The organism is Pseudomonas iridis (assembly GCF_017980685.1).
Lineage (GTDB): Bacteria > Pseudomonadota > Gammaproteobacteria > Pseudomonadales > Pseudomonadaceae > Aquipseudomonas > Aquipseudomonas iridis.
Map to the genome: position 1 here is coordinate 856,925 of NZ_JACXXO010000001.1, position 57,671 is coordinate 914,595.

Consider the following 57,671-nt stretch of genomic DNA (forward strand, 5'->3'; position numbering starts at 1 on the left):
AAAACTGACGGGACTGCACATTCCGAAAGAAGCGCTAATACCGTACCTGCACAGGGAAATTGAACTGCGCTACAAGTTTCAGGACGAGTCCAGCATCGAGCCTTTCTCTGAGCCGCTGACGTTACAAATCGAGCCCAGATTCAGGACGCGCTTGAAGGTCCGGAGCGCCCTTTCAAAGCGAATACCGTTCGTCGGAACTGGTATTTCTTACAGGTGCGAGCCACGTTTGATCCCTGCCCTAATTGCCAGGGAGCGAACGACCCGGCTCCAAGGCGCATGCATTCAATGCGCTCATTCAAGGGTTTGAAACAGATAAAAGGATTTGATCATGACTGCACAAGAAAAAGCGCTACAACCTCCTTTTCTCCAAGAGGCCGTAGAAGGCGTACTTTACGTCGACCAACTCAAAGAACATGCCCACGGGCAAGTGGTGATTGGTTCAAACGCCAGTATGGGAGACGAGATCACTTTTAAGGTATGGACGACTACCGGTAACCATTGGAGTGAAACAAAAAGCGTGGATTCAGCACCGTCGGTAATGGTATTCGATATTCCCGCAGACACCTTTACAAAAAATATGCAATCAGAAGCCGGCTCCACCCTTCAATACTCCATGAAGAATGGAACACAGGATCTAGGGGAGTCCCCAGTTACGAAGATCCGGCTCGTAAAATAGCCGTCAATCACCCTTGCGCCTGCGCTTCTTCATGGGCCTGGCGCAGTCTTTCGCGGCTGTTGGTCAGGTGCAGACGCATGGCCGCACGCGCTGCATCGGAATCCTGACGGGCGATAGCCTCGTAGATTTCTTCGTGCTCACGACTCAAGCGACTCATGTAATGCTGCTGATCATCATGGGCCAGACGTGCGGAATTCAGCCGCGTGCGCGGAATGATGCTGGTACCCAGGTGAGTCATGATGTCGGTGAAATAGCGGTTGCCTGTGGACAGGGCGATTTCCAGATGGAACGCGAAGTCCGAGGCGACGGCGTCACTGGCGTGGGAAACGCTGTCGTTCAGCGCATCGAGCGCAGCGCGCATGGTCGCCAGTTGCTCGGGGCTGCGACGTTGCGCAGCAAGCCCGGCGGATTCCACCTCGAGGCTGATGCGTAATTCAAGAATGGCCAACACGTCACGCAGGGTGACGACGGTGGCCGGATCGATCCGGAAACCACTCGGGCTCGGTGTGTCGAGCACAAAAGTGCCGATGCCATGGCGGGTTTCTACCTGGCCTGCGGCCTGCAACCGGGAAATCGCCTCGCGCACCACGGTGCGGCTGACGCCATGGGCTTCCATGATCGCCGACTCGGTAGGCAATTTATCGCCACGCTTGAGCAGGCCGTCACGGATTTGCTCGCTGAGCACCGTCACCAATTCCTGAGCCAGGCTGCGGCGCTTGCGTGGGAAGCGCGGGGTGTCGATCAGGTTTTCCATGGTTGCATGTTGTCTCGAAAGTTCGGCTAGTGGGCATCATAGCTCAAGCGGGTTGTACGATCACTTTCCTTCATAGTTGTCCCCTGTGGGAGCTGGCTTGCCAGCGATGGCGTCAGATCAGTCCGCTCTACACTGACTGCTCGGCCCTCATCGCTGGCAAGCCAGCTCCCACAGGGATTGTGTGGCGATCAAGCAGTTACTGTTTGCTCAACCAAATGGCCGCTGTCGATTCGCACATGCCGCGGGTGGAACCGCTTGAGGCTGCTGCGGTGGCCAACACTGACAATGCTCAAGCCCGGCAACTGATCGATCAGCGCCTGATAAAGCGTGGCTTCGTCTTCCTCGTCCATCGCCGAAGTCGCTTCATCCATGTACAGCCAGTGCGGTGCATAAAGCATCGCGCGGGCGAAGGCCAGGCGCTGCTGTTCACCGGGCGAAAGCATCCGCTGCCAGTGATTGGCTTCATCCAGACGCGCGACCAGATGCGGCAAGCGGCAGGTTTCCAGCACTTGCGCGTAACGTTCTGCTGAATAGGTGTCACCCGCCTGTGGGTAACTCAAGGCCTCGCGCAGGGTGCCGATCGGCAGGTACGGTTTTTGTGGCAGGAACAGATAACGCGCCGCCGGCAGGCGAATGCTGCCGTGCCCCGCTGGCCACAAGTGCCCCATCGCCCGCAGCAACGTCGACTTGCCGCTGCCGGAACGGCCGCTGAGCATCACGCGATCACCCGGTTCAACGGTCATGTCGGCGTTGGTCAGCAAGTGACGACCGTCGGCCAGATCGAGCCCCAGGTTGTGGACTTTCAATTCACTGCCCTGATTCTGCACATCAATGGCCGGCGCACGTTGTTCATTGTCGGTCATGGCTTGACGGAAACTCAGCAGACGATCACAAGTGGCGCGCCAGGAAGCGAGGCTCTGGTACGCACTGATGAACCAGCTGAAACTCTCCTGAACGTTGCCGAATGCCGAGCTGATCTGCATCAGCTCACCGAGTTCGATCTTGCCGGAGAGATAACGCGGCGAGGCCACGATGAACGGGAAGATGATGGCCGCCTGACTGTAACCGGCGGTGAAGAACGTCAGGCGCTTGGACACTTTCATGATGTCCCAGAAGTTGTGCCAAACATTCCCGAAGCGAGCGCTCAACCGACGATTTTCGTTCGGTTCGCCGTTGTACAACGCAATGCTTTCGGCGTTCTCGCGAATCCGCACCATGGAAAAGCGCAGGTCGGCTTCGAAGCGTTGTTGCTGGTTGTTCAGGCCGATCAAACGACGACCGATCAAATGCGTCAGCCAGCTACCGACCACGGCGTAAACCAGCACGCACCAGAACATATAGCCGGGAATGGTGATGCCAAAAACTTCGATGCTGCCGGACACCCCCCACAAAATGATCGAGAACGACACCAGGCTGACGATATTGCGCAGCAGCCCGATACCCAGTTCAAGGGTGTTGGAGGTGAAGTTATTGAGGTCTTCGGAAATGCGCTGGTCCGGGTTATCGGTATAACCGCCCTGCTCCAGTTGGTAGTAGTTCTTGTCGGCGAGCCAACGCGAGAAATGCTTTTCAGTGAGCCAGGCCCGCCAGCGAATCGTCAGCATCTGGGTCAAGTAAAGCCGGTACACCGCTCCGACAATCGCCACCGCCGCTATCGCACAGAAATACAGAATCAGCCGCCAGAACGCCGCCTCGTCCTTCTTTTGCAACGCGTTGTAAAAGTCCTTGTACCAGGTGTTAAACCACACCGAGATGCCCACGCTGAGCAGCGAGAGCACTATCACCGCAATCAGCAGCGTCCAGGCCTGGACCTTCTCTTCACTGCGCCAATAAGGCGTGATGATCGCCCATACTTTGCGAAAAAACTGCCCGTGCACAGCATCGTTGACCGCGGAGTATTCAGCGTTCTGATTCATGGATAAGGCTCGATATAGATAAGAACAGACACGCACCGATCATAGATGATCGGCGCGTTTTATCGCGAGGGCTGGCGATGGTCGTTCAGCGCTGGTTCAGCGACGAACCGGGCGCTTCTGCAGTTTGCGCTGCAGGGTGCGGCGGTGCATGCCCAAGGCGCGGGCAGTGGCGGAGATGTTGCCTTCGTGTTCGGTGAGCACGCGCTGGATGTGCTCCCACTGCAGGCGGTCGACCGACATCGGGTTTTCCGGCACCAGGCTGTCGAGGTCGGCGTGCTCGGAGAGCAGCGCGGCCAGGACATCGTCGGCGTCGGCCGGTTTGCACAGGTAGTTGCAGGCGCCGCGCTTGATCGCCTCGACAGCGGTGGCAATGCTCGAGTAACCGGTAAGGATCACCACGCGCATTTCCGGGTCCAGTTCCAGCAGCTTGGGCAGCAGCACCAGACCGGAATCGCCGTCCATTTTCAGGTCGAGCGCGGCGTAGTCCGGGATATCGGCCTGCGCGATGGTAATGCCTTCTTCGGCAGAACCTGCGGTGCTGACGCGAAAACCGCGGCGGGCCATGGCACGGGCCATCACTCGGGTGAAGGTCGCGTCATCGTCGACCAGCAGCAAATGCGGCAGTTCTTCGCCTTCGACTTGGATTTCGTCACTCATGTTGGTCTCCTCGGGCGCCGTGGGGCAGGCGCAGCTCGGTGAGCGTGCCGCCTTCCTCATGACTATAGAGTTTCACTGAGCCGCCGGCGCGTGTCACGCTGGCCTTGCTCAAAAACAGGCCCAGGCCGAAACCTTTGCCCTTCGTGGTAAAAAATGGTTTGCCGATTTGCTCGGCGATGGCCAGCGGCACACCGGCGCCGTGATCGCGAATGCTGATGGTCAGGTTTTCCGTGTCCCAGTCCAGCGTCACTTTGAGGTTTTCCGGGCAGGCATCGGCGGCGTTGTTGAGCAGATTCAACAGGGCCTGGGTCAGATCCGGCGGCGGCGCCATGCGCGGCACCGTGCCCTGACCGAGACAGTGGAAGCGATAACTGGCTTCCGGACGCATCAGGTGCCAGCGGTTCAGCGCTTCGTCGAGCCAGAGGGTGACGTCCTGCATCTCCACCGCCAGACGACGGTTCGCTTCGGCGGCCCGCACCAGTTGCTGCAAGGTCTCCTTGCACAACTTGACCTGATCCTGCAGCACTTTCAGGTCGTCCTGCAGCAGCGGGTCGGGATGATCCTGCTGCATCTCCTTGAGCAACACGCTCATGGTCGCCAGCGGCGTGCCCAGTTCATGGGCGGCACCGGCAGCTTGCGTGGCGACGGCGAGCAACTGCTGATCGCGCAGGCCCTCTTCGCGGCGAATCGCCCGCAGCTCTTCCTGACGACGCAACTCTTCAGCCATGCGCGCAGCGAAGAAAGTGATCACCGCCGCCGCGAGGGCGAAGCTCAGCCACATGCCGTAGATCTGCAGGTTTTCGCGGGCGACCGGCAGGGTTTCCAGCGGGTAGAACCGCGTCAGCATCACGGTGTACAAGGCCAGCGCGATGCCGGACAGGATCACCGAATAGCGCCATGGCAGCGTCACCGCAGCAATGGTCAGCGGCACCAGATAATAGGAAACGAACGGGTTCGTGGAACCGCCGGAGAAATACAGCAGCGCGCTGTGGATAACCAGATCACAGGCCAGTTGCAGGGCGTATTCCAGCTCGGTCACCGGCCATGAAGTACGCAAGCGCACGGCGGTGAACGCGCACAGCAATATCGAGCAGCCGAGGGTCATCGCCAGTTGCACCCACGGCAACGGCAACAGCTCCAGCCAATAGGCCAGACCTACGGAACCGGCCTGCGCGGCGAGCACCAGCGTGCGGATGAAAGTCAGCCGCCAGAGGTTCTGGCGAGTGGCGGAAGTCAATTGTACGGGGGCGAGCATGAGCTCTCCTGATGAGCACTCCAGGCGGATCGCACGGAGTATAACCAAGCCGCGGCCTCCAGAGGCGAAAGTGCGGCAAACGACCACACCGGACAAGCTGCCAGTTTCGAGCCGCAAGCTACAAGTGAAAGCGTTTGGCTTGGCAGCTTGAGGCTTGCAACTTGAAGCTGCTTTCTGGAGTCTGATGGTTTCACGCAGGCCCGAACCAACACCTGCGCCCCCATCAAGGAGCTTTCATGCATACATTTCGCCGCAGCGCCGCCCTCCTCGCCCTGACCGTCGGCAGCGTCGCCAGCCTTCCAGCCCTGGCCGCCGATGAGTTGCACTACAACCAGATTTCCCTGCGCGCCGAAGTCAGCCAGGAAGTCGCCCGCGACCTGATGATCGTGACCCTCTACACCGAAGAACAAAACACCGACCCGGCCAAACTCGCCGCCGACGTCAGCACCACCATGAACAAGGCGCTGGCCCAGGCCAAGCAAGTCAAAGACATCACCCTGCGCCAGGGCAGCCGCAACAGCTACCCGATCTACGACACCAAGGGCCAGAAAATCACCGGCTGGCGTGAACGCGCCGAACTGCGCCTGGAAAGCGCCGACTTCGCCGCCCTGTCCAAACTCACCGGCGAACTGCTGGGCGAACTGAAAATGGGTGGCATGGACTTCGCCATCGCCAACCCGACCCGCAAATCCAGCGAAGACGCGCTGCTCAAAGAAGCCGTCAGCGCCTTCAAGGCCCGTGCGCAACTGGCCACCGACGCCCTCGGCGGCAAGGGCTACAAAATCGTCAACCTGAACCTCAACGCTAACGGTTACCCACAACCGTACATGCGCGCGCCGATGATGATGAAAGCCGCCGGCATGGATTCGGCACCGGTAACGCCTGAGGTTGAAGCAGGTACTAGCCAGGTGAGCATGACCGCTGATGGCTCGATTGAAGTGCTGATGCAGTGATGTGATGTGGGCTGAATGAAAAACCGGCGATCAGACAATGATCGCCGGTTTTTTTGTGCCTGGGATTTGTGGTGAATGCTCCGCCGCCATCGCTGGCAAGCCAGCTCCCACAAGGTCATGCGTCGATTTCAAAATCAGCACAAAAACCTGTGGGAGCTGGCTTGCCAGCGATGAACGATAACGCGGTCTCAAGCCTGCGGATCAACCCGATCCAGCGCCCGGCTCACCGCCAGCTCGGCCAGCATGATGATCTGCTGAATACCGAGCACCGTATTACGATGCGTGCCGCCCAACTCGTTGGCAAAGTTGCTGGCTGCGGCGCTGGCGGACGCCAGTGATTCACAGGCGTGGGCGAGCAGGCTCTCGGTGTCGACGTTGGGACAGACCATGAACATCGTGCTGGGTTGGCGCGGTTTTCTGGTTTCGGGGATGAGGTAGAAATCGAGGGCGCGTTTGATGGCTTCGCGGTTTCGGGCGAGGTCTTCGGCGCGCAGGGCTTCTTCGAGTGGGGTTTCGAGGGGTGGGTCGGGGACCAATTTATCCATGGAGCATTTCCTTACGAATGACGCCATTCATTTCCGATCTCACTCGAGAAACGAGGTGGCAACTATGTACGGAGTGAGATTACCGGTAAGGAAACCAACCCGGCCGAACCGAAGTCCGCCCGTACATAGCCGCCATAAAGAACTGCCGACAGCATGAACTGGCGACGATTATGGAGCGGCTTTCGCAGGTTTCCAAATTCAATAACCGGGAATCTCACCTCCCGATCGCAGAGTCTTCTGCGACAACCCAAGCCTAGAGAGCGAGCGTCCGACGGACAACCTGAAAACCTTGTGGGAAGGTTCTGGTGATTTCACACGCGTCTAAACACAGCAAAGTAATCGGGTGACTGTGTGGGCCTCATCGCTGGCAAGCCAGCTCCCACAGAAAGCAAAAGCCAGATCAAAAGATCGCAGCCTGCGGCAGCTCCTACAGAGGGAGCAAGTACAACCCGCACGCGGCGAAGTCCGCACCACTCAACACAATGAGCGCAAGCTCGAGTACCGCTTTTGATCTTGATCCACGGGCGACGTCGGAAGGCTGAGTGGAGGGATTGATCCGGGGGTGGGAGCGCAGCGACCGTTTGGCGAAGCCAAACACAGCGAAAGGAGGTGCAGCGAAGCAAACCGGAGACGCTGCGCCCGGATCGATCCCGGAGCGAAGGAACCCCGAGTCCCAGCGAGCGGGCCGCACGTAGGAGCAAGCGTTTTTGGTTACTTTTGAGGCGTTTGTCAAAAGTGACCCGCCGTAAGGGCGGAACCCTAGGCCGCCGTTACCGCAGCAACGGATATACACACAAGTGCTAGATATGCCGAGATAGACGCTTCAGCAGGAAAAACGATATTTCCGCCAACACCCCCGCCCCAGCTACTCTTCCACGATTACCACCGCCGATTCCCCGGGGACCCCATGCCAAGATCCACCCTAAAACCGCTCTTGATCTCCCTCGCCCTAACAGCCATAGCCCCGATCGCCAACGCTGCCACAACCCTCGTTTATTGCTCCGAAGCCAGCCCCGCCGGCTTCGACCCCAGCCAATACACCAGCGGCACCGACTTCGACGCCTCCGCCGAAACCGTCTTCAACCGCCTCACCCAATTCCAGCGCGGCGGCACCGACATCGAACCGGGCCTGGCAACAAAATGGGACATCTCCAACGATGGCCTGCAATACACCTTCCACCTGCGCCAAAACGTAAAATTCCACACCACCGACTACTTCAAACCCACCCGCGACTTCAACGCCGACGACGTCCTGTTCACCTTCCAGCGCCTGCTCGACCCGCAAAACGCTTTCCGCAAGGCCTACCCCGCCGAATCCCCGTACTTCACCGACATGGGCCTGAACACCACGATCAAATCGGTCGAAAAACTCGACGGGCAAACCGTGCGCTTCAACCTCAACAACGTCGACGCCGCGTTCGTACAAAACCTCGCCATGAGTTTCGCCTCGGTGCAATCGGCCGAATACGCCGCTCAGTTGTTGAAGGAAGGCAAAGCCGCCGACCTCAATCAGAAACCGATCGGCACCGGACCGTTCGTGTTCAAGCGCTATCAAAAGGATTCACAAATCCGCTACACCGCTAACACGGCCTACTGGAAACCCGAGGATGTGAAGATCGACAACCTGATCTTCTCGATCACCCCGGACGCCGCCGTACGCCTGCAGAAACTCAAGACCGGCGAATGCCAGGTCAGCGGCTACCCGCGCCCGGCCGACATTGAAGTGATGGAAAAAGACCCGAACCTGCGCGTGCTGAAACAGGCCGGTTTCAACCTCGGTTTCCTCGCCTACAACACCACTCACCCGCCGCTGGATCAGCTCAAGGTGCGCCAGGCTCTGGACATGGCCATCGATAAACCGGCGATCATCAAAGCCGTTTATCAAAGCGCCGGCCAGTTGGCCCAGAACGCCTTGCCACCCGCGCAATGGTCATTCGACCCGAACATAAAAGACGCGCCGCACGACCCGGCAAAAGCCAGAGCGCTACTGAAAGAAGCAGGGGTTGCACCGGGTACAACCATCAACCTCTGGGCAATGACCGTGCAGCGCGCCTCGAACCCGAATGCGCGGATGTCGGCGCAGATGATTCAGCAGGATTGGGACAAGATCGGCATCAAGGCCAACATCGTCAGCTATGAATGGGGCGAATACATCAAACGCGCCAAAAATGGTGAACATGACGCGATGATCTATGGCTGGACCGGTGACAACGGCGACCCTGACAACTGGCTCGGCGTGCTGTACAGCTGCGCGGCAGTAAAGGGCAGCAACTACGCCAAATGGTGCGACCCGGCCTACGACAAACTGGTACAGCAGGCCAAGGTGTCCACCGACAAAACGCAACGGGTACAACTGTATCAACAGGCGCAACTGATCCTTAAACAACAAGTGCCGATTACCCCGATTGCCAACTCCACGGTGTTCCAGCCGCTGCGCAAGGAAGTCACCAACTTCCGTATCAGCCCGTTCGGTCTAACCCCTTTCTATGGAGTGGGTATAAATAAGTAACACCAAGCCCCAAGGCGGAGCGCACAACGTGACCAATGCACCGTTTTGGGGCTTGATTTGCACCGTAAAAACCATCCGCAAACGGTCAAATGCGTCAGAAGTTACACAGATGCGACATTAAGGTACGTTCGTGCCACCGTTTGAGGCCGCCGACCGCTCTGGATCTTGCATTGGGTATGGCGCCTGCATAAGTATCCGCAGGCACGACTCACGAGGTCGTACCTCAAATCAAAAAATGACAACAAATCATGAGGCCAACATGCTTAAACACGCGGTCATTCCGTTTTTAGTCGGCGCAGGCTTGTTAGCCTCCGCACCTTTCGCATCCGCTGCGACTAACCTGGTGTTCTGCTCCGAAGGGAGCCCGGCCGGTTTTGATCCAGGCCAGTACACCACCGGAACAGACTTCGACGCCTCTGCCGAAACCATGTTCAACCGCCTGACCCAGTTCGAGCGCGGCGGCACCGCCGTGATTCCTGGTCTGGCGACCAAGTGGGACATTTCCGATGATGGCCTGACTTACACCTTCCACCTGCGTGAAGGCGTCAAGTTCCACACCACCCCGTACTTCAAGCCGACCCGTGAGTTCAACGCCGACGACGTGCTGTTCACCTTTAATCGCATGATTAACAAGGATGACCCGTTCCGTAAGGCGTACCCGACCGAATTCCCGTACTTCACCGACATGGGGATGGACACCAATATCACCAAGATCGATAAAGTCGACGACCACACCGTCAAGTTCACCCTCAAGGAAGTTGATGCCGCGTTCATCCAGAACATGGCCATGAGCTTCGCCTCGGTGCAGTCCGCCGAGTACGCAGCCCAGCTGCTCAAGGATGGCAAGCCTGCCGACATCAACCAGAAGCCGATCGGCACTGGTCCGTTCGTGTTCAAGAGCTACCAGAAAGATTCCAACATCCGTTACACCGGCAACAAGGATTACTGGAAGCCTGAAGACGTGAAGATCGACAACCTGATCTTCGCCATCACCACCGACCCGTCGGTACGTATTCAGAAGCTGAAAAAGAACGAGTGCCAGATCACCCTGTTCCCACGTCCAGCCGACCTGAAAGCGCTGAAAGAAGACAAGTCGCTGAAGATGCCTGACCAGGCCGGTTTCAACCTGGGCTACATCGCTTACAACGTGATGGACAAGGTCAAAGGCAGCGACGAGAAAAACCCTCTGGCTGACCTGCGCGTTCGTCAGGCCCTGGACATGGCCGTCAACAAGCCGCAGATCATCGATTCGGTTTATCAGGGTGCGGGCCAACTGGCCGTCAACGCCATGCCGCCGACCCAGTGGTCTTACGACACCACCATCAAGGACGCCAAGTACGACCCTGAGAAAGCCAAGCAGCTGCTCAAGGAAGCCGGCGTCAAGGAAGGTACCGAAATCGTCCTGTGGGCGATGCCGGTTCAGCGTCCGTACAACCCGAACGCCAAGCTGATGGCTGAAATGCTCCAGTCCGACTGGGCCAAGATCGGCTTGAAAGTGAAGATCACCAGCTACGAATGGGGCGAGTACATCAAGCGTTCCAAAGGTGGTGAGAACCAGGCCATGATCATTGGCTGGAGCGGTGACAATGGTGATCCGGACAACTGGCTGAACGTGTTGTTTGGTTGCGACTCGCTTAGCGGCAACAACTTCTCCAAGTGGTGCGACAAGAAATTTGATGGCCTCGTCAAAGAAGCCAAGCGCACTACAGACCAGGGCAAGCGCACCGAACTGTACAAACAGGCGCAACACGTCCTCAAAGATGCAGTCCCAATGACACCTATCGCTCACTCGACGGTGTATCAACCCATGCGCGCCAACGTGCAGGACTTCAAGATCAGCCCATTCGGCCTGAACTCCTTCTACGGCGTCAGCGTCAGCAAGTAAAAAAGCAGCGGCGACGTTTTCAGCGTCGCCGCTGTTTTTCTGCCGATTAGTTAGGAATTTGCCTACAGCTGTTTCAACTCTGCTTTGTCAGGGAGATACAGGGCGTGTTGCCTTTTCCTACGAGTCTTTAGGACTCAACGCATTTACTGCCAGACCCACGGCTCCTACCGTCGGGTTCTGACCAGTGACTGCGTGGGCTAACGGTTTTGCTGTTCGTACTGGTTTGAGCTTGATGCAGCCACAACCTCCCTGGACGGGATCGCGGCGCATCGAAACAACACTAATAAAGAGGGAGCGTCATGCGCCATACCTTGGTTTTTTCCGCACTGCTGGGCGCCGGCCTGTTGGCCGCCACGTCTGCAAGCCACGCCGCCAGCAACAGTCTGGTGTTTTGCTCCGAAGGCAGCCCGGCCGGTTTTGATACTGCGCAATACACGACGGCCACCGATAACGACGCTGCAGAGCCGCTGTACAACCGCTTGGTAGAGTTCGAAAAAGGCGCGACCAATGTCGTACCGGGCTTGGCTACCCAGTGGGATATTTCCGAGGACGGCCTCAAGTACACCTTTCACCTGCGTGAAGGCGTGAAATTTCATACAACGCCTTACTTCAAACCAACCCGCGATTTCAACGCCGACGACGTGCTGTTTACGTTTAATCGCATGCTTGATGCGCAACAGCCATTCCGTAAGGCTTATCCGACCGAGTTCCCGTATTTCAACGGGATGAGCCTGAACAAGAACATTGCCAAGGTCGAAAAGACCGGGCCGCTGACCGTGGAGTTCACGCTCAACAGCGTCGACGCCGCGTTCATCCAGAACATCGCCATGAGTTTCGCCGCCATCCTGTCCGCCGAATACGCCGACAAGCTGATGGCCGAAGGCAAGCCGAGCGACATCAACCAGAAGCCGATCGGCACCGGGCCGTTCGTGTTCAAGAGCTATCAGAAAGACTCGAACATCCGCTACACCGGCAACCCGCACTACTGGGACCCGAGCCGGGTAAAACTGAAAAACCTGATCTTCGCGATCAACACCGACGCCTCGGTGCGCGTGCAAAAACTCAAGGCCGGCGAATGCCAGATCACCCTGCATCCGCGCCCGGCCGATGTTGAAGCACTGAAGTCCGACCCGAAGCTGCAACTGATCTCCAAGCCAGGTTTCAACCTCGGCTACATCGCCTATAACGTGCGCCACAAACCGTTCGACCAGCTCGAAGTGCGTCAGGCGCTGGACATGGCGGTGAATAAACAAGGGATTCTCAACGCTGTTTATCAAGGCGCCGGCCAACTGGCCGTCAACGCCATGCCACCGACGCAATGGTCCTACGACGACACCATCAAGGACGCCGCCTTCAACCCGGAAAAAGCTAAAGAACTGCTCAAGGCTGCCGGCGTGAAGGAAGGCACCGAGATCACCCTGTGGGCAATGCCGGTTCAACGTCCGTACAACCCGAACGCCAAGCTGATGGCCGAAATGCTTCAGGCCGACTGGGCCAAGATCGGTCTGAAAGTGAAAATCGTCAGCTATGAATGGGGCGAGTACATCAAACGCACCAAGAATGGCGAGCACGACGTCAGCCTGATCGGCTGGACCGGTGACAACGGTGATCCGGACAACTGGCTCGGCACGCTGTACAGCTGCGACGCCATCGGCGGCAACAACTACTCCATGTGGTGCAATCCGGCTTACGACAAGCTGATCAAGGAAGCCAAGGTCGTCACCGATCGCGACCAGCGCACCGTGCTCTATAAACAGGCTCAGCAGTTGCTTAAACAGCAAGTGCCGATCACGCCTGTCGCCCACTCGACGGTCAACCAGCCGCTAAGCACGCGGGTTGAAGGGTTCAAGGTGAGCCCTTTCGGCCGCAACGTGTTCTCGGGTGTCAGTATCGATTAACCCAACCGATTAGCCGCAACGCTGAGGGGGACTGTCTACCCCCTCACGCAAGCGCTTTGCCTAAATTCGCCAATAGGGCTTTTTGCAAACGTTTGCGATGTGTGAACGAGTTCTAAACCAATAACCGGCCAACCCAAAAAAGCCGGCATAAAAAGAAAGTAAAGGAGCTTCACCCATGAAACTGAGCAGCACCGCGATACTGGCCCTGGCCATCAGCAGCATCACCGCCGGAGCCCATGCTGAAAGCGTTAGTCAGGACTTCATCCCGACGCAACTGGCCAGCACCAGCGCCCAATCCGAAGCCAAAGGCTTCATCGATGGCCAAAGCCTGTCGGGTTCGACCCGTAACTGGTACGCCAACGAAGAGAAAAAGCGCGGCGGCACCTTCAACTACGAGCGTCATGGCGAAACCCTGACCGGCTCGCGCCGGATCAACTGGGTTCAGGGCACCATCCTGAACTACACCTCGGGCTTCACCCAAGGCACCGTGGGTTTCAGCACCGAAGTGGCGGCATACAACGCCATCGCACTGGATCGCAGCCGTGAGGACATCAAGGGCGGTTCCAACCGTACCCTCGCCCACTCCAACGGCGACGCTGTAGATCAGTGGAGCAAACTCGGCCTGGCCAACGTCAAGGCGCGTATCTCCAACACCACCCTGACCGCCGGCCGCATGAACTTCAGCAGCCCGATCGTCGACGTCATCGGCAACCGTCCGCTGCCTTCGAGCTTTGAAGGTGTGGCGATCCACAGTGAAGAATTCGACAACCTGTCGTTCGACCTCGCCACGTTCGACCGCGTGTCGCCACGTACCGAGCAGAGCCTGTCGAAATTCCGCACCGAATACAGCAACACCGGTGTTGAAACCGACCACGTCAACACTGCCGGCGTGAACTACCAGCCGCTCAAGAGCCTGAAAACCAGCCTCTACGCAACCCAGGCTGAAGACTTCTGGAACCAGTACTACTTCGGCGCCACTCACGAACTGGGCGACAGCTCGGTACTGAGCCTGACCACCGGCCTGAACTACTACAAGACCGTCGACGAAGGCAAAAGGTTGATGGGCCAGATCGACAACGACACCTACTCGCTGTCGTTCGGTCTGACTCACCAGGCGCACAGCCTGACCTTCTCGTATCAGGAAGTGAACGGTAACGAGTACTTCGACTACCTGCACGAAACCAACGGCATCTACCTGGCCAACTCCCTGCTGTCGGACTTCAACGGACCGAACGAGAAGTCCTTCCAGATCGCCTACGGCATCAACATGGCCGAGTACGGCATTCCTGGCCTGAAGTTCAACGCCTATAGCGCTCGCGGCTGGGGCATCGACGGTACTCACTACGTCGGTACCGCTTACGACGTGCGCAACATGGACGGCGAACACCATTACGAATACGGCGTCGGCTCCTCGTACGCCGTGCAAAGCGGCCCGCTCAAGGCCACCACTATTCGCGCGACCTATACCACCCACCGCGCCAGTGAAAACCAGTCTGACGGCAGCATCAACGAGTTCCGTCTCGTGACCACGATTCCATTCAACATCCTGTAAAAAACGCCAACCGACGGCTGACTCATGATGAGTCGGCCGTTCGGTTTTTTGTCTTCAACCGATTGCAGAGGGTTATCGATGAAAATGCTTCCCCTACGTGCGGCCGTCGCTGCCGCGTTGTTGAGCGCCGCCATCGGCGTCTCGGCCAAACCCTTGGTGGTCTGCACCGAAGCCAGTCCGGAAGGCTTCGACATGGTCCAGTACACAACTGCAGTCACTGCCGATGCGGTGGCCGAAACGATCTTCAACCGTCTGGTCGACTTCAAGCCTGGCACCACCGAATTGGTCCCGGCACTGGCCGACTCCTGGGAAATCAGCGATGACGGTCTGACGTACACGTTCCACCTGCGCAAAGGCGTCAAGTTCCACACCACCGAATACTTCAAGCCGACCCGTGACATGAATGCCGACGATGTGCTTTGGAGCTTCCAGCGTCAGCTGGACCCGAATCACCCTTGGCACAAACTGTCGAGCGTGGGCTTCCCGTACTTTGAAAGCATGGGCTTCAAGGAACTGCTCAAGAACGTGGAAAAGGTCGACGACTACACCGTCAAGTTCACCCTGACCCGCCGCGAAGCACCGTTCCTGGCCGACGTGGCCATGCCGTTCACCGCGATCTACTCCGCCGAGTACGCCGATCAGTTGCTCAAGGCCAACAAGACCGGCGACCTCAACAACAAGCCTGTCGGCACCGGCCCGTTCATCTTCCAGCGCTACGCCAAGGATGCGCAGGTTCGCTTCAAGGCCAACCCGGAATATTTCCGTGGCAAGCCGCCGGCCGACGCGTTGATCCTGGCAATCGCCACCGACAACAACGTGCGCCTGCAAAAGCTCAAAGCCAACGAGTGCCAGATCGCGCTGTATCCCAAACCTGATGACATCCCGAGCATCAAGAAAGACAGCAACCTGAAAGTTGATGAACTGAACGCGATGACCGTTTCGTACATCGCCATGAACACCCAGCACAAATACATGAGCGATGTGCGCGTGCGTAAGGCGATCGACATCGCCTTCGACAAAGCCGCTTACGTCAATGCGCTGTTCGGCAAGGGCAACGCGACCGTCGCGGTCAACCCGTACCCGGACACCCTGCTCGGCTACAACACCGAGCTGAAAAACCCGCCACGTGACCTCGACAAGGCTCGCGCCCTGCTCAAGGAAGCCGGGGTTCCGGAAGGCACCGTGTTTACCCTGTTTACCCGCAACGGCGGCGGCCCGACCAACCCGAACCCGATGCTGGGCGCGCAGATGATGCAGGCTGACCTGGCGAAAGTCGGGATCAAGATCGACATCCGCGTCATGGAATGGGGCGAAATGCTTAAACGCGCCAAGGCCGGCGAGCACGACATGGTCTCGGCCGGCTGGGCGGGCGACAACGGCGACCCGGATAACTTCCTGACGCCTATGCTCAGTTGCGAAGCCGCCAAGAACGGCGAAAACTACGCGCGCTGGTGCAACGAGAAATTCCAGGCACTGATCGACGAAGCACGGGCTAAAGTAGATCCGGCCGAACGCGCGAAGCTCTACGAACAGGCACAAGTGCTGTTTAATCAGGATCAACCGTGGATCAGCATGGCCCACACGCGGATGTTTACTGCAATGCGCAACAACGTAGAGGGCTATCACATCAGCCCCCTGACAACTAATAACTTCGCCACCACCCAGGTGAAGTAGATAAGAAACTCCCGGCCTCCCTGATCCCAGGGAAGCCGGGCACGCCTAACCGGCTGATGAGGTACCACACAAGATGTTTAGTTTTATTGCCCGCCGACTGGGGTTGTTGATCCCCACGTTTTTCGGCATCACCCTGCTGACTTTCGCGTTGATTCGCATGATTCCTGGCGACCCCGTGGAAGTGATGATGGGCGAACGTCGGGTCGACCCCGAAATGCACGCTCAGGCAATGGAACGCCTAGGTCTGAACAAACCGTTGTATGCCCAGTATCTGGACTACATCGGCAAACTGGCCCAAGGCGATCTCGGCGAATCCCTGCGCACCCGTGAGAGCGTATGGACCGAGTTCACCTCTCTCTTCCCGGCGACCCTGGAACTGTCCATGGCCGCCCTGCTGTTCGCCGGCATTCTGGGCCTTCTGGCCGGGGTGATCGCGGCACTCAAGCGAGGATCATTATTCGACCATGGGGTGATGGGCATCTCCCTCGCGGGTTATTCGATGCCGATCTTCTGGTGGGGTCTGATCCTGATCATGTTCTTCTCGGTAAGCCTGGGCTGGACGCCGGTATCCGGGCGGATCGACCTGCTCTACGACATCGAGCCACGCACCGGTTTCATGCTGATCGATACGCTGCTGGCCGATGACATGGGCGCATTCCTCGATGCCCTGCATCACCTGATCCTGCCGGCCATCGTGCTCGGCACCATCCCGCTGGCCGTTATCGCGCGGATGACCCGTTCGTCGATGCTCGAAGTACTGCGCGAAGACTACATCCGTACCGCCAAGGCCAAAGGCCTGTCGCCATCGCGTGTGGTATTCGTCCACGGTCTGCGCAACGCACTGATCCCGGTGCTGACGGTTGTTGGTCTGCAGGTCGGTACTCTGCTGGCCGGTGCGGTCCTGACCGAAACCATTTTCTCCTGGCCCGGCATTGGCAAATGGCTGATCGAAGCCATCGGCGCCCGGGACTATCCGGTCGTGCAAAACGGCATCCTGTTAATCGCCTGCCTGGTGATTCTGGTCAACTTCGTGGTGGACATCCTCTACGGCTTTGCCAACCCACGCATCCGTCATCAGCGCTGAGATCATGACCATGACCACTCCAGCTTCAACTCAAAATCAAGCGGTAGCAGTCGATCAAAGCCTGCTGTATCCGTCCCCGTACAAAGAATTCTGGCAAGCGTTTTCCAAGAACAAAGGTGCCGTTGCCGGCCTGATGTTCATGTTGCTGGTGATTTTCTGCGCGCTGTTCGCCCCTTGGGTGGCGCCGCATAACCCGAGTGAGCAATACCGTGACTTCCTGCTGACGCCACCGGTGTGGCTTGAAGGCGGGCAGATGCAATTTTTACTCGGCACCGATGAACTGGGCCGTGACCTGCTGTCGCGTCTGATCCAGGGTTCGCGCCTGTCGCTGCTGATCGGCTTGTCGTCGGTCGTGATGTCGCTGATCCCGGGGATTCTGCTCGGTCTGTTCGCCGGTTTCTTCCCGAAGATGATTGGCCCGACCATCATGCGTCTGATGGACATCATGCTGGCCCTGCCGTCCTTGCTGCTGGCTGTGGCGATTGTCGCCATCCTCGGCCCTGGCCTGATCAACACCGTGATCGCCATCGCTGTGGTGTCCCTGCCGTCGTATGTGCGTCTGACCCGCGCAGCGGTGATGGGCGAACTGAACCGCGACTACGTGACCGCCGCGCGCCTGGCCGGTGCCGGTCTGCCACGCCTGATGTTCATCACCGTGCTGCCCAACTGCATGGCGCCGCTGATCGTTCAGGCAACCTTGAGCTTCTCTTCGGCGATTCTCGATGCCGCGGCCCTGGGCTTCCTCGGTCTTGGCGTACAACCGCCAACCCCTGAGTGGGGCACCATGCTGGCCTCGGCCCGCGATTACATCGAACGCGCCTGGTGGGTGGTGAGCCTGCCTGGTTTGACCATTTTGCTCAGCGTGCTGGCAATCAACCTGATGGGCGACGGTCTGCGCGATGCGCTGGACCCGAAACTCAAGAATGCCGCCTGAGGAGATTCAAATGTCACTGTTGGAAATCAAGAATCTCAACGTTCGTTTCGGCGACAAGAACGCTGTGCCAGTGGTCGATGGCCTCGACATCAGCGTCGACAAGGGCGAAGTGCTGGCCATCGTGGGCGAGTCCGGTTCGGGCAAATCCGTGACCATGATGGCGCTGATGGGCCTGATCGAGCACCCGGGGATCGTCACCGCCGATGGGCTGAATTTCGATGGCAAGAACATGCTCAAGCTGAGCAACCGTCAACGTCGGCAGATCGTCGGTAAAGACCTGGCGATGGTCTTTCAGGACCCGATGACTGCGCTCAACCCGAGTTACACCGTCGGTTTCCAGATCGAAGAAGTGCTGCGCCTGCACCTGAAAATGTCCAGCAAGCAAGCCCGCAAACGCGCTATCGAACTGCTGGAAAAAGTTGAAATCCCGGGCGCGGCCAGTCGTATGGACGCCTACCCGCATCAACTGTCCGGCGGTATGAGCCAGCGCGTGGCAATCGCCATGGCGATTGCCGGCGAGCCGAAATTGCTGATCGCGGATGAACCGACCACTGCACTCGACGTGACGATTCAGGCGCAGATCATGGATCTGCTGCTGGCGTTGCAGAAAGAGCAGAACATGGGCCTGGTGCTGATCACTCACGACCTCGCCGTCGTCGCTGAAACCGCCCAACGTGTGTGCGTGATGTACGCCGGGCAGGCTGTTGAAGTCGGTCAGGTGCCGCAGCTGTTCGACATCCCGGCGCACCCGTACAGCGAAGCGCTGCTCAAGGCGATTCCGGAACACAGCCAGGGTGCCGACCGTCTGGCGACACTGCCGGGCATCGTTCCCGGCCGTTACGACCGTCCGCAAGGTTGCCTGTTGTCGCCGCGCTGCCCGTACGTGCAGGAAAGCTGCCGCGCGCAACGTCCGACCCTTGATCCGAAAAGCCACAGCCTCGCCCGCTGCTTCTACCCGCTGAACCAGGAGGTGGCGTAATGGCCGTCGTACTTACCGCCCGCGACCTGACCCGTCACTACGAAGTGTCCCGTGGCCTGTTCAAGGGCCACGCGACCGTGCGCGCGCTTAACGGCGTGTCATTCGAACTGGAAGCCGGCAAGACTCTCGCGGTTGTAGGCGAGTCGGGTTGCGGCAAATCCACTTTGGCGCGTGCCTTGACCCTGATTGAGGAGCCGTCATCCGGCTCGTTGAAAATCGCCGGCCAGGAAGTTGCCGGCGCCGACAAGGCCCAGCGCAAGCAACTGCGCAAAGACGTGCAGATGGTGTTCCAGAGCCCGTACGCCTCGTTGAACCCACGGCAGAAAGTCGGTGATCAACTGGCCGAACCGCTGTTGATCAACACCAACCTGTCCGCCGCCGAACGTCGCGAGAAAGTCCAGGCGATGATGAAGCAGGTCGGCTTGCGTCCAGAGCACTACCAGCGTTATCCGCACATGTTCTCCGGTGGCCAGCGACAGCGTATTGCGTTGGCCCGGGCGATGATGCTGCAACCGAAAGTGCTGGTCGCGGACGAACCGACCTCGGCGCTGGACGTGTCGATTCAGGCGCAGGTGTTGAACCTGTTCATGGACCTGCAGCAGGAGTTCAACACCGCTTACGTGTTCATCTCGCACAACCTCGCGGTGGTGCAACACGTGGCCGATGACGTGATGGTGATGTACCTCGGTCGCCCGGTGGAAATGGGCCCGAAGAACGACATCTACGAACGCCCTCTGCACCCGTACACCCAAGCGCTGCTGTCGGCGACCCCGACCATTCACCCGGACCCGAACAAGCCGAAAATCAAAATCGTCGGCGAACTGCCCAACCCGCTGAACCCGCCACCAGGCTGCGCTTTCCACAAGCGCTGCCCGTACGCGACCGAGCGTTGCAGCACGGAAGAGCCGGCATTGCGCTTGCTCGACAATCGGCAGGTGGCTTGCCACTACGCCGAGCAGTTCCTTGACGGTGCGGCGTAAGCATTTGCGCGAAACATGCAAAACCCTGTGGGAGCGGGCTTGCCCGCGATGACGTCGTGTCAGTCACCTGATTTGTCGACTGACACACCGCAATCGCGGGCAAGCCCGCTCCCACAGGGGATGTATTGATTCAGCGATAGCGTACCGAGCAAACCCCTTCTACCTCGACGACTCATCAGTCGAGGCAGACGGGGTTTTTCTTTGCCTGCAATCTACGTCTGGCTGTCGCCTTCATCCGGATCATCAGAGTCCGGCTCGTCAGTCATCGAGTCATCATCAGCAGTTCCACCCTGCCCCTGATCACCCGGCTCGGCCTCGGACTTGGCGAGCATCAGCCCGCTATGCCCCACCTGCCCGTTGAAGGCCTGGGAATCATGATCCTCGCACTCGGCCCAGGCCGTCGCGGTGCCGAGGGACAGCAGGACCATCACTTTCAACAGCAATAAAACACGCAGCAACCTGTTTTTCATGATCGATTCCATCCTGTGCAGGTGAAACATGAATGCCGAACCGGCACTGAATGAAATCTAGTTCCGATCAGCGGGGCTCACCAGATAGGACGCAACTGAACGCCCAGAAATGCCCTCAACCGACAGACAGGTTTCGAATAACAACCATAACCAATACTGCTAGCCCATGCAGGAGCTGACAAAGCTGCGATCTTTTGATTCTGTTTCTAAAACCAAGAGCAAAAGATCGCAGCGTGCCGCAGCTCCTACAGAGTTGGAAGTGGCAATAAAAAACCCCGCAGCTTTCGCGACGGGGTTTTGGGTGCAGCGGCCTGACGCTTAGTGATGCTCACGCGTCGCACGGAATTTCACGTCCGGCCAGCGCTCTTCCATCAGGGCCAGGTTGACCCGGGTCGGGGCGAGGTAGGTCAGGTGACCGCCGCCGTCGACTGCAAGGTTTTCCACTGCCTTGTTGGAGAATTCCTCGAGCTTCTTCTTGTCGCTGCATTCGATCCAGCGCGCGGAGTACACGGTGATTGGCTCGTATGAGCACTCGACCTTGTATTCCTCTTTCAGGCGGCTGGCGACCACATCAAACTGCAGCACACCCACGGCGCCGAGGATGATGTCGTTGCTGCGCTCCGGGAAGAACACCTGGGTGGCGCCCTCTTCGGCCAGTTGTTGCAGGCCCTGGCGCAGTTGCTTGGATTTCAGCGGATCGCGCAGACGCACGCGGCGGAACAGTTCCGGGGCGAAATGCGGGATGCCGGTGAAGCTCAGGGCTTCGCCTTCGCTGAAGGTGTCGCCGATCTGGATGGTGCCGTGGTTGTGCAGACCGATGATATCGCCGGCAAACGCCTCTTCCAGTTGCTCACGCTCGGAGGAGAAGAACGTCAGGGCGTCGCCGATGCGCACGTCCTTGCCGGTGCGCACGTGGCGCATCTTCATGCCTTTCTCGTACTTGCCGGAGCAAATGCGCATGAAGGCGATGCGGTCGCGGTGTTTGGGGTCCATGTTCGCCTGGATCTTGAAGATGAAGCCCGAGAACTTCTCTTCAACCGGCTCCACGGTGCGCTCGTTGGCGACACGGGCCAGCGGACGCGGTGCCCAATCGACGACGGCGTCAAGCACGTGGTCAACACCGAAGTTGCCCAGCGCGGTACCGAAGAACACCGGGGTCAGTTGACCGTCGAGGAACTCCTGCTGGTTGAATTCGTGGCAGGCGCCCTGCACCAGTTCCAGCTGATCGACGAAGCGATCGTACTCGTCGCCCAGATGCGCGCGCGCTTCGTCGGAGTCGAGCTTTTCGATGATTCTGGTTTCGGTGCGTTCGTGACCGTGGCCGGCGGTGTAGACAATGATGTAGTCGTCGGCCAGGTGATACACGCCTTTGAAGTCGCGGTAGCAACCGATCGGCCAGGTGATCGGCGCAGCCTTGATCTTGAGGACGGCTTCGATCTCGTCGAGCAGTTCGATCGGGTCGCGGATGTCACGGTCGAGTTTGTTGATGAAGCTGACGATCGGCGTGTCACGCAGACGGCAGACGTCCATCAGCGCAATCGTACGCGGCTCGACACCTTTACCGCCGTCGAGGACCATCAATGCCGAGTCCACCGCCGTCAGGGTGCGATAGGTATCTTCGGAGAAGTCTTCGTGGCCCGGGGTGTCGAGCAGGTTGACCATGTGGTCGCGATACGGGAACTGCATGACCGACGTGGTAATGGAAATACCCCGTTGCTTCTCCATCTCCATCCAGTCGGATGTCGCATGGCGGTCGGATTTACGGGATTTCACCGTGCCCGCAATCGCAATCGCCTTGCCCATCAACAGGAGCTTTTCGGTGATCGTCGTCTTACCGGCATCGGGGTGGGAAATAATGGCGAAAGTGCGGCGTTTCGCGACTTCGGCGGCCTGGTTGGTCATGGGAAATCGCCTGGCGGTGATTCAAAAAAGGGCCGCGATTATAGCCCAAGTCAATGTAATAACCGAACCGTTGAGCACATTAAGGGTGGCCAAATGCTGCCTTAGGTGGGAACCTTTTAAAGCACGGAGACGTCCATCCCCTGTTACAAATTTTCGTCAGGGGCTGAAAAATCAGCAAGTTAGCCTGACGAGGCTGCGCTCATGGCTCGCTTTCAGACCGCTTTTTGCCGGTGCTGAGGGAGCTGCTTTTCGCGAACGTTTATTCCCGGCAGCCAGGCATGGCATGCCGCACGGGACGGCGTTCGCCGACTATAAAAAAGGAGTCCGCCTGTGGCTATCCGCTATGGCAAAGGGCTGATGGGAGGTGCGGTGGTGATCGCGCTCCTGGCCCTGCTGGTCCACTGGATCGGCATCAACACGATCGAACACTACCGCGACGATTTGTTGTTTTACCTGCAAGCTCATCTGATTCTTGTCCTCGCTTCAATGCTGGCGGCCCTTGTCGTGGGCATCCCCGCCGGCATCTTTCTCAGTCGTCCGACCATGGTTGGCCGCGCTGAACGCTTCATGCAAATCTTCAATATCGGCAACACCGTGCCACCGCTGGCCGTACTCGCGATCGCCCTGGGGATTCTGGGCATCGGCAGTGGCCCGGCGATCTTCGCTCTGTTCCTCGCTTCTTTGTTGCCGATTGTGCGCAACACCTATGAAGGCCTGAAAAACGTCCAGGGTTCGCTCAAGGAAGCGGCCGTCGGCATCGGCATGACTCCGGGTCAGGTGCTGTGGCGCGTCGAATTGCCCAACGCCGTGCCGATCATTGTCGGTGGTGTGCGTGTGGCTCTGGCGATCAATGTCGGGACAGCGCCGCTGGCGTTCCTGATCGGTGCCAACAGCCTCGGCAGCCTGATTTTCCCTGGCATCGCCCTGAACAATCAGCCGCAACTGCTGCTCGGCGCCGTCTGCACCGCGCTGCTGGCCCTGCTGCTCGATGGCGTGGTCACCCTCGCCAGCCGTCTCTGGCTGGAACGCGGTTTGCGCCCGTCTTAAGGCCTCGGCAAAGGAATTCACATGAAACGACTTAGCTTTATCCTAGGCTGCATCCTGCTGTTCGCAGGAATCGCCCAAGCCGCCGACAAACCGGTTATCCGCCTCGGTGCCCGCGTGTTTACCGAACAGACGCTGCTCGCCGAAATCACCGCGCAATACCTGCGCAGCAAAGGCTACGACGCGCAGATCACCGGTGGGCTGGGCAGCAACCTCGCCCGCAGCGCTCAAGAAAGTGGCCAGTTGGACATGCTCTGGGAATACACCGGCGTGTCGCTGGTGGCCTACAACCATGTCACCGAAAAACTCGACAGCGCTCAGTCCTACGCCCGGGTGAAAGAACTCGACGCGAAAAAAGGCCTGATCTGGCTGACCCCGTCCAAGTTCAGCAACACCTACGCCCTCGCGCTGCCGAAAAAAGTCGCCGAGCAATATCCGCAGATCAACAACATCAGTCAGTTGAACGAAGTGTTGCAGGCTGAAGCCAAGACCAATCACCTGGTGGCACTGGACACCGAGTTCGCCAACCGCTCGGACGGCCTGCTCGGCATGGTCAAGCTCTACGACATGAACCTGAGCCGCAAAAACATCCGCCAGATGGATGCGGGCCTGGTCTATACGGCGCTGCGCAACGGCCAAGTGTTTGCCGGTCTGGTCTACACCACGGACGGTCGCTTGAGTGCCTTCGGCCTGAAGCTGCTGGAAGACGACAAACACTACTTCCCCGACTACACCGCCGCACCGGTGGTGCGTCAGGCAACGCTGGACGCCAACCCGAAACTGGCCGAGCAGCTCAAGCCACTGGCCGAACTGTTCGATGACGAAACCATGCGCCAGCTCAACGCGCGGGTCGATGTCGATCACGAAAGCCCGTCTGCTGTTGCCGCCGATTTTCTGCGCCAACATCCGTTGAATTAAGGGAGGAAAAGTCATGGAATTCTTGAACGCCTTTTCCCATCTCGACTGGCAGCAGGTGATGCACCTGACCTGGCAGCACATCACGCTGGTTGGCATCGCTGTCACGCTGGCGATCCTCGTCGGGGTGCCGCTGGGCATTCTGATGACACGCTTCCCGAGCCTCGCCGGCCCGTTGCAGGCCAGCGCCACGGTGTTGCTGACCGTGCCGTCGATTGCACTGTTCGGCCTGCTGCTGCCGTTCTACTCAATGTTTGGCCAAGGCCTCGGCCCAATGCCGGCGATCACCGCGGTGTTCCTATATTCACTGCTGCCGATCATGCGTAACACCTACCTGGCGTTGACCGGCGTTGAGCCGGGCATCCGCGAAGCCGCACGCGGCATCGGCATGACCTTCGGCCAGCGCCTGCGCATGGTCGAGTTGCCGATTGCGGTGCCGGTGATCCTCGCCGGTGTGCGCACCGCCGTGGTGATGAACATCGGCGTGATGACCATCGCCGCGACCATCGGCGCTGGCGGCCTCGGCGTGTTGATCCTCGCCTCCATCAGCCGCAGTGACATGTCGATGCTCATCGTCGGCGCGCTGCTGGTCAGTCTTCTGGCGATCTTCGCCGACCTGTTTTTGCAATGGCTGCAACGCTCGTTGACTCCAAAAGGATTACTCAAATGATCGAACTTCAAAACCTCAGCAAGACCTTCCAAAGCAACGGCAAAGACGTCAAAGCCGTGGATTCGGTGAGCCTGACCGTCAATGAAGGCGAAATCTGTGTGTTCCTCGGGCCATCGGGTTGCGGCAAAAGCACCACGCTGAAGATGATCAACCGCCTGATCAAACCGACCTCGGGCAAGATCCTGATCAACGGCGAAGACACCACCGATCTGGACGAAGTGACCCTGCGTCGCAACATCGGCTACGTGATCCAGCAGATCGGTCTGTTCCCGAACATGACCATCGAGGAGAACATCGTCGTGGTGCCGAAACTGCTTGGCTGGGACAAGCAGAGATGCCACGACCGCGCCCGCGAACTGATGAGCATGATCAAGCTTGAGCCCAAGCAGTATCTGCATCGTTACCCGCGCGAATTGTCCGGTGGTCAGCAACAACGCATCGGCGTGATCCGCGCATTGGCGGCAGATGCGCCGCTGTTGCTGATGGACGAACCGTTCGGTGCGGTCGACCCGATCAACCGCGAGATGATCCAGAACGAATTCTTCGAGATGCAGCGCGCGCTGAACAAGACCGTGATCATGGTCAGCCACGACATCGACGAAGCGATCAAGCTGGGTGACAAGATTGCGATCTTCCGCGCCGGCAAGCTGCTGCAGATCGATCACCCGGACACGCTGCTGGCGCATCCGGCGGACGACTTTGTCAGCAACTTTGTCGGTCAGGACAGCACGCTCAAACGTCTGTTGCTGGTGAAGGCTGAAGACGCGGCAGACAACGCGCCGTCGGTGAGCCCGGAAACCCCGGTGGCCGATGCGCTGGAATTGATGGACGAACATGACCGTCGCTATGTCGTCGTCACCTGTGCCGAGAACAAGGCGCTGGGTTATGTGCGTCGTCGCGATCTGCACCGTCAGACCGGCACCTGTGCGCAATATCTTCGCGAGTTCAACGCCACGGCGGCGTACGACGAGCATTTGCGCATTCTGTTGTCGCGCATGTACGAGTTCAACCGTTCGTGGCTACCGGTCATGGATGCCGAGCGGGTATTCCTCGGTGAGGTGACGCAGGAGTCGATTGCGGCTTATCTGAGCTCGGGGCGTTCGCGGGGGATGAGGACCAGTATCGTCTCGCCGGCTGAGACTGCGCAGGCTTAGAGCAGATTTCACGCCGCAGGGGCCGAACGCCCCTGCGCCGCGTAATCAGGAATAAGAAAACCCTGCACTATCTCGAATCAATCTCTTCACCTGTCAGAAATTACAGGTTCCGCCGAGGAAGTCTTGGATTGTAATGGTGCCTCCCAAAATGTTCCAAACCAAGGAACTGACCATGACAACCTCTAAAAACCCACACTACAAAGCGGGACCGCCCGTGTTGATTGCCGTAAGCAATCCCGATAATCCCAACAGAGTCCGGCAGGGTGATCATCTCACCAAGTATCCCTCGGCCTACATGCAGGATGCAGAAGGCCTCGATGTGCCGGGTAACTCCACGTGGACAATAAAAAGCAACGTGCCGCCATCACCTGGAATAACCGTTAACAAAGCACCCGGAAGCATGAATGGGATGCTTATAATTCCAAATGTTCAGTTCAGTACGATTGTGGACGTTGAAGTCTCTACTGTTGAATACCCACACCTGAAAACCATCTACCACGTCATCGTTGAAGTGTTCACAAGCAACGAGGGTGAACCGCACGACCAATGAAACTCCCTCGCGGGCCCGTGTCAATTGCTCCCTTGGGCGGGTCTCGCATCCTATCTCGCGGCCGTAAGCCCCTGCTTCGGGAACATCAGACTGTCATACCTGTCAGCTACATCAGTAGCCAAACACGGCATTACGACGAACGCGTGCAAAAACGCGACATTTTTAGTTGATCTCACGCCCCTCACGCCCTAAAGTTCGCGCCGAACGTCCATGCTGGAAACGATCCATCCGGCTCAAGTACTGACGACGAGACAGCAAGGCCAAGGGAAGCTTCACACCCGTGGCCTTTTTGCTTTCGGCGACATGCCTTGGGAAGTAGGCGAACCAAAGTGGGGATACGGAGGGCGTTCATTTGCACCCATTGTTTTTACGAGTTTGCCCATAGGAGCTCCCAGCATGTCGATCAACGTCGAAGATTATTTCGCGCGCACCACTTTTGACAAAATGAAGGCGTTTGCCGACAAGCAAGAAACCCCGTTCGTGGTCATCGACACCGCTATGATCAGCCAGGCCTACGATGACCTGCGCGCCGGTTTCGAATTCGCCAAGGTCTACTACGCAGTCAAGGCCAACCCGGCCGTCGAGATCATCGACCTGCTCAAGAACAAAGGCTCGAGCTTCGACATCGCCTCGATCTACGAGCTCGACAAAGTGATGGATCGCGGCGTCAGCCCCGACCGTATCAGCTACGGCAACACCATCAAGAAATCCAAGGACATTCGCTACTTCTACGAGAAAGGCGTGCGTCTGTTCTCCACCGACTCCGAAGCCGACCTGCGCAACATCGCCAAAGCGGCGCCGGGCTCGAAAGTCTACGTGCGCATCCTGACCGAAGGTTCGACTACGGCTGACTGGCCTTTGTCGCGCAAATTCGGCTGCCAGACCGACATGGCCATGGACCTGCTGATCCTCGCCCGCGACCTTGGCCTGGTGCCTTACGGCATCTCGTTCCACGTTGGCTCGCAGCAGCGCGATATCAGCGTGTGGGACGCGGCAATCGCCAAGGTCAAAGTGATCTTCGAGCGCCTGAAAGAAGAAGACGGCATTGAACTGAAGCTGATCAACATGGGCGGCGGCTTCCCGGCCAACTACATCACCCGCACCAACAGCCTGGAAACCTACGCCGAGGAAATCATCCGCTTCCTCAAAGAGGATTTCGGTGATGACCTGCCGGAAATCATTCTGGAGCCGGGCCGTTCGCTGATCGCCAACGCCGGCATCCTGGTCAGCGAAGTGGTATTGGTTGCACGCAAATCCCGCACTGCTGTCGAGCGCTGGGTGTACACCGATGTGGGCAAGTTCTCCGGCCTGATCGAAACCATGGACGAAGCGATCAAGTTCCCGATCTGGACCGAGAAGAAAGGCGAGATGGAAGAAGTCGTCATCGCCGGCCCGACCTGCGACAGCGCCGACATCATGTACGAGAACTACAAGTACGGCCTGCCGCTGAACCTGGCGATCGGTGACCGGATGTACTGGCTGTCGACCGGCGCGTACACAACCAGCTACAGCGCCGTTGAATTCAATGGCTTCCCGCCGCTGAAGTCGTATTACCTTTAACTGACGCTTTAAATGAAAAGGCCCATGCATGGGCCTTTTTTTTATTTGCGCAGCCAAGTCTCAAGTTGGTCAACCATGGCCATGAACGCGTCAGCCAGCTCCTTGGTCGCGGCCAATTTGAAATTCAACTCGCCCAGTTTCGACACACGTTCCGCCCTTAACAACTCGTTGATCGCCGTGTCCATGTGCGATCCCGTTGCTTCAAGAAACAGACTGACTCGCGAACTCACGGACGCCAGTGCGTTGAACAAAGTGCCTATATCAGTCTTGTATTCTGCGGCCCGGATCACTGCATCCGGGGAAGAGTAAGTGATATCCCAAAACGGCGTAGTGCGGGCTTCACGGAACAATTCCTGGACAATCGTTGGCTGGGCATGGCACTGGCAGGAGCGATGATCCATTGTCTTGGTAAACACCGACCTGAGCCCGAACGACTCGTCATGCACCTCGGCGATGGTGTATTTGAGTTGTTGAATCATCGCCCTGAGTTGATAAAACCGCAGTGCCAATTCGTGAACCAGATCGGGTACATCATTAGGCGGAAACAGCCTCCACGTCGGCGACCGGGACAAACTGTACCCCTTGAAATCCACCTTGCTGAGGGGCTCACTCCTCGATGTGCGACCGGTCATTTCCCGGGTCTCTTGCGCAAACGTAGTGAGATCCGCGACGTAAGCACTGCACAAATTCCGGGCTTCTTTTGTGCGCCCCCAGAGTTCTTGCAAATAGCGCTCATTGAATCGGGCATTGTTCAGGCGCGAATCACTGGCCAACACCGCGGGTGCATGACCGCTGGCTTTTCGACGGGCAAATACCACGGGGATGTTGTCGATGGTCGTGTGAAGAGAGCCGAGAAATCTTGTATAGCGATCCAGCTCGCGCCGCTGCGCGGCCGAGAGGTCATAGAAAAGTATGTTCATGACTATTCAAGAAGCGATGGGCGCGCAGCCCACCGCCCCCACTCCTTATTGTTGAACAGACTTCAGATACGTCACGACTTCGGTGATCCGGGCAATCGCGGCATCGGCACGCTCCTCGACAGGTTGTGACTTGTCCTGCCTGAAGTCTTGGCGGAAGGAGTCGAACCCGTTAACCAGATTCGAATACTCATTCACATAGCCCCAACGCCCCTCGTCCAGTTGATCCAGAGCGTTGACCAATTGAATTTTCCCGTCTATCCGGGCGATATCGCTTTTGTATTTCTTCAACTGCACCCGCAAGTCAGCGGCTTTATCCATCAGCGTGTTGTAAGCATCCAGCATGTTCAGAAACGAAATCGCTTCACCAATACCGGAGATGATTTTTTTCAGGGCGTCGATCGCCAGCATTGCAATTTGAACCTGCGGCGGTGCCAAACCCAGGGCTTTGAGATTATCCAGCGTTAATTGCGCTTCCTGGCCGATCTTCTCCACACCGGCTTTGGCGATCAAGTCGATCCCTTCGGATGCCGATTTCATCTGTTTTTCCAGATCGGTCAATTTCTCGTCGGATTTGACCTTCAATGCTTCCGTTACATCCCGATCCTGCTGCAGTGTGGCAATCCATTGCTGCGAAGTGGCGCGGTCATAGGCAGTACTCAGGCTGCTGCGAATGACTTTGAAGTCTTCATAACGCTCGGAGATTTTGTTGGAAGTACTCTTGAGTTCGTTTTCCATGTCTTCACGTACTTCTTCCACATCCTCGGGATAGGCAAGTTCGGCCTGATATCCTTTCAGCTTGTCCCGCGCACGCTCCAGATAAATGATGTCTGTCCGGGCCTGGTTACGCATATCAAATGTTGCTCTCTGAACAGCAATCGACAATTCATTCATGCTGCGGACAATGCCAGGCATATAGTTAAACTGTTCAAAAAGCATCTGCGCAGTGGTATTGCTTTTCTGCATGGCGGTCGAGTGAGCAAGCAACGCTGCCACATTGACTTGCGGATAAGTTTGATTATTTGGCAGCGAAAACATGATTCTCTTGCTCCTGAATGACTGAAGTTTGTTTCCATACTCTTTATCCGCTGCTGCAAACACGTCGAGCAGTTGATCAGCACTGGATTTTATCTGCTCCCACGGATCGATAATGGCGAGAATCTGATTCTTGAACCTGCGCAACGACGTGGCCTCATGCAGCGAATCGACCTCTTTGATGGAGGCTGTGATGTAAGTGCTCAACGCATTCCATACCAACATCAGATTTTGAGTTGCAACTTCAGCTTCGATCGCTACATAGTCGAGGTTTTGCAAGTCATCCCGTATCTTGTTCAAAGAAGTCAACGTTTGACTCTTGCTGGCCATTTTCTGATTGGCAGCCTGTTGTTCGGCTTTGAGATTGTTGCGCTTCTTGCGGATCTCTTCTGCCTTTACGCCCTGATAGATACCGAGAATCAATCCTGCGATGTTAAAGGTCGCAGCAGCCGCAATGGCCTCCTGCACCAGTTGATCATATTGTTTATTGAGTTCATCAATCTCCTTCGAGCGTTGATCGATCTCCCCTTGCAGCACCTGAATGTCCGCCTGATAGGTATTCCTCGAAACAAACTCCAGACGCAGTTTGATCTCAGGCAAGACTTTCTCGCGCATGTCCTTGCCAAAGCTGTCCAGTTGCTCCCGGACCCGTTCAGCTTTCTGATGGCATTGCCTGACTTTGCCCAGCATGTCATCAAGGTAGGCTTTTATTTCCGGAACATCGCCCTCCGGCAACGCGAGATCAGGAAGATTAGGGATCTTTCGCTTGAGTTCCAGATACTGTTCAGGGGTACTTATATTGTGTTCTTCCAGGTATCTGGATACTTTGAGATCTTCATAGATCTCGACTATTCCGCTGCCTGTACGGATGATACTGCCGGCAAAAATCTTCAGGTCGGTCCCCGTAAGCATGATTTTTTCACGCAACGGCGACCAACGTTTGGCGTGATCATAAGTAGTGCTGAATGTACGCAAAAAGTCTGCCGGTTTGAGGCCCAGGCCGCCGCTATCGCCTGCGCCGTAGTTCAAGTACGCAATAACATCCTGCAAGCGCACGGGCAAAGACAACCCAAGCACTTCATATTTTCTCAAACTGATAATCTGCTCTTTGGTTAGCTGAATACCGGTATCACGATTGTATTCATTACCCTCACCAAGCGAGGCACTGACAAACATGGCAGGTGCTTTCGTGGCGTTTTCGACAATCTTGTTATCTATCCTTAATCCCATAAGAGACTCCTTGTCTGCTTTGGATATTTATTAAAGTCAATTGCGATTCGACCTTGCCGAGTTTTAGGCCAACTCGATCACGGACATCGCAAAACAACCTTAGGACAACAAGATAAAAACCAACAAGCGCTTAAATATTAGCAATCACGACAACATAATTACTTACTCAAGTCATTAACGCCTGGCAAACCACTCACAACATTTAAATAACTAACGATAAAACCAGATCATTACGACGCCATCAACTGCGACAAGCGCAGCTTATAAGCGTCGGCCATTGCGCGAATGCGTAAGTGCGGTGCATTCATCAGCGACTCGCCTGCAACCCGCAGGAAGTTCGCATTGCCCCCCGCCAGCGCCTTGCGCAGCCAGACAAGGGCATCATCGATCCGGCCGTCGTCGGCGAGTATCGCCGCGTGGCTGAACTGCCCACGAAAATCACCGCCCTCGGCCGCACGGCGATACCAATCACGCGCGGCCAGTGAATCCTGCGGACAATGGCGCCCCTCCTCCAGGTAACGACCCAACAGATTCATTGATTTGGCGTGGCCCAACGCCGCAGCACGACGATACAAGATCAGGGCGTGCGCCTGGTTTTCGGCGATGCCGCGACCGGTGGCGAGCAGGTTAGCGAGGTTGTACATCGCCCAGTCCAGCCCGGCCTCGGCGGCGATTCGATAATGCTGCACCGCAACCGCGGCATCCGCCTCACAGCCCCAGCCATGTTCGTTGCAACGGCCGAGCATGTTGCGCGCCATCAGATGCCCTTGTCCGGCGGCGATGCCGAACCAGCGCAATGCCAAGGGTTGATCCTGCGCGATACCCCGACCATCGAGCAGGATCTGTCCAAGCAACGCCTGCGCTTGGACAACTCCCTCGCCCGCCGCCAACAGAATCGCCTGCGCCGCACGACCCGGGCTCTCTTCAAGCATGGCGCTGAGCTGTTCGCCGTCGAGGACTTCCTGACGGCGCAGATGAAAACTCATACCTCGACCCAGCGCCGCAACAAGTTGTGATAAGTGCCGGTGAGGCGAATCAGCGAAGGGTGATCGGGCAGGTCTTGCGTGAGCTGCTGAATCGCCCCGTCCATCTCGAACAGCAACGCACGCTGGCTGTCTTCGCGCACCAGACTTTGCGTCCAGAAGAATGAGGCGTAACGCGCGCCGCGAGTGACTGCGTTGACTTTGTGCAGGCTGGTGCCGGGGTACAGCACCATGTCGCCGGCGGGCAATTTCACCTGTTGAGTGCCGAAGGTGTCCTGGATTTCCAGTTCGCCGCCGTCGTAATCCTCAGGTTCGCTGAAGAACAGCGTGGCCGACAGATCGGTACGCACCCGCTCGATGCTGCCCTTGGGCTGGCGCACGGCATTGTCGATGTGGAAATCGAAACTGCCACCGGCCGTGTAACAGTTCACTAACGGAGGAAACACTTTGTGCGGCAGCGCGGCAGACATGAACAGCGGATTCTTCCACAGCCGCTCGAGCATCGCCGCGCCGATTTCCTTGGCCAGCGGATGGCCTTCGGGCAGTTGCAGATTGTGCTTGGCCTTGGCCGATTGAGAGCCGGCGGTGATCTTGCCGTCAGCCCAGTCTGCCTGTTCCAGCGCCTCACGAATGCGCTGCACTTCGTCCTTTTCAAACAGACCGGGGATGTGCAGCAGCATGGCAATGTCACCTGATGGCAGAGAGGCGGCAATGGTATTGATTCTTATTGTCCGTGTAAAACCCGCGGGACGAACGAACAGGCAAAAACCGTAAGGGCAAATTGTAAAGAATGTAAATTCATTGCGAATAACAATATTTCGCAATTGATACGAATACCCGTTTACCCTATATTCCGCCGCCTCAAATCCTTGGGGAGGGGAATAAAAATGGCACGTCAACCCGCACAATTACCGGTCAGTTCACCACGTCTGCTCGCTTCTGCAATTGGCGTGGCAATCACCGCCGGTTCCGCCGGCCACATGGTGTTTGCCGCCGAAAAGACTGAGAGCAAAGCCTCCGGCAATGCCATCGCCCTGGACGCCACCGCCATCACTGGCGAAGCGCAGGACTCGACGTCCTACCAGGTCGAGAAAGCCTCCTCGCCCAAGTACACCGCGCCGCTGATCGACACGCCGCGCTCGGTCACCGTTATTCCGCAGCAAGTCCTCAAGGACACCGGCGCCCTGAACATGCAGGACGCGCTGCGCACCGTGCCGGGCATCACCTTCGGTGCCGGTGAAGGTGGCAACCCGCAGGGCGACCGCCCATTCATCCGTGGCTTCGACGCCCAGGGCGACACTTACCTTGATGGCGTGCGCGACACGGGCTCGCAGAGCCGCGAAATCTTCGCCGTCGAAAACATTGAAGTCAGCAAGGGCCCGAACTCCGCCATCGGCGGTCGCGGCGCGGCGGGCGGCAGCATCAACCTGGTGAGCAAGAAGGCTCACTTGGGTAACTCGTTCGACGGTGGTTTCACCTGGGGCTCCGACCAGACCCAGCGTTACACCCTCGACGGCAACTACCAGTTCAGCGATACCGCCGCTGGCCGTCTGAACCTGATGAGCCACGAAAGCAACGTCGCCGGTCGCGACAAAGTCGATTACGACCGTTGGGGCATCGCGCCTTCCCTGGCCTTCGGTCTGGGCACCGACACCCGCGTCAACCTTGATTACTACCATCTGGAAAGCAACGACACGCCGGACTCGGGCATTCCGTACAGTTTTTCGAGCCCGCGCACCAAGTCCAATCCGGACAAGCCGTATGCCGGTGGCGACGACAGCAACTTCTACGGTCTGGATCGCGATTTCCGCAAGGGCCGCGCCGACACCGCGACGTTCGCCATCGAGCATGACCTGAACGACTCGCTGACCATCAAGAACACCCTGCGTCACGGCACCAGCATGCAGGATTACATCCTCACCCAGCCGGACGACAGCAAGGGCAACGTCAACAACGGCAGTGTCTGGCGTCGGGCGAATACGCGGGTCAGCAACACCGAGACCACCACCAACCAGACTGACCTGTTCGGCAATTTCTACGTCGCCGGCTTCAAGAACAGCTTCTCCACCGGTGTCGAGTACACCCGTGAGGAAAGCCAGAAGTCTTCGTACAACGTCAACACCGACACTACGCCGCGCACCACCAACGTGCCGGCCAGCAGCAACTGCACGCCGGCGATGATCGGTGCGTCCAGCGGCTACAACTGCACCTCGCTGTCGAATCCGAATCCGAACGATCCGTGGAATGGTGCGATTTCGCGCAACTACGCCGGCACCGACACCAAGGCCAACACCTACGCGCTGTATGCGTTCAACACCCTGGAGTTGTCCGAGCAGTGGCTGGTGAACATGGGGCTGCGGTACGACCACTTCGACACTGAATACAAAACCTACACCGCCGCCGGCGCTACCACCGCCAAGGGCGATGACGTCAGCGAGTTCGTTACCGGCCAGTTCGGCGTGGTCTACAAGCCTGCGGAAAACGGCAGCATTTATGCTTCCTACGCCACTTCGGCCACCCCACCGGGCAACACCCTCGGTGAAGGCATGGACGGCAACCCGTTGGGCGGCAGCAGAGATCGCGCCGGCAATCTGCTGAGCAGCGACATGGAGCCGGAAACCACCAAGAACTACGAAATCGGCACCAAGTGGGACCTGCTCAATGATCGCCTGTCGCTGACCGCTGACATCTTCCGCACCGAGAAAGAAAACGCCCGCGTGCAAGTCGATACCACCTCGTACGAGAACGCCGGCAAAACCCGCGTGCAAGGTGTCGAGCTGTCGGCCAGCGGCAAGATCACCGACAAGTGGCAGGTGTTCGCCGGTTACGCCTTCATGGACAGCGAACAGGTTGATGGCGGCCCGCTGAACCGCGCCACCGATGGCAACCAACTGCCTAACACGCCGAAGAACAGCGCCAGCCTGTGGACCACTTACCAGGTCACGCCGAAGCTGACGATCGGTGGCGGCGCGTTCTATGTCGACGACGTGTTCGGCAACGTGGCCAATACCACCATGGTTGATTCGTACGTGCGTTACGACGCGATGGCGGCCTACAAGCTGACCAAGAACGTCGACCTGCAACTCAACGTGCAGAACCTGACCGATGAAACCTACTACGACAAAGCTTTCTCGACCCACTTCGCCAGCCAGGCAGCGGGGCGTACGGCATTGTTGAGCACCAATTTCCACTTCTGACCGATGTGGGAATCTGTGGGAGCGAGCCTGCTCGCGAAAGCGGTGAGTCAGTTAAGTGGAGGCTGACTGACACGACGCCTTCGCGAGCAGGCTCGCTCCCACAAGGAATGCGCCGCAAGGCTTGGCCCCGTTCATTCAATTGAACGGGGCTTTTGTGCGTAATCAAGAAGCTTCTCGACAACCCACGGCATAATGCGCGCCGTGAAGACAATTTCCGAACGGACGGCGAGTGACGTGTTGAAGAAAACCCTGTTCCAGTTGCACTGGTTTTTTGGCATCACCGCAGGCCTGGTGCTGGCCCTGATGGGCATCACCGGCGCGGCCTATTCGTTTCAGGACGAAATCCTGCGGGCGCTGAACCCCTCGGTAATGCAGGTGGAAAAACAGGTCGCCGGCGTGCTGCCGCCCGTTGAACTGGTAGAGCGCATCGAAGCCACTTCGGGCAAGAAAGTCTCGATGCTGTCGGTGGAGACCGAAAGCGGCCACGCGGCAAAAGTATTCTTCACCCCGCCCAAGGGTGAACGTCGCGGCGAGATGCGCTACTTCGATCCGTACACCGGCGACTTCATGGGCGATGCCACCGGCCAGGACTTCTTCGGTCTGATGCTGCAACTGCACCGTTTCCTCGCCATCGGTGACACCGGGCGCAACATCACCGGCGCCTGCACCCTGATCCTGGTGTTTTTCTGCCTTTCGGGCCTGTACCTGCGCTGGCCTCGGCAGTGGAACAGCTGGCGCGTCTGGCTGACCCTGGACTGGAAGAAAAAGGGTCGCACCTTTAATTGGGACCTGCATTCGGTGGCAGGCACCTGGTGCCTGTTGGTGTATCTGCTGCTGGCGCTGACCGGGTTGTCGTGGTCATACGAGTGGTATAACAAAGGCCTGACCAGACTGCTTTCCGACGCTCCGCAAAACGAACGTGTGCGCGGCGGTCGCGGCCCGGCCCCACAAGGCCCGGCGCCAACCGCCGACTACGCCGCGATGTGGAGCAGCATCTACAGCGCCGCCGGTCCAGGCCTGTCTGCCTACAACATCCGCATGCCGCCCGTGGCCGGTCAACCGGCGACGGTGTTCTACCTGCTCGACAGCTCGCCCCACGATCGCGCGCTGAATCAGATCACTCTCGACCCGGCCACCGGCATCGTCAAACGTGTCGACCGCTATGCCGACAGGAGCTTCAAGGCGCAATTGCTGACCAGCATTTACGCGCTGCACGTTGGCAGTTATTTCGGCCTCGTCGGACGGATCATTATTACCGTCGCGGCGGTGTGCATGCCGCTGTTCTTCATCACCGGATGGCTGCTGTACCTCGATCGTCGTCGCAAGAAAAAGCAGATCAGGGAGGCGCGCAAAGGCTTCGAACCGCCGGCCGGCGATACCCCGGCGTGGCTGATCGGCTTCGCCAGCCAGAGCGGTTTCGCCGAGCAACTGGCGTGGCAGACCGCAGGCCAATTGCAGGCCGCCGGGTTGCCGGTGAAAGTGCAGCCGCTGGCGAATGTCAGCGAAAAGGATCTGCGTGAGTCGAGCAATGCGCTGTTTATCGTCAGCACGTTTGGCGACGGCCAGGCACCGGACAGCGCCCGTGGTTTCGAGCGCAAGGTTCTGGCCAAAGCATCGACACTCGACAACTTGAGCTACGCCGTCCTCGGGCTTGGCGACCGTGAGTATCAACACTTCTGTGGTTTCGCCCGACGCCTGCATCAGTGGCTGAGCGAGCACGGCGGCAGGCCCCTGTTTGCCCCGGTAGAAGTCGACAGCGGCGACCCGTACGCCCTGCATCATTGGCAAACCCAACTGGGCTTGCTCACCGGGCAAGCACCGGTCGACACCTGGCAGGCACCGAGCTACGAAAACTGGACGCTGTTGCGCCGTGAACTGATGAACCCTGGCAGCAGCGGTTCGCCGGTTTATCTGCTGAGCCTGAGCGCACCGAACACCAGCAGCTGGCTGGCCGGGGATCTGGTCGAAGCGCTGCCACGCAACTGCCCGTGGGCCATCGAACACTTCCTCGACGGCCTCGGCATTCGTGGCGAGACGATTGTGAAAATCAACGGCCTCGAAGAACCTCTGGAGGTGGCACTGGCCTCGCGCCAACTGCCCGAGCACCGCGCGCATCTGGTCGGCCTGCACGCGCAGGCACTGGTCGATGCCATGGTGCCGCTGGCCATGCGCGAGTACTCGATCGCCTCGATTGCCGCCGACGGTGTGCTGGAGCTGATCGTGCGTCAGGAACAGCACGCCGACGGCACGCTGGGCATCGCTTCAGGCTGGTTGACCGAGCATGCGCCGGTAGGCGGCAGCATCAGCTTGCGGGTACGCCGTAACAGTGGTTTCCACCTGCCGAATGAACCGCTGCCGATGATTCTGATTGGTAACGGCACGGGGCTGGCCGGTCTGCGCAGCCTGCTCAAGGCACGCACTGCTGACGCTCAGCAGCGTCAGTGGTTGCTGTTCGGCGAGCGTCACCGTGAGCACGATTACCTGTGCCGGGCGGAGCTGGAAGAGTGGTTGATCAACGGCGATCTGGCACGACTGGATCTGGCATTTTCGCGTGATCAGGCAGAGAAGGTTTATGTGCAGGATCGTTTGCGGGAATCGGCTGAGGAGTTGAAGAAATGGCTGGCGGAGGGTGCCGTCATTTACATCTGCGGCAGCCTGCAAGGGATGGCATCAGGCGTCGATCAAGTGCTCAACGAAGTGCTCGGCGCTGCTGAGGTCGAACGCCTGATTGAGCAGGGTCGTTATCGCCGGGATGTGTACTGAGTCTGTCGAAGAGCCCCTCACCCTAACCCTCTCCCAGAGGGAGAGGGGACTGATTGGGGGATGCTCGAGCAATACGCCGACTTGAACGCCCCTTACTGAATCCAAAGTCGATATGAGGGCGTTGTGCCGAATCCATAATCAACTCGGTCTTTCAGGTCGATGTATCGCGCAAGACATCTCGCTCGGCCCCCTCTCCCTCCGGGAGAGGGCTGGGGTGAGGGTGGCTTTTGATCTTCAAACCGGCTGCAGTTTCTGTTCGAACACACTGACCCCATTCAAATCCCGCAACACCACACTCATCTCCCCGCTTTGCCCCTCAATATTCACCTCGCCAAAAAACTGAAACCCGGCAAACGGTGACATGTTCTGCGCCGTCGGTGCCTTCTCGAACACCACTTCCGGCCCAAAGGTCTTATCCAGCGGATTAGGCCCGAAACTTCCGGCATTCAACGGCCCCGCAACAAACTCCCAGAACGGCTCAAAATCCTGAAACGCCGCGCGATCCGGGTGATAGTGATGCGCCGCGCAGTAGTGCACATCTGCCGTGAGGAAGACGAAATTGCGCACCTGCTGCGCCCGCAGAAAACCGAGCAATTCGGCAATCTCCAGTTCACGTCCCTGCGCCGGTCCCGGGTCGCCGTTGGCCACCGCCTCCCAGCGCGCAACACCCGGACTCACCTCGCCGTCAGGCACGCCCAGGCCAATCGGCATGTCTGCCGCGATGACCTTCCACTGCGCTTTCGAGGCCTTCAACCCGCGCTTGAGCCAATCCAGTTGCTCACGCCCCAGGAACGGTTTTGCTGCGCCGAGGTTGTCGTCGTTGGCCTCTCGGTAACTGCGCATGTCGAGTACGAAAACATCCAGCATCGGCCCGTACTTGAGCTTGCGATAAATTCGCCCGCCCGCGTCAGCCGCCTGCAAACGCATCGGCGAGTATTCCAGCCAGGCCTTGCGCGCTCGGCCGACCAGGGTGTGGATGTCTTTTTCCTGATAGCGCTCGTCGAGCTGCTTGCCGGGCGACCAGTTGTTGACCACTTCATGGTCATCCCACTGCCAGATCTGCGGCACTTCGGCATTGAAGCGGCGGATGTTTTCGTCCATCAGGTTGTAGCGATAGTTGCCGCGATAGTCGTCGAGGGTCTGGGCGACTTTGCTCTTGGCTTCGGTGGTGATGTTGCGCCACACCCGGCCGTTTTCAGTGGTCAGTTGCGCCGGTACCGGGCCGTCGGCGTAGATGGTGTCGCCGCTGTGGATAAAGAAGTCCGGCAAACGCAGACGCATGGCTTCGTAGATGCGCATGCCGCCGATGTCCGGATTGATGCCGAAGCCCTGGCCGACGGTGTCGCCGCTCCAGACGAAACGAATATCACGCCGCGCCGAGGGGGCGCTGCGCAAGTGGCCGAGCCACGGCTCGCTGGCGACGCCGCTGCGGGCGTCCTTGAAATACACGCGATAGAAAATCGCCTGATCGGCGGGTAACCCGGTGAGTTCGACGCGGGCGGTGAAGTCGCTGCGGGCATCCGCCAGCGCCGAAACGATACGCCGTGGATTGCGAAACTGGCTGCGGGTGTCCCACTCGACCACCATCCGGGCCGGGCGGTCGCTGCGGCTCCAGATCATCGCGCGGTCGCCTTGCAGGTCGCCGGACTGTACGCCATCGGTGAGTTGTGGCCGATCCTTGACCGATGCGATCACCGCCGGTGCCAGCCCCGGCATCAGCAGTCCGGCGCCAACAGCTTGCATGACCCGGCGGCGACCGAGGTTGAAATCGCTCATGCTGTTCTCCCTGGAAAAAGGAAAACTTAAGCACGCCTATATGAACTCGCCATGACACCACTAACCATTGTGGGAGCGAGCCTGCTCGCGAAAGCGGTGTGCCAGTCAACATACATGTCGCTGGCAGATTGCATTCGCGAGCAGGCTCGCTCCCACAGTTTTAGTGCGGTGTCAGGCCTTGGCGGGTTCCATTGCCAACTCCACCGCTTCCGGGCGTTTGACCGTCGCATACACAACGGCAGTCAACAGACTCCCCGCGACAATCGCCAGCAGATACAGCAACGCGTGGTTGATCGCATTCGGAATCGCCAACACAAACAACCCACCGTGCGGCGCCATCAGCTTGCAGCCGAAGTACATCGACAGCGCGCCGGTCAATGCACCGCCGGCAATGCTCGCCGGAATCACCCGCAGCGGGTCTTTCGCGGCAAACGGAATAGCCCCTTCGGAGATAAAGCACAGCCCCAGCACGAACGCCGCTTTACCGGCCTCGCGTTCAGTCTGAGCGAATTTGCGTCGAGCAATAAACGTCGCAATACCCAGACCAATCGGCGGCACCATCCCCGCCGCCATGGTCGCGGCCATCGGGGCATAACTCTGCGACGCCAACAGCCCCACCGAGAACGCGTAAGCCGCTTTGTTGATCGGCCCGCCGAGGTCGACGCACATCATGCCGCCGAGCAATACACCGAGCAGAATCGCGTTGGTGGTGCCCATGCTGTCGAGGAAATGCGTGAGCGCCGCCAGCATGTCCGCCACCGGTTTGCCGACCACGTAAATCATCACCAGCCCGGTGAACAGGCTGGCGAACAACGGGATGATCAGAATCGGTTTCAGTGCTTCAAGGCTTTGCGGCAACGCGACATAACGACTGATCGCCTTCGCCGCGTAACCGGCAATGAATCCGGCGACGATCCCGCCGATAAACCCGGCGCCCAGGGTGCTCGCCAGCAAACCGCCGATCATCCCCGGCGCCAGGCCCGGACGGTCGGCAATCGAATAGGCGATGTACCCGGCCAGCAGCGGCACCATCAACTTGAACGCGGTTTCGCCGCCGATCTGCATCAGCGCTGCCGCCAGCGTGCCTTCTTCCTTGAACGCGGTGATGCCGAACACGAATGACAACGCGATCATCAAACCGCCCGCCACCACCATCGGCAGCATGAACGACACACCGGTCAGCAGATGTTTGTAGACCCCGGTTTTCTCTTGTCTTGCCGAGACTTTGCCGTCGCTCGCGGCGCTTTCCTGCACGCCTTCCGCCAGCGCTTTTTTCAGCGTTTCTTCCGATTTTTTGAGGGCAACTCCGGTGCCGCAGCGGTAGATTTTCTTGCCGGCGAAACGCTCGGTGGCGACTTCGATATCCGCCGCCAGCAGCACCACATCAGCCTCGGCAATTGCCGTCGCGCTCAACGGTGTTTTCGCGCCGACCGAGCCTTGGGTTTCGACCTGCAAGTCATAGCCCAGACGCTTGGCCGTTTGCTGCAACGCTTCGGCCGCCATGAAGGTGTGGGCAACGCCAGTCGGGCACGCGGTGATGGCGACGATGCGCGGTGCACGGGCCGCAACAGCCGCTGGAACAGCTTCGGCAGCCACATGGATTTGCGCCTCTTCGGCGCCACGTCGCAGTACCGCTTCGACATCCTGCAGGGCTTGCGCAGGTGCAATCTGGAAGACCCGCTTGCCGACAAAACGTGTCATGTCGACGTTGCCGGTGGCGACCAGCAACACCCACTCCGCCGCCGCGATGGTGGCTGCCGACAATTCACGTTCGGGGTGCGCAGCGTCGACCACTTCGACGCTGGTGCTCCAGCCCTGACGCTGGGCCGCTGCATCGAGCAAACGGGCGCACAGCACACTGGTGACCATGCCGTTCGGGCAGGCCGTAACAATGGCTAACTTCATGACAAACCCTCTTATTGTTCTGTCAGGGGGCGCACGCGCACGCCCTGTTCGAGCTGCGCCAGTTGCGCGGCGTCGTTAATGCCGAAACCGATCTGCGTGACCGCGAGCGCAGCAATCGCCGTGGCCGTACGCAGGGTTTGCTCAGGCGTGTCGGCACTTAGCAAACCATGAAGCATGCCGGCCAGCAGCGAGTCACCGGCACCGACCGTGCTGGCGACGCTGACCTTGGGCGGCGAGGCATGCAGCGCCGAGCCGACGCTGAACCAGTTCACCCCGTCGGCGCCGTGGGAGATCACCACATGGTCGATGCCCTGAGCATGCAGATGCGCCGCCGCCTGGACCTCGGCCGCGCGGGAAACCACTTCGCAACCGAGTGCATCGGCCAGCTCTTCGGTGTTCGGCTTGATCAGCCACGGCCTGGCCTGCAACGCAGCGCGCAACGCTTCGCCGCTGGTGTCGAGGGCGACTCTCAGACCGAGTTGATTCAGCCGTTCGATCAGTTCACGCAACCACTGCGCAGTCACACCACGCGGCAGACTGCCAGCGACCACCACCGCATCGTGCCCCGGTGCAATCTGCACCAGACGATCGAACAACGCCTGTTGCGCCGCAGCATCAACCATCGGCCCCGGGCCGTTGATGTCGGTGATGCGCCCGTCGCGCTCAGCGATTTTAATGTTGCTGCGCGTCTCGCCCGGTACGCGGATGAATGCGTCAACAAAACCGCGTTTGGCGAACAGCGTTTCGAATGCTTGCAGGTTGTCTTCACCCAGAAAGCCGCTGACGGTCAGTTGATGGCCAAGGTCGGCCAGCACTTGGGCAACGTTCACGCCTTTGCCGGCAGCATGGGTGTGCATTTCGTCGCTGCGGTTGACCTGACCGGCCGTCAGCACCGACAGCTCGACCGTGAGGTCCAGCGCCGGGTTGAGGGTCAGGGTAAGAATCCTGGCCATTACAGGGCCTCCACTAATGCGCGCACTTCGTTGGCGCTGCCCACGCTGAGGGCTTGTTGAGCAACGGTTTGCGCCTGGGTCAGGCTGAGTTCGCGGATGCGTGCCTTGACCTCGGCAATGCTGCGCCCGGACACACTCAGTTCATCCACACCGAGGCCGACCAGCACCGGCACCGCCAGCGGATCTGCCGCCAATTCGCCGCACACGCCCACCCATTTGCCATGGGCATGCGCCGCACGCACGGTGATGTCGATCAGTTGCAGCACCGCCGGGTGCAAGCCGTCCGCCTGTGCCGACAGCGTCGGGTGACCGCGGTCGATGGCCAGGGTGTATTGCGTCAGGTCGTTGGTGCCGACACTGAAGAAGTCGACTTCTTTGGCCAATACCGGTGCGAGCAATGCGGCGGATGGCACTTCGATCATGATCCCCAGTTGCAGATCAGCCACCGGGATTTCCAGGCGCAAGCGCTCGGTCATGTCGCGGGCCTGACGCCATTCGTCGACGCTGCCCACCATCGGGAACATGATCCGCAGCGGCCGGTTATCCGCGGCCCGCAACAAGGCGCGCAATTGCGCTTCCATGATCTGCGGACGCTGCAACGTCAGGCGAATCCCGCGAACACCGAGGAACGGGTTTTCTTCCTTGGCGATCGGCCAATACGGCAGCGGCTTGTCGCCGCCAACATCCAGCGTGCGCACCACCAGCGGCCGCCCGGCGAGGCCATCGAGGACGCGGCGATATTCGACTTCCTGCGTGGCTTCGTCCGGCGCTTGCGGGTGCGCCATGAAAATCAGTTCGGTGCGCAGCAAACCAATGCCTTCCGCGCCCTGCTCCACCGCGCTGATCACGCCAGCGCTTTCGCCGATGTTGGCGAACACTTCCACGGCGTGACCATCGGTGGTGTGCGCCGGTTGATGGCGCTGTTCGGCGGCGGCTTTAAGGCGTTGCTCGCGGGTGTCGCGTTCTTCGACGGCGCGTTGCAACGTTGCCGCATCGGCGTCGACATGCAGACGACCGCGTTGCCCGTCGAGCAGCAACCGCGTGCCCGGCGCCAGCAACAGCACTGCCGCGCCAGCGCCGACCAGCGCCGGAATGCCGAGGGCACGGGCGACGATTGCGCTGTGTGCGGTCGCGCCGCCGCGCGCGGTGAGAATCCCTGCCACGCGCGCCGGATCAAGCCGCGCGACGTCGGAGGGGCCAACCTCGTCCATCACCAGAATGTACGGCTGCTCAGGCTCGCTTGGCGTCTGCACGCCGCACAGCTGCGCCAGCACGCGACGACCGATGTCGCGCAAATCCGCCGCACGTTCGGCGAGCAAGGCGTCCTGCAGCGATTCCTGTTGTTTGGCGGCCGCTTCGATCACCGCCATCCACGCCGCTTCGGCGCTTTCACCCTGTTTGAGGCGCGTGTCGACTTCATCGGTGAGTTCCGGGTCGTCGAGCATTTCCTGGTGGGTGATGAAAATCTCGCGGATCGCTTTGGCTTTGCTGCGTTCGATCAAACCTTGAATGTCGTTGCGCACGTCGCTGAGCGCTTGCTTGAGACGCTCGCGCTCGACGGCGGCGGATTCGCCACGCAACGGGTACTCGATGGTTTGTTGCACTTGAATATGCGCCGGGCCGATGGCGATACCCGGTGCGGCGGGGATCGCGTGCAACTGAGTACCGGACGCCGGGGCGATCAGCACTTCGGCGATGTCGGCGAAGACTTCGCGCTGCTGGCTCACGGCGGGCAGCGGCTCGACTTCTTCACCGAGGCCTTCCTCGATGGCGGCGAGCAGCGCAGGCAAGGCATCGGCGGCGATGCTCGGTTCGGCGATCAGTTCCAGCACCTGACCGCGACGGGCGCCGAGGCTGAGCAATTTGCTGAGGCTTTTCACCGACACGGCGCTGTCCTCACCGTCGACGATGCGCACGCGAATCTCGCCGTCAAAACTCTTCGCCAGTTGCGCGAGGATCTTCGCCGGCCGCGCGTGCAAACCGTGGGCATTGGCCAGCGCAATACGGGCGCTCGGCCAGTCGGCCGGCAACTCACCGCCGAGCACTTCAAGGACTTTACGGCTGCTGGTGGCCCGACCCAATTCATGGCCGCGGCCTTCGATGAGCAACGCACACAGGCGTTCCAACAGGGCCTGATGCGCCTCGCCGAGACTGGCCAGACAAAACAGACCGCTCAGTGGCTGACCGAGGTAACGCATCGGTTTATCCGGGGTGACAAACGCCAGGCCCGGACGCTTCACGGTTTGCTCGCTGTGCAGCCACCACAGGCCATCGCCCAATGGCAGCGCTTCGACTTGCTGCAATACCGCGGCGAAACCGTTGCTCACGCAATCGGCCTGGCGCAGCAGCCGCGCGCCACGCCAGACCAGTTCTTCAAAATCGTCAGCGGAAACGCCGAGGCCGATCATCTGCGCGTCGAGCGCCAGTTCCTGCGGTGCGCCTTGCAGCAGTTTCAGCAGCGCTTCAGGCGAACTGGCGCGACGCAGGGCCTGGCCCAGATCGGTCTCGCCGAGTGCACGGGTGAGCAGTTGCAGCAGGCGCAAGTGTTCGTCGGATTTGGCGGCAATGCCGATGGCCAGATAAACGATCTGGCCATCGCCCCAATCGACACCCTCAGGGAACTGCATCAGGCGCACGCCGGTGGTAAACACCAGCTCGCGGGTTTCAGGAGTGCCGTGGGGAATGGCAATACCTTGACCGAGAAAGGTCGAGCCCTGGGCCTCACGCGCCTGCAATCCTGCGAGGTATCCGTCAGCGACCAGACCATCGGCCACCAGATGACTGGCCAGCAATTGCAGAGCAGCGGGTTTATCCACAGCCGATTGGCCCATGGATATCTGCTCTATAGTGAGCTCGAGCATGCGATCTCCTTTTTGGCGTTTTACGGCGCCAGGTATTGTTTTGAATTGTTTGCAGCTTAGGCGCTGTCGGCCATCCTTTTCAGGGGCAATTTTGGCGGTTTTACGGCAGAACCGGCCAAAGGCGTCTAAAACGTAGAAAATACGCTTGCTGAAACGTTTAATCTAGATTGATCGGCACGTTACTCGATAATGTCTCATCCTTGAAGTCCAACTTGTCGGATGCGCGTAGACAATAAGTTGTCTGCCCTTATCGGGTAGGATTGGCGAAAATCTCGCGGCATGCTCGAAATAACAAGGAAATCCCGAGTTGAAACTCAGTGATATCGCGCGGTTGGCCGGAGTGTCCGTGACCACCGCGAGCTACGTCATCAACGGCAAGGCCGAACAGCAACGCATCAGCACCGCGACCGTCGAGCGGGTGCGCGCGGTGGTCGATCTGCACGGCTTTACGCCCAACCCACAAGCGGCGGGACTGCGCAGCCGCCATACCCGCACGTTGGGTTTTATCCTGCCGGATCTGGAAAACCCCAGCTACGCGCGGATCGCCAAGCTGCTGGAGCAAGGTGCGCGGGCCCGCGGCTATCAGTTGCTGATCGCCAGTTCCGACGATGCGCCGGACAGCGAGCGCAAACTGCTGCAACTGTTCAAGGCGCGCCGTTGTGATGCGCTGATCGTCGCCAGTTGTCTGCCACCCGGTGATGACAGCTATCTTCAGTTGCAGGCCAAGGGGCTGCCGATCATCGCCATCGACCGGGTCATGGAGCCGGAGCATTTCTGTTCGGTGATCAGCGACGACCGCGAGGCCAGTCTGCACCTGACCCAGAGCCTGCTCGATCCGCAGCTTAAACAGATCGTGCTGCTCGGCGCGCGCCCGGAACTGAGCATCAGCCAGGAACGTGCCGCCGGTTTCAGACAGGCTCTCGTCGATTTCAAAGGCGAAGTGCTGGTCGAGCACGCCGAGTCCTTCAGTCGTGACTGCGGCAAGCAATTGATGGAAGAACTCCTGCAACGTCTGGGGCATTTGCCGGATGCGCTGGTAACCACGTCCTACGTGTTGTTGCAGGGAGTGTTCGATGCGCTGCATGACTTCCCGCTGAAATCGCGGCCGCTGCGCCTCGGCACGTTTGGTGACACGCAACTGCTCGACTTCCTGCCGCTGCCGGTCAACGCCATGGCCCAGCAGCATCAACTGATCGCCGACAAGGCGCTGGAACTGGCATTGGCCGCTGTCGAGCAGTCGCAATACCAGCCTGGCGTGCAAGCGATTGCGCGGACCTTCAAGCAGCGTATTCACCGGGATTGATCCGTGGAGCTGATCGACAGCCACACTCACCTGGACTTCCCCGACTTCGACGCAGATCGCTCGGCGCTGCTGGCCGAAAGCCGCGCCCTTGGGGTGCGGCGGATGGTGGTGCTGGGCGTCTATGAAGGGAACTGGCAGCGGGTGTGGGACCTGGTGCAGAGCGATTCGGATCTGTACGCGGCGTTCGGTTTACATCCGGTTTATCTCGATCAGCATCGTCCCGAGGATTTACCGACCCTCGGCGATTGGCTGACGCGATTGCGCGGCCATCGGCAGTTGTGTGCAGTCGGCGAGATTGGTCTGGATTACTTCATCGAAACGCTGGACCGCGAGCGGCAGCAGGCGCTGTTCGACGCGCAACTGCAACTGGCGGCGGATTTCGATTTGCCGGCGCTGATCCATGTGCGGCGCAGTCACGCGGCAGTGATTGCCACGCTCAAGCGTTTTCGTTTGAAGCGGGCCGGGATCATCCACGCGTTCGCCGGCAGCCGTGAGGAAGCACGGGAATACATCAAACTCGGTTTCAAACTCGGCCTCGGTGGCGCCCCGACCTGGCCACAGGCGTTGCGCATGCATCGGGTACTGGCGGATTTGCCACTGGATTCGATTGTGCTGGAAACCGATTCACCGGACATGGCGCCTGCAATGTTCCCGGGAGTGCGCAACAGCCCGGCGCACTTGCCGGCGATTTGCACAGCGCTCGCCGATCTGATGAATATCTCCCCTCAACAACTTGCTGCGGCCAGCACTGCCAATAGCTGCGCCGTGTTCGGCTGGTAGCTGGAAACACTTTCCCCTGTGGGAGCGAACCTGCTCGCGAAATCGGTGTGTCAGACGACGCCAATCCCGCCGACAGATTGCATTCGCGAGCAGGCTCGCTCCCACAGGTATTTGAGCGTCTCAAACGCGAAAAGCGCTGATCAGCTGTTTGAGCTCCACGACCTGGGCGGACAGTGCGCGGCTGGCGTCTTCAGTCTGGTGCGCACCTTGCGCCGTGCGCTCACCTGCGCGGTTGATCTCGACAATGTTCTGGTCAATGTCATGGGCCACCGCCGTCTGCTGCTCCACCGCAGCGGCGATTTGCTGGTTCTGATCGACGATCATTCCGACGGCGCCAAGGATGTTTTCCAGCGCCTGCTGAACCTTTTCCGACTGCCCGACCGTGCCGCTGGCCATTTGATGGCTGACACCCATCGCCTTGACCGCCGCACCCACGCCGCCGTGCAGCTTGGCGATCATCTGTTCAATTTCTTCGGTCGATTGCTGGGTGCGTTTGGCCAGCGTGCGCACTTCGTCCGCCACCACCGCAAAACCGCGTCCCTGCTCACCCGCACGCGCCGCTTCAATCGCCGCGTTGAGCGCCAGCAGGTTGGTCTGCTCGGCAATACTCTTGATCACTTCCAGAACGCGGCTGATCGCCTGGCTGTCACTGGCCAGTTGATTGATCACCAGCACTGACTGATCGATCTCGCTGGCCAACGCAGCGATGCTGCCCTGCTGCGACTCGACCAGACCACGACCGCTGATGGTTTCGTCATTCACACTGTGGGCGCTGCTCACCGCCGCTGCGGCGCTGCGCGCCACCTCAAGGGATGTCGCCGACATCTGGTTCATCGCCGTGGCCACTTGTTCGATCTGCGAGCGTTGCCCGGCAACGGCCAGATTGCTTTGCGCCGACACACTTTCCACTTGCCCGGCCTGGCGTTCGACTTCGCCAACGGTTTGCCCGACCCGTTCAATCAAGTCGTGAATCTTCTTTACCGTGCCGTTGAACACTTCGCCCAACTCGCCTAATTCATCGCGGCTGCTGGCCTTGAAGTTGACTGTCATGTCGCCAGCCGCGACCTTGTCCATCATCGCGCCGAGGCGTTTGAGTGTGGTGCGGGTCGACGCGTAGAAGCCGCCATACAGATAGAAAATCAGCACGAACACCACCGACAACGCCACAGCCTGCAAGACCATGTGCGTGCGGTTTTGCGTCAGGCGCTGCTGTAATTGCGTGTCGAGGAATTTCAGGGTGGCTTCGTTGAGCTGGTAGGTCTTGTCGATGAGCGCAGTAGTCTGGTCGTAAAACGCCTGCCACGGTGCATCGAGCGTGTCGGCCATCACCACTTGTTCTTCGAACAGTTCGCTCGCCTGCTTCAGCGAAGTCTTACTAATGTCAGCCGAAGCGCTGAGCGTTTCGTGCGCGGCTTTGCTCGAGCCGAGGGCGTCCTGCAGTTTCAAGGCGTATTCGGCCTGGAGCTTTTCGATCTGCACCAGCAACTCGTCAAAACGGGTGCTCGACGAACTGTTGAGGAAACCCTGCCCCAGTGAATACGAGCCCATGGCCCGGCCTTCACCGAGGGTTTGCGTCACAGTGGGTGTGATCAGGGTGACGAGTTCGCTGAGTTGACGGATGTCGCCCTGGTTGTCGCGGCTCAGACCGGCCTGACTGGTGATGATCTGGCTGAAAATCTGCGCACTGGCCAACAATTTGCCGATCAACGCACTTTTGCTTTGCAGGGATTTTTCCGCTTGCTGGGCCTTGAACGCAGCAATCATTTCATCGCGCTTGCCGTCGAACACCTTGATCTGTTCGGGATCGTCGGTCATTGCCGCCAAGCCTTCCAGACGTGCCAGTACGGCTTGTTCGAGAGTGGTGATCTGCGATTCGACATTGCCCGCCTTGCCGGACTGGCCGAGGGTGACGTTGATCTGCACCAGATTGTTCAGGGTTTCCAGATCGCGGCGCAGGCTCAGGCTGCTGCCGAGCAAATCAAGGCTTTGCAGCTCGACCCGGGTGCCCTGGAATTCACGATAGGAATCGCGCACCAGATAGAAATTGGTCACCAGCATCGGCACCAGAAACAGCACGCTGATCAGGCTGAACTTCATACCGAAGCTCAGACGATTCATCAGCGAGACGGCGGGATAGAGCAAGCTCTTCACTGGAAGTCTCCCTTGGTTTTTCTTGTTTTTATTGGCAGGCGCGCGGGTACAGCAGATAGCCACTATCGCGCGCCATCTCTGTATAGCTCAAATCGAAGGGAGGTTTTGTAACTTAAGGTTAACGACAAAAAAGATCGCAGCCTGCGGCAGCTCTTCCAGGAAACACAGACCCAAAAGTAGGAGCTGCCGCAGGCTGCGATCTTTTGATCTTCAGACAGGAATCAGTGAATCAATACTGTCCACAAGGCAAACCCGGCATACCACAACACCGCCGCCCGCAGCAGCAATTCCCACAGGCAATCGAGGGTGTTGACGCCTTCCGGGCCGACCGTCGGCGGCGGGATCTCTCCCGCGGCCAACCCGACCTTGTTGATCAGTTGCGCAGCGCTGATGTTCCAGTTCAGCAATTCATGCAGCATCACCCGACTGACCGCAACGAAGTTGCCGACCAAGGCAAAACTTGCCGCCAACAGACGCACCGGCACCCAGTCAAAGGCATGGCGCAGTTGCGCGGCACGTTCGACCAGCGCCGGGTTCTGCCCGTGCTCCTGGGCCAGCGCCAACAAGCGATAGGCCAATGCCGCCACCGGACCGAGCAGGAAATACCAGAAAATCACGGCGAAGAAGCTTTGATAGGCCTGCCACAACAAATGCTCCTGCACCCGATCGAGCAATTGCTCGCCGTTGTCGGCACAAATGTTCAGATCGCGCTTGGCCACATGCGCCGCGGCTTGCAGATCCTCACGCCGCCAGGCATCGCGAAACGGCCCGAGACCGCCGAGCAGGTCGCCGCGCCCCAGGCTATAAATCACCACCAGCAAATGCACCGGCAGGGCCAGCAAGCCGTACGCCACCGGCTCCAGCACCACCAGCAACAGGGCCAGCAACGCCACCGGCAGCAGCACCAGAATCGTCAGTACCAGCCATGGCTGTTTGGCCAGTCGCTCGCTGGTTTCGAGTTTGTTCAGTTCGCGAATCCATCCGCCATCGCGTTGAACCCGATGGCGCAGGGCCGAGAATTTCTCGATCCAGAGCGCCAGCAGTAACACCAGAAAACTCATTGTCCTTCCTCTTGTGCCAGGGCCGCGCGGTAACGCGCCCAGTCGAATGCCGGGCCAGGATCGGTCTTGCGCCCGGGTGCAATGTCGCTGTGCCCGCAAATGCGGGCGCCGGTGATAGCCGGAAATGCTGTCTGCAACTGACGGGTCAGCGCCGTCAACGCCTGATACTGCGCATCGGTGAACGGCAGATCATCAGTGCCTTCGAGCTCAATGCCCACGGAAAAATCGTTACAGGTTTCGCGCCCTTCAAAAATCGACACGCCTGCATGCCACGCCCGCTCAAGACAGGAGACAAACTGGGTGACCTTGCCGTCACGTTCAATCAGAAAATGCGCCGAGACCCGTAAGTCGGCAATCCCTGCAAAGTAGGGATGTTCGGTGACATCCAGACGATTCTGGAAAAATTCCTGCACCTTGCCGGTGGCGAACTGCGCCGGCGGCAGGCTGATGTTGTGGATAACCAACAGGGAGATTTCGCCCGCAGGGCGCTCATTGAAGTTGGGCGATGGGCAAGTCTGCACCCCGTGACACCACCCGCTAGCGGGATCCAACTGCATACCGATTCCTTCAACGCCGACTGTGTTGGCGCCCAGTATGCCGTGATCGGCCCCCGGCGCGCGATCACTTGGCGCGATTGAGTCGCCGCAGATTGCCCAACACCGACTCCAGCGCCCGATCAAACAACAAGGTGTCGTCCAGCGCGCGCACCGCACCACGCTGGAACTCAAGAGCCAGGCCGATGCGACTGCGCTCCAGCACTTTCATGCCGGTACGGTCGACAAACACGTACTTGCCCGTCGCTTCTATGATTGCCGCGAGCTTGCAGCGCAGGGTGTTTTCCTCGTCCTCCTGAAACGCAACCCAACTGCCCAGGTGCAATTGAGCCACCTGCTGCAGGCCAACGTCGTGATGGGACAGACGCGCCGAGGCTAGCGCCGTTTCACCCTCTTGCGCCATTGGCAAGACGATCTGCCGCGACACCTCGATCATCGCCGGCGCTTCGGCCTGAGCAGATCCACCGGTACGCTCGAGCACGCGCACATGCAGCGTTTCCAGCTCAGAGAAAAATTCGCTGGTGGCAAACGGATCGAATGCGCAGCGGGTCAGGCCATCGCGCAGCGACTTGAGCAAACCCGGCACCAGCGCCAGCAGACGCATGCCAGCCTCAGCATCGTCGTGACGCTGAACGCTCCAGATGAGTTGCTCCATGGTCTGCGCATCAGCTTGCCATTCGGCGGACTGGTCGCCATGTTTGAGGCAGGTCAGCAGCAACACCTTGCTCCAGGCATCCTGCACGAAGGTCACCACCGACGGCGGCAAGACTTTGCCCAACAGTGCCAGATTCAACGCATGCTCGACGCGTCGCCGCGCCAGCTCGGTTTTCGCCCGCCCCTCTTCCGCATCGCGCAGACGTTGTTCGAGGAGTTCGCTGCGCCGACGCTGATCACTGGTGAAAGCGAGGAAATCCGCCAACAGTTCGGAGAATATCGCCGGATCATCGACAAAATCGGTCAGCAGGCGCTGCACCACTTGTTCGATGCGCAGATACAGACTGTCGCGCGCATCGCTGTCGCAATCCCCCCAGCCCATGGCCGCATCGGCAATTTCATTGAGCAGACGCCGCGCCGGGTGGCTGCTGCGACTGAAGAAACTCTTGTCGAGTACCGCGACCTTGAGCATCGGAATCTGCAATCGTGCGATCAAGGCCTTGAGCGAGTCCGGCAGATTGCGGTCTTCGAGGATGCAGTCGAAGACCATGGCGATCAGGTTGATCACATCCTCATCAGCGCCTCCGACGATCCGCGACTTGCCCGTTCTGACGCTGACCCGCGTCAGCAGTTGTTCGAGCTGGTTACGCAGGTCGAAATCGTCCTGCGCCGCCAGCGCCGGCACATATTGCTGCAAATGCGAGAGCAGGCGCAGCAGGTCGCGCGTGCTGATCGGCTGGGCGCAGGCGCCTGATTCGAGGCTCGGCGCAACACTGCCGCGCACGTTCAGCAGCAACGCCTGCAACGCAGCGAAAACTTCCTGGACACTCTCGTCCGCCGCTACAGGCTCGGCGCTTTCTTCGCGACTGATACTGGCCGCCGCACGATCAATCGCGCGTCGCGCCGGGGCCGGTTTCAACTCAGGCAACACGCCGGTGGCGCTGAGCAGCTGATTGGCTTCGGCATATAACTGTTCGGTGTCGGCCAGTACATAGCGCTCGAACAGCTTGAGCAGGATCAGTTTGACCTTGATCTCAACGCCCAGATTACGGCCGGCCTGCAAAAAGAACTCACAGAGCAGCGCCGGGCCGAGGGGGTTGTGTTGATCGGCAAAGGAATTATCCAGCAATGCGTTGAGGCGCGCGGTCAGTTGCCCCAAGGCGAAGCCATCACGCTTGAGCACGCGGCCGACCATGGTCTCCACGGCGACGGTGCGTTCCATGTCGTCGGTGCGCGGCGCGCAGTCTTCGAACAGCAACGGGTGCGCCAGCGTGTTGTACGCGGGTTGGTATTGAGTGAGACCGACAAAGGCTTCGAAGAACTGCTCGAGAAAGCCGCGCTCGATGTTTTTGCGTTTGAGGCGCAAGTCGCGCATCGCTTCAAAAAAGATGTTCTGCTCGACGTCGTTGCGTGCCCGGTCAGCCATTTCGAACAGGGTGTCGTCGGCATCATCGAACAGCTCCTGCAACCCATGGCGCAGTTGCTGGGCAGCCTTGTCGCGAACCTGAAGCAGAATCACAGGCAGGCGGGCGAGCGGCGAGTGATTCGCCTGATCGGCAGACGCCTTGTACAAAGGCACCACTTTCCCGTCGTTGTGCATCCAAGCCTCCTGAAACGGTGATTCTTTCGGTGAGTCAGGACACCGCCCCTGTGGGAGCGAGCTTGCTCGCGAAGGCGATCTGTCGGTGACATCGCGGGTGAATAACACCCGACATTCGCGAGCAAGCTCGCTCCAACAGGGTTCAACCCTTCAGCAAAAAAAGACGTCAACCCTATGACGTCAAATACAAGGCGGATTATCTTGCAAAAGATGTCGCCAGCGCCATAGGCGTCAGGGTTTCCCCTATGCCCGTCCAGCCACCCTCAACTGACCACGCCCCACTGGGGTTTGCTCAAAGAAATCGACCAGCTGCGGCCAGGCACGCAAGTTCTTGCCTTGGGTTGGCTCGCGCCATGCCCCTATAATCGAATCACTTTGTTTGTGGAGCCCGTTATGCCGAATCTACGTCTCGCCGATTTGACCGCCGAAATCGAAGCCAACGTGCGCCGTGCGTTGCTCGAAGACATCGGCAGCGGCGACATCACCGCGCAACTGATCCCGGCCGAACGTCTGGCCAAAGCCACCATCATCACTCGCGACGACGCCGTTATCTGCGGCACGGCATGGGTCGACGCGGTGTTTCGCCAGCTCGATCCACGGGTGGCGGTGCATTGGCAGGTAATCGATGGCGAGCGGGTCAAACCCAATCAGCCACTGTTTCATCTGGAGGGCCCGGCCCGTTCGCTATTGACCGGTGAACGCAGCGCCTTGAACTTCCTGCAATTGCTTTCCGGTGTGGCGACTCGCGCGCAGTATTTGGCAGACTTCGTGGGCGAGACTCAGGTCAAGCTGCTCGACACCCGCAAAACCCTGCCAGGCCTGCGTCTGGCGCAGAAATACGCCGTGACCTGTGGCGGCTGCCACAACCACCGCATCGGCCTGTACGACGCGTTTCTGATCAAGGAAAACCACATCGCTGCCAGCGGTGGCATCGCGCAAGCCATTGCCGCCGCGCACAAGATTGCCCCGGGCAAACCTGTGGAAATCGAAGTGGAAAGTCTGCAAGAGCTGAAGGAGGCGCTGGAGGCCGGTGCCGACATCATCATGCTCGACGAATTGAGCCTGGACGACATGCGCGAAGCCGTGCGCCTGAACGGCGGCAAGGCAAAACTGGAGGCCAGCGGCGGCATCAACGAAAACACGCTGCTGCCGATCGCCGAAACCGGGGTGGATTACATCTCGATTGGCGCGATGACCAAGGATGTGAAGGCGGTGGACCTGTCGATGCGTCTCAGCCTTTAAACAGCAGCGGCAAGTCCAGAGCTGCAAGCTGCAAGCCAAAGCTGTACCGCTTTGACTTGTCGCTTGCGGCTTGGAGCTAGTAGTTCTCGTCAAACGACGAGATTGTTCATCTCGCAGTACTCTTCCCACTCGACGCCGAGCACTTCAGCCGCCTCCTTGTGCAGAACAAGGCGCTGGGCCTCGAACTCCTCCGGCGTGCTTGTGTACTTGAGCGTCAGCTCCCACGGCTGCAAGCCCTGGGATTCAGCTTCGTCTTCGAACGCCCACTGGATCTGATCTTTCTGATCATCGGCACTCAAGTCCTTGATCTCCTCCTTCAGATCGGGCACGTCCAGAATGTACTTTTCCAGCGCTTGTTCGTGGCGTTGCTCTTGAGTTAATTCGGTCATGTCGTTCTCGCTGATCATAGGAATGGAAGATGGATCTGGATCATCAAGGATCTCTCTGACGCGGATTGTCCGGCCTTCGGAACCATTCGGGATCATCTGAAAACTGCAGGGCGATGCTCATGCAGGCACCGAATATAGGACGTTTGCATGAGGAATTACACGGCTCTTTACATCTCTCTCAAAAAAAGCTGACCTGCGGAACATAAATGCCGATTCCAAGTCGTAGCGATGTGCCACTTCGGCACTCATCCGCTGTTCACAAGGAAAACCAGTGATGCGCAGCTTTTTGAAAATTTCTTCTATTGTGTCCACGACTGCTCTGATCGCCGCTCTGGCGTTGCCGGCAAGCGCAATGGCTGTTGAGTTGAGCAACAGCAGCCCGTCCTATGGCGACAAGGTTCCTCTGATTCACAACGATTACGGCAAAGATGTCGTCATCCGAAGTGACATCAGCATCGATGAACTGAAAAAGATGCGTGACACCGTCAGCGACCAATCGCGCCAGATCGAAGAGCTCAAGCGCAGCAGCGGCTCCAGCTCCAGCTCCAGCGGCAAGGAAATCGACGAGTTGAAGAACAAGGTCAAAGAACAGGATCGTGAATTGGATACTCTCGGCCGCCAGGTTGAAGAGCTCAAGCGCAACAGTGGCTCAAGCTCCAATTCGAGCAGCAGTGAAATTTCAAACCTGAAGCAGAAGATCAACGATCAGGACCGAGCAATGGACCAGCTCAAACGTACCGTCGAGGATCTGAGCCGCAAGGTGAAATAAAGGGGATCGTGCCCGAGACAGGAATCGAACCTGCGACCTTCGCGTTACGAGTGCGCTGCTCTACCGGCTGAGCTACACGGGCGGTGGGATAAAACTAGCACCGGTTTTCACAAACGCAAAGTTCGCAGCGCCTGCACGGCTCACCGCAAGCTGCGATTTTTTATGGTTTTCCACAGACAAAAAAATGCCCCGCCGTTTTCACGGCGGGGCATTTTTATTGCGCTAAAGCTTTGGGGTGATTAAACGCCCGAAGCCTTGGCCGCTGCCACGTCTTTGATGGACAGCTTGATACGGCCGCGGTTGTCCACGTCCAGTACCAGTACTTCCACTTCCTGGCCTTCTTTCAGGATGTCGGTCACTTTCTCAACGCGAGCGTCGCTCAGCATCGAGATGTGAACCAGACCGTCCTTGCCCGGCAGGATGTTGACGAATGCGCCGAAGTCGACGATGCGCTCAACCTTGCCGACGTAGATCTTGCCGATCTCGGCTTCAGCGGTGATGCCCAGAACGCGCTGACGTGCAGCTTCAGCAGCTTCCTTGGTTTCGCCGAAGATCTTGATCGAACCGTCGTCTTCGATGTCGATCGAAGCCTTGGTTTCTTCGCAGATCGCACGGATGGTCGCGCCACCTTTACCGATAACATCACGGATCTTGTCGGTGTCGATTTTCATCGCGATCATGGTCGGAGCATTTTCCGACAGCTCGTTACGCGACTGACCAATGATCTGGTTCATCTGGCCGAGGATGTTCAGGCGCGCTTCCAGGGCTTGGCCCAGAGCGATTTCCATGATCTCTTCGGTGATGCCCTTGATCTTGATGTCCATCTGCAGCGCGGTCACACCTTTGGCGGTACCCGCTACTTTGAAGTCCATGTCGCCCAGGTGGTCTTCGTCACCGAGGATGTCGGTCAGGATGGCGAACTTCTCGCCTTCTTTAACCAGACCCATGGCGATACCGGCAACCGGCGCCTTCATCGGCACACCGGCGTCCATCAGAGCCAGGGAAGCGCCGCACACGGAAGCCATCGAGCTC

45 protein-coding genes and 1 tRNA gene (2 of these 46 running past the window's edge) are annotated in these 57,671 nt (G+C 58.9%); 24 read left to right on the forward strand and 22 right to left on the reverse strand.

Annotation, left to right across the window (positions count from 1 at the left end):
* Window positions 1-307: the 3' portion of a hypothetical protein gene (locus IEQ42_RS04025; RefSeq protein ID WP_228731926.1), read on the forward strand. The gene continues 230 nt to the left of window position 1, outside the view; only the last 307 of its 537 coding nucleotides appear in the window; its start codon lies beyond the left edge, outside the window; it ends in the stop codon at window positions 305-307.
* A 21-nt stretch (window positions 308-328) separates the two neighbouring features.
* On the forward strand, window positions 329-676 hold the full coding sequence (locus IEQ42_RS04030; RefSeq protein WP_210702622.1) for a hypothetical protein: 348 nt from the start codon (window positions 329-331) through the stop codon (window positions 674-676).
* A gap of 7 nt (window positions 677-683) precedes the next feature.
* On the opposite strand, the gene IEQ42_RS04035 is transcribed toward IEQ42_RS04030, so the two are convergent.
* From IEQ42_RS04035 to IEQ42_RS04050, 4 genes are all read right to left on the reverse strand, one after another.
* On the reverse strand, window positions 684-1,430 hold the full coding sequence (locus IEQ42_RS04035; protein ID WP_047299761.1) for a FadR/GntR family transcriptional regulator: 747 nt from the start codon (window positions 1,428-1,430) through the stop codon (window positions 684-686).
* Window positions 1,431-1,618: 188 nt separating this feature from the next.
* Window positions 1,619-3,346, reverse strand: coding sequence for an ABC transporter ATP-binding protein/permease (locus IEQ42_RS04040; protein WP_210702623.1), 1,728 nt, complete (start codon window positions 3,344-3,346; stop codon window positions 1,619-1,621).
* Between the two features lie 96 nt (window positions 3,347-3,442).
* Window positions 3,443-4,003, reverse strand: a complete 561-nt coding sequence (locus IEQ42_RS04045; RefSeq protein ID WP_042557635.1) for a response regulator transcription factor — start codon at window positions 4,001-4,003, stop codon at window positions 3,443-3,445.
* Entirely contained in the window at window positions 3,996-5,258 is a 1,263-nt protein-coding gene (locus tag IEQ42_RS04050) for an ATP-binding protein (RefSeq protein ID WP_115147468.1), read from the reverse strand. Before IEQ42_RS04050 ends, IEQ42_RS04045 begins: the two co-directional genes overlap by 8 nt.
* A gap of 236 nt (window positions 5,259-5,494) precedes the next feature.
* Here IEQ42_RS04050 and IEQ42_RS04055 point away from each other — a divergent pair, with 236 nt between their 5' ends.
* Window positions 5,495-6,211 (forward strand): SIMPL domain-containing protein, encoded by a 717-nt coding sequence (locus tag IEQ42_RS04055; protein WP_210702624.1) that lies wholly within the window; start codon window positions 5,495-5,497, stop codon window positions 6,209-6,211.
* 188 nt (window positions 6,212-6,399) lie between these two features.
* Here IEQ42_RS04055 and IEQ42_RS04060 read toward each other — a convergent pair whose 3' ends face one another.
* Complete coding sequence (locus tag IEQ42_RS04060) at window positions 6,400-6,756, reverse strand: DUF6124 family protein (RefSeq protein WP_210702625.1); 357 nt, start codon at window positions 6,754-6,756, stop codon at window positions 6,400-6,402.
* A 907-nt stretch (window positions 6,757-7,663) separates the two neighbouring features.
* Between IEQ42_RS04060 and IEQ42_RS04065 the strand changes: the two genes are divergently transcribed.
* The 9 genes from IEQ42_RS04065 (at window position 7,664) to IEQ42_RS04105 (ending at window position 20,251) form a co-directional block, all read left to right on the forward strand.
* A complete protein-coding gene (locus tag IEQ42_RS04065) occupies window positions 7,664-9,265 on the forward strand; it encodes an ABC transporter substrate-binding protein (protein WP_210702626.1) in 1,602 nt (533 codons plus the stop codon).
* Window positions 9,266-9,524: 259 nt separating this feature from the next.
* The gene (locus IEQ42_RS04070; protein ID WP_210702627.1) at window positions 9,525-11,150 is read left to right on the forward strand and encodes an ABC transporter substrate-binding protein; all 1,626 of its coding nucleotides are present in this window, start codon (window positions 9,525-9,527) and stop codon (window positions 11,148-11,150) included.
* A 299-nt stretch (window positions 11,151-11,449) separates the two neighbouring features.
* The gene (locus IEQ42_RS04075) at window positions 11,450-13,048 is read left to right on the forward strand and encodes an ABC transporter substrate-binding protein (protein ID WP_210702628.1); all 1,599 of its coding nucleotides are present in this window, start codon (window positions 11,450-11,452) and stop codon (window positions 13,046-13,048) included.
* Between the two features lie 175 nt (window positions 13,049-13,223).
* Window positions 13,224-14,600, forward strand: coding sequence for an OprD family porin (locus IEQ42_RS04080; RefSeq protein ID WP_210702629.1), 1,377 nt, complete (start codon window positions 13,224-13,226; stop codon window positions 14,598-14,600).
* A 78-nt stretch (window positions 14,601-14,678) separates the two neighbouring features.
* Complete coding sequence (locus IEQ42_RS04085; protein WP_210702630.1) at window positions 14,679-16,274, forward strand: ABC transporter substrate-binding protein; 1,596 nt, start codon at window positions 14,679-14,681, stop codon at window positions 16,272-16,274.
* Window positions 16,275-16,347: 73 nt separating this feature from the next.
* Entirely contained in the window at window positions 16,348-17,358 is a 1,011-nt protein-coding gene (locus IEQ42_RS04090; RefSeq protein WP_042557626.1) for an ABC transporter permease subunit, read from the forward strand.
* 4 nt (window positions 17,359-17,362) lie between these two features.
* Window positions 17,363-18,292 (forward strand): ABC transporter permease subunit, encoded by a 930-nt coding sequence (locus IEQ42_RS04095; protein ID WP_395593387.1) that lies wholly within the window; start codon window positions 17,363-17,365, stop codon window positions 18,290-18,292.
* Window positions 18,293-18,302: 10 nt separating this feature from the next.
* The gene (locus IEQ42_RS04100; RefSeq protein WP_210702632.1) at window positions 18,303-19,271 is read left to right on the forward strand and encodes an ABC transporter ATP-binding protein; all 969 of its coding nucleotides are present in this window, start codon (window positions 18,303-18,305) and stop codon (window positions 19,269-19,271) included.
* Complete coding sequence (locus IEQ42_RS04105; RefSeq protein WP_042557623.1) at window positions 19,271-20,251, forward strand: peptide ABC transporter ATP-binding protein; 981 nt, start codon at window positions 19,271-19,273, stop codon at window positions 20,249-20,251. Before IEQ42_RS04100 ends, IEQ42_RS04105 begins: the two co-directional genes overlap by 1 nt.
* Window positions 20,252-20,463: 212 nt before the next feature.
* Here the strand turns inward: IEQ42_RS04105 and IEQ42_RS04110 are convergent, their stop codons facing one another.
* Both IEQ42_RS04110 and IEQ42_RS04115 read right to left on the reverse strand, forming a co-directional pair.
* Window positions 20,464-20,721, reverse strand: a complete 258-nt coding sequence (locus IEQ42_RS04110; protein WP_210702633.1) for a hypothetical protein — start codon at window positions 20,719-20,721, stop codon at window positions 20,464-20,466.
* Between the two features lie 318 nt (window positions 20,722-21,039).
* A complete protein-coding gene (locus IEQ42_RS04115; protein WP_042557621.1) occupies window positions 21,040-22,623 on the reverse strand; it encodes a peptide chain release factor 3 in 1,584 nt (527 codons plus the stop codon).
* Window positions 22,624-22,980: 357 nt separating this feature from the next.
* On the opposite strand from IEQ42_RS04115, the gene IEQ42_RS04120 reads away from it, so the two are divergent.
* The 6 genes from IEQ42_RS04120 (at window position 22,981) to IEQ42_RS04145 (ending at window position 28,516) form a co-directional block, all read left to right on the forward strand.
* Window positions 22,981-23,670, forward strand: coding sequence for an ABC transporter permease (locus IEQ42_RS04120; protein WP_200611487.1), 690 nt, complete (start codon window positions 22,981-22,983; stop codon window positions 23,668-23,670).
* Between the two features lie 21 nt (window positions 23,671-23,691).
* Entirely contained in the window at window positions 23,692-24,585 is an 894-nt protein-coding gene (locus IEQ42_RS04125; RefSeq protein ID WP_210702634.1) for a glycine betaine ABC transporter substrate-binding protein, read from the forward strand.
* Window positions 24,586-24,598: 13 nt separating this feature from the next.
* Complete coding sequence (locus IEQ42_RS04130; protein WP_210702635.1) at window positions 24,599-25,252, forward strand: ABC transporter permease; 654 nt, start codon at window positions 24,599-24,601, stop codon at window positions 25,250-25,252.
* On the forward strand, window positions 25,249-26,406 hold the full coding sequence (locus IEQ42_RS04135) for an osmoprotectant ABC transporter ATP-binding protein OsmV (RefSeq protein WP_210702636.1): 1,158 nt from the start codon (window positions 25,249-25,251) through the stop codon (window positions 26,404-26,406). Before IEQ42_RS04130 ends, IEQ42_RS04135 begins: the two co-directional genes overlap by 4 nt.
* Window positions 26,407-26,578: 172 nt before the next feature.
* Window positions 26,579-26,956 (forward strand): hypothetical protein, encoded by a 378-nt coding sequence (locus IEQ42_RS04140; RefSeq protein ID WP_210702637.1) that lies wholly within the window; start codon window positions 26,579-26,581, stop codon window positions 26,954-26,956.
* 396 nt (window positions 26,957-27,352) lie between these two features.
* Window positions 27,353-28,516: a type III PLP-dependent enzyme gene (locus IEQ42_RS04145; protein WP_210702638.1), complete on the forward strand. Its 1,164-nt coding sequence runs from the start codon at window positions 27,353-27,355 to the stop codon at window positions 28,514-28,516.
* 41 nt (window positions 28,517-28,557) lie between these two features.
* On the opposite strand, the gene IEQ42_RS04150 is transcribed toward IEQ42_RS04145, so the two are convergent.
* The 4 genes from IEQ42_RS04150 to IEQ42_RS04165 form a co-directional block, all read right to left on the reverse strand.
* Window positions 28,558-29,436, reverse strand: coding sequence for a hypothetical protein (locus IEQ42_RS04150; protein WP_210702639.1), 879 nt, complete (start codon window positions 29,434-29,436; stop codon window positions 28,558-28,560).
* A gap of 45 nt (window positions 29,437-29,481) precedes the next feature.
* Window positions 29,482-31,698 (reverse strand): alpha-xenorhabdolysin family binary toxin subunit A, encoded by a 2,217-nt coding sequence (locus IEQ42_RS04155; protein WP_210702640.1) that lies wholly within the window; start codon window positions 31,696-31,698, stop codon window positions 29,482-29,484.
* A gap of 230 nt (window positions 31,699-31,928) precedes the next feature.
* Entirely contained in the window at window positions 31,929-32,684 is a 756-nt protein-coding gene (locus IEQ42_RS04160; RefSeq protein WP_210702641.1) for a tetratricopeptide repeat protein, read from the reverse strand.
* Window positions 32,681-33,361 carry a Fe2+-dependent dioxygenase gene (locus IEQ42_RS04165; protein ID WP_210702642.1) on the reverse strand — a complete coding sequence of 227 codons (681 nt, stop codon included), beginning with the start codon at window positions 33,359-33,361 and terminating at the stop codon, window positions 32,681-32,683. The genes IEQ42_RS04160 and IEQ42_RS04165 overlap by 4 nt, the downstream gene beginning before the upstream one ends.
* A gap of 207 nt (window positions 33,362-33,568) precedes the next feature.
* On the opposite strand from IEQ42_RS04165, the gene IEQ42_RS04170 reads away from it, so the two are divergent.
* Both IEQ42_RS04170 and IEQ42_RS04175 read left to right on the forward strand, forming a co-directional pair.
* Window positions 33,569-35,878, forward strand: a complete 2,310-nt coding sequence (locus IEQ42_RS04170; RefSeq protein WP_210702643.1) for a TonB-dependent receptor — start codon at window positions 33,569-33,571, stop codon at window positions 35,876-35,878.
* A gap of 234 nt (window positions 35,879-36,112) precedes the next feature.
* Window positions 36,113-38,641, forward strand: coding sequence for a PepSY domain-containing protein (locus IEQ42_RS04175; RefSeq protein ID WP_210702746.1), 2,529 nt, complete (start codon window positions 36,113-36,115; stop codon window positions 38,639-38,641).
* A gap of 234 nt (window positions 38,642-38,875) precedes the next feature.
* Here the strand turns inward: IEQ42_RS04175 and IEQ42_RS04180 are convergent, their stop codons facing one another.
* The 4 genes from IEQ42_RS04180 to ptsP form a co-directional block, all read right to left on the reverse strand.
* Window positions 38,876-40,417, reverse strand: coding sequence for an alkaline phosphatase D family protein (locus IEQ42_RS04180; RefSeq protein ID WP_210702644.1), 1,542 nt, complete (start codon window positions 40,415-40,417; stop codon window positions 38,876-38,878).
* Between the two features lie 171 nt (window positions 40,418-40,588).
* A complete protein-coding gene (locus IEQ42_RS04185) occupies window positions 40,589-42,322 on the reverse strand; it encodes a PTS fructose-like transporter subunit IIB (RefSeq protein ID WP_210702645.1) in 1,734 nt (577 codons plus the stop codon).
* A gap of 11 nt (window positions 42,323-42,333) precedes the next feature.
* Window positions 42,334-43,275, reverse strand: a complete 942-nt coding sequence (gene pfkB / locus IEQ42_RS04190; protein ID WP_210702646.1) for a 1-phosphofructokinase — start codon at window positions 43,273-43,275, stop codon at window positions 42,334-42,336.
* Window positions 43,275-46,136: a phosphoenolpyruvate--protein phosphotransferase gene (gene ptsP / locus IEQ42_RS04195; RefSeq protein ID WP_210702647.1), complete on the reverse strand. Its 2,862-nt coding sequence runs from the start codon at window positions 46,134-46,136 to the stop codon at window positions 43,275-43,277. Before ptsP ends, pfkB begins: the two co-directional genes overlap by 1 nt.
* Before the next feature lie 307 nt (window positions 46,137-46,443).
* On the opposite strand from ptsP, the gene cra reads away from it, so the two are divergent.
* Together cra and IEQ42_RS04205 are read left to right on the forward strand one after the other, a co-directional pair.
* The gene (gene cra, locus IEQ42_RS04200) at window positions 46,444-47,439 is read left to right on the forward strand and encodes a catabolite repressor/activator (protein WP_150604081.1); all 996 of its coding nucleotides are present in this window, start codon (window positions 46,444-46,446) and stop codon (window positions 47,437-47,439) included.
* A gap of 3 nt (window positions 47,440-47,442) precedes the next feature.
* Window positions 47,443-48,219 (forward strand): TatD family hydrolase, encoded by a 777-nt coding sequence (locus IEQ42_RS04205; protein ID WP_210702648.1) that lies wholly within the window; start codon window positions 47,443-47,445, stop codon window positions 48,217-48,219.
* Between the two features lie 120 nt (window positions 48,220-48,339).
* Here IEQ42_RS04205 and IEQ42_RS04210 read toward each other — a convergent pair whose 3' ends face one another.
* From IEQ42_RS04210 to IEQ42_RS04225, 4 genes are all read right to left on the reverse strand, one after another.
* Complete coding sequence (locus tag IEQ42_RS04210; protein WP_210702649.1) at window positions 48,340-50,370, reverse strand: methyl-accepting chemotaxis protein; 2,031 nt, start codon at window positions 50,368-50,370, stop codon at window positions 48,340-48,342.
* Between the two features lie 221 nt (window positions 50,371-50,591).
* On the reverse strand, window positions 50,592-51,431 hold the full coding sequence (gene ampE, locus IEQ42_RS04215) for a regulatory signaling modulator protein AmpE (protein WP_210702650.1): 840 nt from the start codon (window positions 51,429-51,431) through the stop codon (window positions 50,592-50,594).
* Complete coding sequence (gene ampD / locus IEQ42_RS04220) at window positions 51,428-51,988, reverse strand: 1,6-anhydro-N-acetylmuramyl-L-alanine amidase AmpD (RefSeq protein WP_042557602.1); 561 nt, start codon at window positions 51,986-51,988, stop codon at window positions 51,428-51,430. The genes ampE and ampD overlap by 4 nt, the downstream gene beginning before the upstream one ends.
* Window positions 51,989-52,052: 64 nt before the next feature.
* Window positions 52,053-54,239: a DUF1631 domain-containing protein gene (locus tag IEQ42_RS04225; protein WP_210702651.1), complete on the reverse strand. Its 2,187-nt coding sequence runs from the start codon at window positions 54,237-54,239 to the stop codon at window positions 52,053-52,055.
* Window positions 54,240-54,632: 393 nt separating this feature from the next.
* Here IEQ42_RS04225 and nadC point away from each other — a divergent pair, with 393 nt between their 5' ends.
* Window positions 54,633-55,481: a carboxylating nicotinate-nucleotide diphosphorylase gene (gene nadC, locus IEQ42_RS04230; RefSeq protein ID WP_042557600.1), complete on the forward strand. Its 849-nt coding sequence runs from the start codon at window positions 54,633-54,635 to the stop codon at window positions 55,479-55,481.
* Window positions 55,482-55,570: 89 nt separating this feature from the next.
* On the opposite strand, the gene IEQ42_RS04235 is transcribed toward nadC, so the two are convergent.
* Window positions 55,571-55,870, reverse strand: a complete 300-nt coding sequence (locus tag IEQ42_RS04235) for a DUF6388 family protein (protein WP_042561953.1) — start codon at window positions 55,868-55,870, stop codon at window positions 55,571-55,573.
* Window positions 55,871-56,144: 274 nt separating this feature from the next.
* On the opposite strand from IEQ42_RS04235, the gene IEQ42_RS04240 reads away from it, so the two are divergent.
* Entirely contained in the window at window positions 56,145-56,639 is a 495-nt protein-coding gene (locus tag IEQ42_RS04240; RefSeq protein WP_210702652.1) for a hypothetical protein, read from the forward strand.
* A 9-nt stretch (window positions 56,640-56,648) separates the two neighbouring features.
* Here the strand turns inward: IEQ42_RS04240 and IEQ42_RS04245 are convergent.
* Window positions 56,649-56,721: transfer RNA gene (locus IEQ42_RS04245), tRNA-Thr, on the reverse strand.
* A 157-nt stretch (window positions 56,722-56,878) separates the two neighbouring features.
* Window positions 56,879-57,671, reverse strand: partial view of a polyribonucleotide nucleotidyltransferase gene (gene pnp / locus IEQ42_RS04250; protein WP_042557598.1) — the 3' end only. Its footprint extends 1,313 nt past the window's final position; the window shows 793 of its 2,106 coding nt (coding positions 1,314-2,106); its start codon lies off the right edge, out of view; it ends in the stop codon at window positions 56,879-56,881.

Coding starts and splice junctions, on each gene's coding strand:
- IEQ42_RS04030 (WP_210702622.1), top strand. CDS start 329: ATGACTGCACAAGAAAAAGCGCTACAACCTCCTTTTCTCCAAGAGGCC.
- IEQ42_RS04035 (WP_047299761.1), bottom strand. CDS start 1,430: ATGGAAAACCTGATCGACACCCCGCGCTTCCCACGCAAGCGCCGCAGC.
- IEQ42_RS04040 (WP_210702623.1), bottom strand. CDS start 3,346: ATGAATCAGAACGCTGAATACTCCGCGGTCAACGATGCTGTGCACGGG.
- IEQ42_RS04045 (WP_042557635.1), bottom strand. CDS start 4,003: ATGAGTGACGAAATCCAAGTCGAAGGCGAAGAACTGCCGCATTTGCTG.
- IEQ42_RS04050 (WP_115147468.1), bottom strand. CDS start 5,258: ATGCTCGCCCCCGTACAATTGACTTCCGCCACTCGCCAGAACCTCTGG.
- IEQ42_RS04055 (WP_210702624.1), top strand. CDS start 5,495: ATGCATACATTTCGCCGCAGCGCCGCCCTCCTCGCCCTGACCGTCGGC.
- IEQ42_RS04060 (WP_210702625.1), bottom strand. CDS start 6,756: ATGGATAAATTGGTCCCCGACCCACCCCTCGAAACCCCACTCGAAGAA.
- IEQ42_RS04065 (WP_210702626.1), top strand. CDS start 7,664: ATGCCAAGATCCACCCTAAAACCGCTCTTGATCTCCCTCGCCCTAACA.
- IEQ42_RS04070 (WP_210702627.1), top strand. CDS start 9,525: ATGCTTAAACACGCGGTCATTCCGTTTTTAGTCGGCGCAGGCTTGTTA.
- IEQ42_RS04075 (WP_210702628.1), top strand. CDS start 11,450: ATGCGCCATACCTTGGTTTTTTCCGCACTGCTGGGCGCCGGCCTGTTG.
- IEQ42_RS04080 (WP_210702629.1), top strand. CDS start 13,224: ATGAAACTGAGCAGCACCGCGATACTGGCCCTGGCCATCAGCAGCATC.
- IEQ42_RS04085 (WP_210702630.1), top strand. CDS start 14,679: ATGAAAATGCTTCCCCTACGTGCGGCCGTCGCTGCCGCGTTGTTGAGC.
- IEQ42_RS04090 (WP_042557626.1), top strand. CDS start 16,348: ATGTTTAGTTTTATTGCCCGCCGACTGGGGTTGTTGATCCCCACGTTT.
- IEQ42_RS04095 (WP_395593387.1), top strand. CDS start 17,363: ATGACCATGACCACTCCAGCTTCAACTCAAAATCAAGCGGTAGCAGTC.
- IEQ42_RS04100 (WP_210702632.1), top strand. CDS start 18,303: ATGTCACTGTTGGAAATCAAGAATCTCAACGTTCGTTTCGGCGACAAG.
- IEQ42_RS04105 (WP_042557623.1), top strand. CDS start 19,271: ATGGCCGTCGTACTTACCGCCCGCGACCTGACCCGTCACTACGAAGTG.
- IEQ42_RS04110 (WP_210702633.1), bottom strand. CDS start 20,721: ATGAAAAACAGGTTGCTGCGTGTTTTATTGCTGTTGAAAGTGATGGTC.
- IEQ42_RS04115 (WP_042557621.1), bottom strand. CDS start 22,623: ATGACCAACCAGGCCGCCGAAGTCGCGAAACGCCGCACTTTCGCCATT.
- IEQ42_RS04120 (WP_200611487.1), top strand. CDS start 22,981: ATGGGAGGTGCGGTGGTGATCGCGCTCCTGGCCCTGCTGGTCCACTGG.
- IEQ42_RS04125 (WP_210702634.1), top strand. CDS start 23,692: ATGAAACGACTTAGCTTTATCCTAGGCTGCATCCTGCTGTTCGCAGGA.
- IEQ42_RS04130 (WP_210702635.1), top strand. CDS start 24,599: ATGGAATTCTTGAACGCCTTTTCCCATCTCGACTGGCAGCAGGTGATG.
- IEQ42_RS04135 (WP_210702636.1), top strand. CDS start 25,249: ATGATCGAACTTCAAAACCTCAGCAAGACCTTCCAAAGCAACGGCAAA.
- IEQ42_RS04140 (WP_210702637.1), top strand. CDS start 26,579: ATGACAACCTCTAAAAACCCACACTACAAAGCGGGACCGCCCGTGTTG.
- IEQ42_RS04145 (WP_210702638.1), top strand. CDS start 27,353: ATGTCGATCAACGTCGAAGATTATTTCGCGCGCACCACTTTTGACAAA.
- IEQ42_RS04150 (WP_210702639.1), bottom strand. CDS start 29,436: ATGAACATACTTTTCTATGACCTCTCGGCCGCGCAGCGGCGCGAGCTG.
- IEQ42_RS04155 (WP_210702640.1), bottom strand. CDS start 31,698: ATGGGATTAAGGATAGATAACAAGATTGTCGAAAACGCCACGAAAGCA.
- IEQ42_RS04160 (WP_210702641.1), bottom strand. CDS start 32,684: ATGAGTTTTCATCTGCGCCGTCAGGAAGTCCTCGACGGCGAACAGCTC.
- IEQ42_RS04165 (WP_210702642.1), bottom strand. CDS start 33,361: ATGCTGCTGCACATCCCCGGTCTGTTTGAAAAGGACGAAGTGCAGCGC.
- IEQ42_RS04170 (WP_210702643.1), top strand. CDS start 33,569: ATGGCACGTCAACCCGCACAATTACCGGTCAGTTCACCACGTCTGCTC.
- IEQ42_RS04180 (WP_210702644.1), bottom strand. CDS start 40,417: ATGAGCGATTTCAACCTCGGTCGCCGCCGGGTCATGCAAGCTGTTGGC.
- IEQ42_RS04185 (WP_210702645.1), bottom strand. CDS start 42,322: ATGAAGTTAGCCATTGTTACGGCCTGCCCGAACGGCATGGTCACCAGT.
- pfkB (WP_210702646.1), bottom strand. CDS start 43,275: ATGGCCAGGATTCTTACCCTGACCCTCAACCCGGCGCTGGACCTCACG.
- ptsP (WP_210702647.1), bottom strand. CDS start 46,136: ATGCTCGAGCTCACTATAGAGCAGATATCCATGGGCCAATCGGCTGTG.
- ampE (WP_210702650.1), bottom strand. CDS start 51,431: ATGAGTTTTCTGGTGTTACTGCTGGCGCTCTGGATCGAGAAATTCTCG.
- ampD (WP_042557602.1), bottom strand. CDS start 51,988: ATGCAGTTGGATCCCGCTAGCGGGTGGTGTCACGGGGTGCAGACTTGC.
- IEQ42_RS04225 (WP_210702651.1), bottom strand. CDS start 54,239: ATGCACAACGACGGGAAAGTGGTGCCTTTGTACAAGGCGTCTGCCGAT.
- nadC (WP_042557600.1), top strand. CDS start 54,633: ATGCCGAATCTACGTCTCGCCGATTTGACCGCCGAAATCGAAGCCAAC.
- IEQ42_RS04235 (WP_042561953.1), bottom strand. CDS start 55,870: ATGACCGAATTAACTCAAGAGCAACGCCACGAACAAGCGCTGGAAAAG.
- IEQ42_RS04240 (WP_210702652.1), top strand. CDS start 56,145: ATGCGCAGCTTTTTGAAAATTTCTTCTATTGTGTCCACGACTGCTCTG.